Source organism: Oceanobacillus arenosus, from assembly GCF_003369575.1.
GTDB lineage: Bacteria > Bacillota > Bacilli > Bacillales > Amphibacillaceae > Oceanobacillus > Oceanobacillus arenosus.
This window is the reverse complement of sequence record NZ_PIOC01000020.1, coordinates 1-56,959: the sequence shown is the minus strand read 5'-3', so window position 1 is coordinate 56,959 and position 56,959 is coordinate 1. Positions and strand designations below refer to the sequence as shown.

The following is a 56,959-nucleotide window of genomic DNA, read 5'->3' as shown; positions in this document are numbered from 1 at the left end:
GTTCCCATCCCGAACACAGTAGTTAAGCTCTTCAGCGCCGATGGTAGTTGGGACTTTGTCCCTGCAAGAGTAGGACGCCGCCAGGCTAAGCAAAAAAAACACTAAGGCTATGAATAATCATATCCTTAGTGTTTTTTTTTGTTAAGAAAGTTATAAAAGAAGGGGCTGTGGTTCATTATTTCGCAAAAATGCCAAGTTTAGCTCCATCTCTAAAGCTGAAGCGAGGTTTTCCTCACCTCCCTATGTCGCTAAACGGGCACTTACGCTATTATTCTTATCTTGAAGATCCATTATTCCAACCGTTTTTTTGATTTAATACCCAGAATCCTCAGAGGTTAGATTATCAATCATTTTATAATCATATTTTTGCAAAGGTTTTTCTGCTGGGCCTTCCAGTACTTCACCAGTATAGGAAAATCTAGAACCGTGACAAGGACAATCCCAAGAACGGTCGCCATTATTCCATTCAACTTCACAGCCAACATGTGTACAAGTAGTGTCCACAATATGTAGCTGTCCCTCCATGTCCTTATATGCACCTTTTCTCTCACCTTTAATAGTAATAACTGCTCCTTCGTCATTAGCTAAGGTTTCTGGATTGATATTGGTCATTTCAAGTTTCCCTTTAATTAAATGTGTAGCGACATTTGCATTCTCAACTAAGAAATTTTTTAGACTTGGATTTGCGATAAATCTAGACGGCGTGTATAAACTCTTAAAGTTATTCTTTCTATCCAAAATAATATCCCGAAATAGAAGTGCAGCAGCTGTTCCATTTGTCATGCCCCATTTCCTGAATCCAGTAGCAATTAATATATTCGGCTGACCAGACGTTAATTCACCAATATATGGTACTTTATCTAAAGTGACTAAATCTTGTGCAGACCAATAATAGGGGATGGATTCAAGACCAAAAACCTGCTGACCAAAGGCTTCAAGAGCTTCATAATGTTTCATCGTTTTCTCGCCCTGACCTGTCTTATGACTTTCACCAACGATAAGTACCATATTTTGCCCATTGATCTTCACGGAACGTAGTGATCGGGTAGGCTGGTCTGCGCTAATAAACATTCCACCTGGAAATGCCTTTTTCGGTTTTGCTGCCAGTACATACGATCGATCCGCATGTAATCTGGTAGAGTAGAGCCCTAGGCCCTCATAAAACGGAAAATGGGTACAGGCAAGTACGTGTTTAGCACTGACACGTGAACCATCGCGAGTAAGGACGGTCGGTCGTTTTCCTGTTTCAACATTTACAGCTGCTGTGTTTTCAAAAATAAGCCCACCCTTTTGTTTGATGATTTCGACAAGATGAAGAAGATATTTAATTGGATGAAACTGTGCCTGATCTTTCATAATAAGTGCATTTTTAATTAGTATATCTAAGGGGATCGTTTCAACCAATTCCCCAGCAATGCTTAACGTTTCATACGCTTTCGCTTCCTTTTTTATTTTTTCCGCATACTCATCTGTTGTTGAATATAGATAAGCATCTTCCATGCTAAAGTCGCAATCAATATTATGCTCCTTAACTGTTTTTTTGATGAAATCTAGGGCTTCAATATTTGCCTCGTAATAGAGCCTTGCCTTGCTTTTCCCAATATTCGTAATGAACTCATCATAGATAAGATCATGCTGTGCTGTGATTTTGGCTGTAGTATGTCCTGTAGTTCCATTCATTAACTGATCGGCTTCCAAGATGGCAACCTTTAATCCTTCGTTTGCTAATAGATAGGCAGAAGTAATTCCGGTAATTCCCCCACCAACAATTGCCACATCCACTTCAATATCCTGAGTTAGTCTAGGAAATTTTGGGAAATTGATAAAATCTCGCCAATAGGACTTAGGATGCTCTGAAAAAGATTGCTCGTTTTGCGCCATTAATAATTCCTCCATTATGTGTTGAATGATGTTTTTATTATGTTCCAAAATATGGAATTCATACGTAAAGGGAGAATTGATTATCCAATCCAAAGCTGAACAACCAACGACACCTCAGACGGAATCAGAACAAGGCTATGATGTTGTAGCTTCATAATAACAAAAGCTGATTTCCTATATCTAAAGGAGAATTGTAACCAGAGGATAAGTTAGATTATATTAAAAAGTTAACTTGAATATATAAGCAAATCATTATATGATAATATAGAAAAAGGGGAGGCATTGATATTGGTGGAAACTGCAATCGAAATGGATAAAGCAGCTTTAATCTTAAAATTACTAGGTGATCAGACGCGTTTGACGATGTTGAAGATACTCGATCGACATGCTTGCTGTGTATGCGAATTTGTCGAGATTTTTCAAATGAGTCAACCTGCGATAAGTCAACATCTGCGAAAATTAAAGGACTTAGGATTGGTTCAAGAGGAACGAAAGGGACAGTGGATCTTTTATTCCATTAATAAATATAGTGGTGAATATTCATTTTTACAACAAGTGCTTGATCAACTGCCTAACCAGGATTTAAAAATAATAGAACTTGAAAAGAATGGTACACGCATTTCTTGTTGTTAATCGGGGGAACGTATTTTGTCACTATCACTTATATTAGCAATATTTATTTTTTTAGTAACACTTACATTAGTTATTTGGCAGCCAAAAGGACTATCAATCGGCTGGTCTGCGATCGGTGGAGCTATACTTGCTTTATTAGCCGGTGTGGTTGATTTTAGTGATGTTATGGACGTAATTGGGATAACTTGGAATGCGACCCTATCTTTTGTAGCAATTATTCTCATTTCCTTGATCTTAGATGAAATTGGTTTATTCGAATGGGCATCCCTACATATGGCGCGAGTTGCAAAAGGCAATGGGGTAAAAATGTTCATCTATATTAGCATTTTAGGTGCAATTGTGGCTGCTTTATTTGCAAATGATGGAGCAGCGTTAATATTAACACCGATTGTCCTAGCGATGGTCCGCAATCTGGATTTTTCAGAAAAGATGATTTTCCCATTTATTATGGCGAGTGGATTTATTGCCGATACTACTTCACTTCCATTTGTAGTAAGTAATCTAGTAAATATTGTATCAGCAGACTTCTTTAATATTGGATTTGTTGAATATGCGTCAAGAATGATTATTCCAAACCTATTTTCACTAATCGTAACGATAATCGTGTTATTCCTTTATTTCCGGAAGAGTATACCAAATCAATACGATTTATCAAAATTACATGAACCACGGACAGTAATTCGTGACCCTAGAATGTTTCGCTTATCTTGGTATGTACTTGCCATATTATTAATTGGTTATTTTTCAAGTGAATCCACTAAAATTCCTGTTTCTTTTGTAGCGGGTGCGGTTGCAATTTTCTTTCTAATCATGGCTAGACGTAGTGATGCTGTCAATACTAAAGTGGTTCTAAAAGGAGCACCATGGAATATTGTTTTCTTTTCCATTGGTATGTATGTAGTTGTATATGGCTTAGGAGAAGCAGGACTTACGACATTACTAGCAACAGTTATACAAGCAGCAGCGGAACAAGGGTTATTCATCTCTACAATGGCAATGGGCTTTATTGCGGCATTCTTATCATCAGTGATGAATAATATGCCAACGGTTATGATTGATGCCTTGGCCATTGCCGAGACCAATGCTACTGGAATGATTGGCGAAGCATTAATTTATAGTAATGTTATTGGATCTGATCTAGGTCCAAAAATTACGCCAATCGGTTCACTAGCAACCCTAGCATGGCTCCATGTCTTGTCAACAAAAGGTATCAAAATTTCATGGGGCACTTATTTTAAAACAGGAATATTATTAACGATTCCGATTCTTTTCATTACGTTATTAGGATTATACCTAACATTACTTATTTTTTAAGGAGATGGACTTATGGCTAAAAAAACGATTTATTTCTTATGTACAGGGAATTCTTGCAGAAGTCAAATGGCAGAGGGCTGGGCAAAAAAATATCTCGGCAATGAATGGGAAATTAGAAGTGCAGGAATTGAAGCACATGGATTGAATCCTAAAGCTGTGAAGGCCATGAACGAGATTGGGCTTGATATCTCGAAACAACAATCCGAAATGATTGATACCGAGTACTTAAACAATGCAACAATGGCCGTTACGCTCTGCGGGGATGCAGCTGATCGTTGTCCAATGACACCAATACATGTTAGACGCGAGCATTGGGGCTTCGATGATCCAGCAAAAGCTGAAGGAACTGAAGAGGAAGTATGGGAGGTATTTCAGCGTGTTCGTGATGAAATTGGCGAGCGCATTGAGACATTTGCTATGAGCGAAAAGTTTATTTAATAATCTTGAGGTGCCGAGTAGCGCCAACACCTGGCACAAGCAACTAACTGCATAAAGAGCAGTTGTCCAGCATTGTATATTATTTTCTTAGAAGTAATCGCTAACCTTGGACAGTGGAGCGCTTACTTCTTTTTTTAGTGCACTGTCATTCAACTCCCACAAATTTAGTCTAATTATAATAGTTATTTGTGTAATATCCAATATTAGTAATTTGTGGAATATTTCACAGCCTATGGTAATTCTAGAATGATAGGTTATAATAATCTAGGTCTATGTCTCGTTAGTAAGGGAAAGATTATCATAAATACTAGGTCTTTATTACTGTTTACAGAAATTGGATGATCAAAAAAGGAGTAGAAAGAAATTATTATGAAAAGGCGATTAAATCTTAAAAGTATTAAAGCAAAAATAATATTTGGTTTTTCATTAGTAGTTTTACTTGTGATTATACAGGGCATTTATAACTATGCAGTAATGGATAAAGCTAATAATAGTGCGGAATATATTACAAATGAGGAATTACCATTATTAATCATCGATGAACGTTTAAATTATGAAATATCGGCATTGGTCGCGACAACACGTGGGTATGTTTTATCTGATGGGGAAACATACAGGGATACTTTTAATGAACATAAGTCACTAGTTCTTGAATATATAGAATCGGCCAGAGAACTAGGTAGTTCTGCAGATGTCTTGGATAAAACTACGCAATGGATTACTGATGTAGAGCGAAAAGTTCTGGATGTATTTGATAACGGGGATACAGAGTTAGCACTTGGCAATTTAGAAAAAACGACACCGTTAGTAAGAGAATTAATTTCGAGTTATGAAGGAATAGCGAGTGAACGGGAATCTAAGATTATGGATATTGAACAAAATGTTATAAGCAGTGGGCAAACTTCTGTAGTTATTGGAAATGTTATCACTATCTTAGTCATAATATTTAGCATCATTGTGGCTCTATATACTTCTACTACGATTACAAAGCCAATTAAAATGGTTATGGAACGGATGAAATTAATAGGTACCGGTAACTTAACAGGAGAAGCCCTACAAATAAAATCGAAAGACGAAACAGGTCAGTTAGCAATGGAAATGAACCTTCTGCAAGAGAAATTGAAGGACATGCTAAGCCATATTTCCAGGGCTTCTGAAATGATTGCTGGCCATAGCGAAGAATTAACGCAATCAGCTAATGAGGTAAAAACTGGTTCGGAACAAGTGGCTATCACCATGCAGGAATTGGCGACTGGTTCAGAAACACAAGCAAACAGTGCAAGTGATTTGTCCTCTATAATGGGAACATTTACAACGAAGGTTGGAGAAGCGAATGAAAACGGCCAAACAGTACATAACGCTTCAGATAAAGTAATTAACATGACAAATAAAGGGACACAGTTAATGAGCTCATCAAAAGAGCAGATGGCCAGAATTGATCAAATAGTTCAAGAATCAGTTGTTAAGGTTCAAGGGTTGGACGTTCATTCGCAAAGCATATCGAAATTAGTTTCCGTTATTCAGGATATTGCTGCACAGACTAATTTATTAGCATTAAACGCAGCAATTGAAGCAGCAAGGGCTGGCGAACATGGAAAAGGATTTGCTGTTGTTGCGGATGAAGTTCGGAAATTAGCTGAGCAAGTATCAGAGTCGATAACAGATATTACTGATTTAGTGAATAATATACAAACAGAATCTACCAAAGTATCTGACTCACTGCAAGGTGGATATAAAGAGGTTGAAGAAGGTACAAGGCAAATAATAGAGACAAGCGAAACGTTTAGTCAAATTAATCAAGCTGTTACGAAAATGGCGAACAACATAAAAGTAGTATCTAGCAATTTAGCAGATATAGCAGCAAGTAGTCAAGAAATGAATGGCTTTATTGAAGAGATTGCATCTGTTTCCGAGGAAGCGTCTGCAGGTGTTGAAGAAACCTCTGCAGCATCGCAGCAAATATCTAGTTCAATGGAAGAGGTTGCAGGAAGTTCTGAGGAACTTGCGAAATTAGCGGAAGAGTTAAATGCCAGGGTAAGTAGATTTAAGCTATAGAAGATATATTCTCATAAGTAAACATAGGAGATAGATAAGTCTCCTATGTTTTATCTTATAATGATTCAAACTAGATAATATGAAATTATAGAAATGTATATTATGGAGAGATTTTCCATAATATTCGTGTAATCCATTACATTCATGAGCTTCCTCCTGCATAAGAGGTAAGGAGGTTAAATGTATGATTCTAGATCTGAGTTAGTGATTCGTGGGTCAACCTCTGGATAGGGAATAGAATATGGATCTGGTTATTGGCGGAAATCTATTTTGCCAATGATAGTCAAACGAATTCGGGGAGAATCGACAGAGACATGAGGGAATCTGTCATGAGAAAAATTAAATTAGAATGAACACGACTACATCACCAATGCAAAACTTTTTCCTAGCATATACTGCTTGAACATTATATGCTATTATACAAAGGGATTTTGAATAAAAATGCATATAAAATAATCGAGCAGTATTTCTGTATGTTGTAGGGGGAAATAAATTGGCAGCGGCAACAATTATTAAAGCGCTAAATAATAATGTCGTGATGGCCAACCATCAAGAGGATGGGGAGGTCATTTTAATTGGTAACGGCATTGGCTATAATCGAAAAAGGGATGAACAGCTTTCCATAGATGAAGCGGATAAAGTATTCGTAGTAAAAAGTGCAAAGGAACAAGAACAATATAAAAAATTAATACCGAAGATGGATGAAGACCTTCAAAGTGTGATTATCGAAGCAATTGAACATATTAGTAAACGTGCTTCCGGAAATTTAAATGAACATATTCATATCGGATTAACCGATCATTTATTATTTGCATTGGAACGGGTTCGAGCGGGATTTACGATTAATAATCCTTTTTTAACTGAAACCGTTACCCTTTATCCATATGAGCAGGAATTGGCAAAGGAAGTTGTCGAATTAATTGGTGAAAAAACGGGCATTTATCTTCCGGAAGGAGAAGTGGGTTTTATTACGCTTCATATTCATAGTGCATTGATGAATAAAGATCTTGGCGAAGTGAATAAACATTCACAGCTTGTCACGCATTTAATTAATGTAATAGAAGAAGGACTTAATCTTACTCTCGATAAAGAGAGTCTGGATTATATGAGGCTTGTTCGGCATTTACGATTTACAATTGAACGTGTTGTCCAGGGGGAAAAGTCGGAAGAACCAGAAAAAATCGGAAATTTGTTGAAACATGAATACCCTTTATGTTATAATCTGTCATGGAAGCTGATTAAGATTATGCAGCAGTATTTGAAGAAGCATGTATATGAGGCAGAAACGGTTTATTTAACGATGCATCTTCAGCGCTTACAAAAGAATAAATAGCAATTATATCTTTACGTGTTACTGATTCGATCAGGCATAAGTAAGGAAGGATATTGAATGGTGTAAATATGGGAGTGGTTCCCATGTTCCTTTTCAGTTCTTTTCTTTGCTTATGCCTGTTTTTATTTGGTCTTTTGTACATGAACTTAATCAGCTAAAAAATACTTAGAGGAGGTTCTTCACGATGTGGAAGAGATTTTTTGGGGTTTTACAAAAATTAGGTAAAGCATTAATGCTTCCTGTCGCCATGTTGCCTGCAGCTGGTTTACTTTTAGGATTAGGAAATGCTGCACAACAAGATGCGATGCTGCAACTTCTCCCATTTCTTGAGGCAGATTGGCTTCAATTAGTTGCTCGAGTAATGGAAGACGCTGGAAACATTATTTTTAGTAATTTAGCACTCATCTTTGCGGTTGGTGTTGCGATTGGACTAGCAGGTGATGGTGCAGCCGCACTTGCTGCATTGGTTGGTTACTTAGTAATGAATCAAGTAATGGGATCATGGTTGGGACTCTCGGCCGATACTGTTGCATCTGATCCTGGATATGCGAGTGTATTAGGAATTCCTACTCTGCAAACAGGTGTATTTGGTGGGATTATCATTGGGTTGATTGCGGCCTATGCCTATAATCGTTTTCATGATATTGAAATGCCATCATTCTTAGGATTCTTTGCAGGGAAGCGATTTGTACCGATTGCGACAGCTGCATTTTCATTTATTGCAGGTCTCTTAATGTTAATTATTTGGCCAACTGTTCAAGATGCTATGAACTCGGCATCCCTTTGGTTAATTGAAGAAGGGACATATTTTGCAGTATTCTTCTTCGGATTTATTAAACGATTATTAATACCATTTGGTTTGCATCATATATTCCATGCGCCATTCTGGTATGAATTTGGCTCTTATACAACGGCAGCAGGTGAGCTTGTTCGCGGGGATATGACTATTTTCTTCGCACAGCTTAAAGATGGGGTAGAAATAACAGCTGGTAATTTCATGGCTGGCGAATTCCCAATCATGATGTTCGGGCTTCCGGCGGCGGCACTAGCAATGTATCACACTGCACGACCAGAAAGGAAAAAACTGGTTGCAGGTTTACTTGGTTCGGGTGCGTTGACTTCCTTCTTAACAGGGATTACCGAACCGCTTGAATTCTCATTTATGTTTGTATCACCCATTTTATTCTTTATTCATGCGGTGCTTGATGGATTATCCTTTGTACTCATGACGTTCCTTAGTGTTAATATAGGGTACACATTCTCAGGTGGTGGAATTGACTTCCTATTATTTGGAATATTACCAGGTCAAGAACCATGGTGGCTTGCAATTATTGCCGGACTCGTATTTGGAGTCATTTATTATGTTATTTTCCGTTTCATGATTCAGAAGTTCAATCTTATGACACCAGGTCGTGAAGTAGATACGGATGATGAAGATAATGAAGGTGTAGCTATCGATCAAAATAGCTTACCAGCTCAAGTATTAGAAGCGATGGGTGGACAAGAAAATATTGCTCATTTAGATGCATGTATTACGAGACTTCGTGTGTCTGTTAATAGTCAAAGTGATGTGGATAAAGCACGTCTGAAAAAACTAGGTGCTTCTGGAGTATTAGAGGTTGGAGATAATATCCAAGCTATCTTTGGACCACGTTCAGAGATTATTAAGAGTCAAATGCAAGATATTATGGCAGGAAAGACGCCACGTAAAGTAGAAAAGAAACTTGAAAAAACAGAGAAACCTTTGAATGCTTCAGTAAGAGAAGAGGTTTTTGTTTCTCCGGTTACAGGTGAAATCAAACCAATCAGTGAGGTTCCAGATCCTGTATTCTCAGGGAAAATGATGGGTGACGGTTTTGCAATTGCCCCTACACATGGTACGATTGTGTCACCAGTAGATGGAAAAATAGTAAATCTATTCCCAACAAAACACGCAATTGGCATTGAGTCAGATGCAGGCAGAGAAATATTGATTCACGTAGGAATTGATACGGTTAAATTAGAAGGTAAAGGCTTTGAAGCACTTGTTGTACAAGATGACAGGGTAGTAAAAGGTCAACCAATATTGAATGTTGATTTAGATTATGTGAAAGAACATGCACCATCGATCATAACACCAATTGTTTTTACGAATTTACAAGAAGGTGAAACGGTCAACTTAACGAAACAAGGTACCGTAGAAATTGGCGATGAAGGGATTATCAAGATTCAATAATCGTTTCCCGTTATGCTTTTGAAGCATAACGGGTTTTATATTTGCTTAAATAAGCAGCACATATATTTACATTAAGAGTCGCATGTGTGATAATTTTCAGTAAACGAAGATGATCTACTTTCTTCTTATATCATAGGGGGATTTATATGATAGATACGAGATGGCAATCACCAGAAGGGCTAAGAGATTTATTAAATGAATTGGTCAGCTGGAAAAGCATGACATTATCTGAGGGAGAACGAGAATTTCCTGTGAAATTGCAAGCAAAATTACAGGATTTAGCTTATTTCGGGCAGTTTCCGAATCAATTAGAACTCCATGATGCCGACCAACGAAGAAAGTTTCTAACTGCATTATACAAGCATCCTGATGCAACGAAAACGATTTGTTTGATTAGTCATTTTGATACGGTGAATACAGAGGAATATGGTGATTATGAACCGTTAGCAACCCAGCCAGAGGAATTAACGAAAATTTGGAAAGACAATCAAGATGAGTTCGCGGAAGAAGTTCGGAATGATTTACAATCTGGAGAGTATTTATTTGGCCGTGGGACAATGGATATGAAGATGGGGCTAGTCTTACATATGCGCTTGATTGAAAAAGCAAGTATCGAAAAGTGGCCGATCAATCTATTATTATTAACCGTCCCGGATGAAGAGGTTAACTCCGCTGGCATGCGTGCTGCTGTTCCTGCTTTATTAGCATTACAAGATAAGTATCTGCTTAGCTATACATTATTTTTAAATAGTGAGCCTGTGTTTACGCAAGAGCCAAAGGACGATACTCATTATCTCTATACAGGAACAATTGGCAAGCTACTTGCGGCAGCACTATTTTATGGAAAGGAAACCCATGCGGGAGAGCCGCTTAGTGGATTAACATCACCGTATATTGCCTCTTACTTAACGAGGGAGATGGAATGGAATGATGCTTTTCAAGAAACGCTATTAGGTGAGACGACACCATTACCAGTAACATTGCAGCAAACCGATTTGCGACTGGAATACTCGACACAGACACCATATCGCTCTTCTGCACTTTATAACATCTTTACATTTAAACGTAGTGCAGCGGATGTGTTTAATATTTATGAAAACGTTGCCAATAGGGCGGCACAGAAATGCAATGAGGACTATCAGCGTCACTGCAGGAAAAATCATGTCGAACCGATCGGGAATGTAAAGGTGATTCGTTATAAGCAATTACTGGATTATGCAACAAACAAGCTAGGTAAATCACTAATTGAAGAAATAAAAGCGGATATCGCATTTCAAGAGGGGTGGGATGAGCGGGAGAAGTCGCTGCGAATTGCAGATAAGCTTATGATTTATTGCCAGGAGCTAGCACCAGCAATTATTATTTTATTTGCACCACCATATTATCCAGCGGTGAGTTCAACTGGGAATGCGCTTGTTGAAGCATGCACTGATTTTGTAAAGCAAAGAGCGCTAGCGGAATTTAACCTGCCAATTAATCGCATTCACTTTTTCAATGGACTATGTGACCTTAGTTATGTTAATTATCAAGGTACAAGCGCTGGATGGGCGACGTATGAAGAGAATACACCGGTTTGGGGGGACAGTTACTCCATTCCCTTTGCCGAGATGCAGGAGCTTGGTGCCCCTGTCCTAAATATTGGCCCATTTGGCAAGGATGCACATAAACGGACTGAACGTCTTCATATTCGTAATGCATTTGAAATCATTCCATCGATCTTAGATGAGATGATACAGATGATTTGGCAGCATTAAATGTAAATGATTATTAACTGGACAGAAAATTTTCTCACTTTTATACTATTGATATAGGAATTTAGTATTATCGGAAATAAATCATTATTAGTATATTTTCCTAGTTGATGTTTAATGAGGGGGAAAGTATGATGTGTTCAAATGAGAAACCTAAAGAAAATCATGGAGCAACATTATGCAGGGATGTTGATTTATTTTATCAGACATTGTTTGAGTATAATCCAGACATGGTATTCTTTCTCGATTGGGAAGGAATAATTGCTAAAGCGAATAATATCACCTTGGAAAATCTAAAGTATACTGCGGAGGAGCTTGTATTACAACCAGTTGAGAACTTTGTCCCAAGCTATGAAATTGATAAATATAAGGATGCCCTGCGACAAGCACTATCCGGTAGTTTGGCAAATATTGATACAGCGTTTGTTCGTAGCGATGGAGAAATATTGAATATTTATTTATCGATGATGCCAGCACTGAATGATGGTAGAGTTGTTGGTGTCTTCGCAATTGCACAGGATGTAACGGAGCAGCGAAAAATAGAGAAGGAATATCTGGAAACGGAACTGAAATTTAGAAGTATCGTTGAACAAGCACTATTCGGCTTCTTTATCATTCAAGATGAAAAAATCATTTATACTAATGCATACTTTCGTGAGCTTATGGCGATTGACGAACCACTCGATGATAAAAATTTATGGGAATTGCTGCATGACGATAATAAAAGCAAGCTGAAATCAATGATTGATCGACTAGTTGCAGGTAGAGAAGCAATGACACAATACTTACAACTGCACGATGCTGATGGAAATAAAATCGATGTGGAAGTACATGCAATGCGGCTCATATACCAAAATGAGTGGACGATCATTGGAACCGTTCATGATGTGACGGAACAGAAACGGACAGAAGCATTAAATGAATTTATCACCTACCACGACTATTTAACAGGCCTGCCGAATCGACGGGCATTTGATAAAAAGCTAGAAGCTGAATTAGATGAACGGAAAGATTCCAATCAGCAAGTAGCAATTCTCTACCTTGATTTAGATCGATTTAAATATATTAATGATTCACTAGGACATGTGCTTGGTGATGCATTTATTAAACAGGTCTCGATAAGAATTCAGCAATCTCTTAAAGCACATCAGTATATTGCACGGATGAATGCTGGCGATGAATTTGCAATTTTATTGCTTACCCCTGGTGACGAACAAGAAGCAGTGGAGCAATCCAAGCAAATTTTAAAAGCATTACAAAAACCGTTTGTCATTGATAGATATCAATTGACAATTACAACTAGCATTGGGATTAGCATCTTTCCTACTGATGCGGAGGATGCGGAGACGATGATGATGCATGCACATACAGCGCTTCATGATGCGAAAGAAAGTGGGAAAAATACATTTCGATTCTACTCCTCGGCGATGCATCCCGCTGCATATGATACCCTTGTATTGGAAAATGATTTAAGAAACGCGATTAATCTGGACCAGTTAGAGTTATTCTTCCAGCCAAAGGTAAATTCGGATAGGAATGAAATTGTTGGAGTCGAAGCTTTAATTCGTTGGAATCATCCAGAAAGGGGTCTCCTATTACCAGGTGTTTTTATTCCTTTGGCAGAAGAAACAGGGCTTATTACGGAAATAGAAAAATGGGTAGAATTCACTGCTTGTAAACAAAATAAAGCATGGCAGGATGCTGGATTACGGGCAATCCCTATTTCCGTTAATTTGACTGCAGATCGGATTTTAGGAAGTGATATGGTACAAAACATTAGGCAGGTACTGAAAGAAACGAAACTTAATCCAAGCTACTTAGAAATTGAATTTACGGAGTCTACCTTATTAAAGAGCGAACATGGGGTAATTGCCATTCTTGATGAGCTAAGAAGCCTAGGGGTGCGAATCTCCCTCGATGACTTTGGAACGGGATATTCATCCTTATCCTATTTAAATCGGTTTAGAGGAAGGATTGATACATTGAAATTGGATCGTTCCTTCATTAGTGAGTTAAGTTTTGCAGATGAAGCGGAATCCAATTTTATTACGAAAGTGATTATCGAGCTTGCGCAACATTTAAAGATGTCCGTTGTTGCGGAAGGGGTAGAAACGGAGGAGCAGCTCCAGGTTTTAAAGGATTATAATTGTGAGACAATCCAAGGATTTCTTTATTCAAAACCTATTCCAGCAGAGGACTTTGCAGTACTATTAGAAAAAGGAAAATAGCCAATCATTAATAAAAGCTGGCATTTCTCTTTTGATGAGTGATACCAGCTTTATATATAAATGTTAATACAAGTTATCAAGCTCTTGTAATTCTTCCTCAACGGCTACTTTTATTTTGGAAATGCAGTCATCAATGGTTTTACCAAATACTCGTTTTCCATTTACCATGGCATACGGGCCCATACTGCACATCCCACAATAATTCATACAATCATAACTCATAACAGCAATATCAGGACGATTAAAGATTTCCTCAAGCTTCATTGCCGAAAGTAAATTATAGTCACATACTTCGATTATTATACCCATATAAAACACGCTTTCTTATTCGATATATCTCTAGCTTACATGAATATAATACTTAAAACAAATAGTTGAACTTAAGCAAGTAAAGTAAAATTACTTTTAGTAGGTACAACTGGGGTCTATCCCGAATTAACGCTGTAAGACCCCTACTTAATGAAGTTTCACTTTATGGTAAAGTCGTTGAATTTCCTTACTATCCACCGGCTTGCTGAAATAATAGCCTTGCCCTTCATGGCATTTTTGTTGTTTTAAATAGTCCAGCTGTTGTTTATTTTCGATGCCTTCTGCAATAACGCGGAATCGTAAGTTTTTACCCATATTAATAATCGTGTTGACGATAATCTCACCATCTGCATCTAAATCATCGATAAATGATTTATCAATTTTCAACGTGTCGATTGGTAGTTGCTTTAAGTAGCTTAACGATGAATAACCCGTACCGAAGTCATCAATGGATACTTTTACACCTAGTCCTTGTAATGCTTCTAACGTTTTTGCAGAATCTTTTATTTCTAGAATGGTTCCTTCTGTAACTTCTATTTCTAAGTAGGATGCATCTAATTGCGTCTCGTTTAGAATCTCTTGTAAATCATCGATAAAATTCGTTTCTCTAAATTGAATAGGGGAGACATTTACTGATATTTTTTGTAAGAGTGTTCCACTTTCCAGCCACTGCTTCATTTGATTGCAGACAGTCCATAATATCCATTTGCCAACGATTACAATGTCTCCTGTTTTTTCTAGAATCGGAATAAATTCACCTGGAGAAACCAGGCCAAATGTTTGATTGGACCAGCGTAATAAGGATTCGACACCAACAATTTGGTTATTCTTTAAATTAATAAGCGGCTGGTATACGAGATGAAACTCGTTCTTTTTTAATGCATCTTTAATTTCTAGTTCGATATTAAACAGCCGATCCATTTTTATCTTTTGTTCCGGTGTACTGATACAATAATTATTGCCGCCTTGTTTTTTTGCAAGCAGCATTGCCGTATCCGCCTTTTTAATTAACGATTCGATAAAGCTGGTAGAGTCAAGCACGACCTTCGTATTCGTTTCTCTAGAAATACCGATGCTAAGATGAATCGAAAGCTGTTTATCTAAAAGCTGGATTGGCACGCTAACCTGTTGTAATATCTTTTTAGCTAAATCAATGATTGCTTCATCAGACTGATTGTTTTCCAATATAATAATGAATTCATCGCCACCCTGTCTGATGAGTACATCAGATTCACCAAGGCATTGCTGTAATCGTTTGGCGATTTCTTGTAAGACATAATCCCCGTTTGCATGGCCAAAGTTATCATTAATATATTTAAATCGATCAAGATCTAGAAAAAGCACAGTCATGATCTTATCAGCATCTATCTTATGTTCCACTGCCCACTTACTTAAATAATTTCGATTCGATAAGCGGGTTAGCGTATCATTGTATGCCATCGATTCGATGTAGGTCTCATATTGCTTCCGAGTTGTAATATTATGTAGGATGGCGATATATTGGTGTGGACTACCATTACCATTTAGAAATGGTACCATTGTCGTGTCTACCCAATAATCGCTTCCATCTTTTGTAATTCCATGCAATTCTCCGTGCCAAACATTTCCTTTACGGAGTATCCTCTCCAAATCATTAAAAAACGTTTCTGGATAGTATGCAGCGATAATGAAACGATAATTACTGCCAATTAATTCATCACGGTTATACTTGGAGATTTCACAAAACTTGTCATTTACAGTTTGGATATTGCCATTATCATCTATCGTGATGACGATGGATGATACATTTAATGCATATTCAGTATTTTTTAGTTGTTGCTCTATTTCGTCAACGCTTACTGTGTTGTTCATCTAATTTACCTCTCTCTTCACCAACAACTGTATCAGTACTATTTTACTAGAAGATTTTCTTCTAGTCTATGGTATGTTTTAAGTAGGTGAAATTTCAAGCAGAGAGGGGCTATGCATAATGTCCGCCAATTTTCTTACTTCGATCCAGTGTAATTCCAGCATCTGTATAGCTAGAAGCACGTAGGATTGCGGTTGTACCAAACCGATCGCGAATCGAATCCATGACATAGCCGATGTCGGTTTTTTTTGCACGATCTTCGAAAAGACCTAACTGTATTTCTCCTTTTTCAGAAAGATTGTCTAAGGTGACATAGACATGGCGTATCATACTTTTTCCATCGTAAAATTCGTTAAATAATTGCATGCAAACATGATAAATATCCATCGTCACATTAGTTGGAATTGCAATCGACCTTGAACGGGAGAATCCCCCACCACCTGTTACCTTTGAGTAAGAGATACCAAGATGAATGGTTTTTCCCACCTGATTCGCCGTTCGTGTTCTGCGGCAAACCTCTTCACAAAGGTCGAGAATGCAAGTTGGCACTTCTTCCTTGGAGTAATCACGTAGTAAGGCGATCCCGTGACCAAAACCTTTTTGCTCTGATTTTGTAAAATTACCGAAAACAGGGCTTAAATCAATTCCCCAAGCATGCCAATACAATTGCTCACCCATAATTCCAAAGCGCTTTTTAAGGTGTTCTAAGCTATAGTTGGCGAGCTGACCGAGCGTGATGATGCCCATTCGATTCAGATTCTGTTTCATCCTGCTACCAATTCCCCAGATTGCTTCTACAGGGAATGGCCAAAGTTTTCCTTCGACATCCTCATATTTGCATTCGGCGATCCCTTGCTTTTTTCCGTGGAGATCCATGACGACTTTTGCAAGAAATTTATTGTCGCCAATCCCAATAGCCGCAGTAATCCCAAAGCTGTCCATGACATCTTGCTTGATTTTCCTAGCTATTTCCCAGCGATCGCCAAAGAGTTTCTCTAATCCGTTTACGGTTACCCAAATTTCATCGACGGAATAGGGATGAATTGCTTCTTTTGGAGCGTAGTTATTCATTAATTTCGTAATTTCTAATGAGACTCGCAAATAATCTGCCATATGTGCAGGCACAATATGGATTTCTGGGTCATCAGGTAATTCGAAAAAGCGACTAACATTGCTAATGCCATACTTTTTCTTCAAGGCAGGGGATGCCGCAAGCACAATACTGCCTGAACGATTTGGATCTCCGACAACCGCAAGCATTGTTTTCATTGGATCGAGTCCTAATTTAACAGCTTCAATGCTTGCATAGAAGGAACGCATATCAATACAAAGCACATCATTACGTGGATAAGTAGAATAATCCATATGATTCACCACCAATAGGAACGTTTGTTCTTATTATATGCAGTTTTATAAAAAATATCAATGGAACTTTTTTCTAGGCAGCGAAGATATAGAGGCTGAATCACAACTTTACAAATAATTTACAATTATAGTGGATGTGGCTTAATAATTAAGCTTTATAATAAGAAAAAGGAATCTTGAAAATTATTATTAAAAGGTGAAATGATGTCTCAAAATAGCACGCTTAATTTTATACGTTTTTTAAAATCAAATTGGAATTCGATTTATCAAGAATTCAAGAAAAGTGAAGAAGTACAACGATTATTGACATCTGAGAAGGTTACGACGGTATTTCAACCAATTGTTTCGATACAGGATGGCTCAACCGTTGGCTTTGAGGTGTTGAATCGACCAGAGAATACGCGCTATTTTCCGACAACAGATACATTTTATGATTATGTTGCCAGCAGCAATTATGTATTTCAGGTGGAAAGGTATATCCGCGATATTGCGTTTGAAAGATACAAGGAGCAGGTTGATGCTAATCTGGAATATAGCAGTCAATTAATATTCCTAAATATACAACCGCAAGTGTTGGCAGATCCTAATTATCAAAGTGGGATCACGTTAGAACTATTAACAAAGCATAATCTTTCCCCTGATCAAATCGTATTAGAAATTACGGAGAAGGAAGCGATTGTAAATTATAATCAGTTTGAAAGAGTGATTGAGCATTACCGTGAACAAGGATTTAGAATTGCAGTGGACGATGCTGGTACAGGCTACAACAGTCTGCAAACACTGATCCATTTAAAGCCTGAATTTATAAAAATTGATCGATCGCTTATTCGGCAGATTGAGAGCCATCCGGAAAAGCGGGATATTGTAGAACTATTAGTAGAATTCGCTTGGAAAACAGATACAAAGGTAATCGCAGAAGGAATCGAGAGTAATTCAGAATTAACAAGTATTAAGCAATTGGGTATACATATGGGACAGGGTTATGCATTAGGAAAGCCGAAGCCTAATTTAATAAAGGGAACCTTGCCATTAGTGCGTCAGGGTTATCTACCAGTTTAGCTAGTAGTTATGAGGTTACCAGCATAGAAAAATGGGGCGGAAGGCGCCCCATTTTTTTATGCCTATCTATTTATTCTATTCTCCGAGCGTTACATAGACACTCCCATTTCTTGCCTTACAAACTTTTTTCACATTTGCCGCAAGTTTGCTTAAATCTTCCACTGTTTGGATCGAAATATTTCGGTTTTGTATGACTGCAATCGATAAACTTACTAAAGGAATATTCTCAATTACACCATTTCTATTAGCGGTTCGAACATAGCCATTTCGTAAATCTTCTTCTGAATAAAAGCGTAATACTGCCTCATCAAAACGAGATATAATTAAATTACATAGATCTTCATGATGGTAGTGAGGAATAACGGCAATAAAATCATCGCCACCAATATGCCCCACAAATGAAGGATCATCTGGGGTGGACATAATGGTGTGGTTAATGATATTCGCTGTTTCTTTAATTAAATTATCGCCCTCTTTAAATCCATATGTATCGTTAAATGCCTTAAAGGAATCAATGTCAATATAGAACACCGTGTATTCTTGAAACGATAAATACTCCTGTAATTTTACGTCGATCATGTGGTTCCCTGGTAAACCGCTGAGTGGATTCGAGTAGCGGGCAATATTAATTTGCAACTCGGAGAGCTTCATGATTAATTCACGAATGCTAACAACGCCAAATAAACGCCCTTGCTGGAGAACGATGATATGGTCGTAAAGATTTCCCTGTTTGCGATTCATCGCAAGTGAACTGACCTCAGATAGCGAGGTAGAGTAGTCAACCGTAAATAATTCCTGGTTCATGACAAGGTCAATCGATCGTTTCATAAAAAGATCAAATCCATATTTAATTGATATTTTTTGAAAGAAATTTGTTCTCATGACAAGACCAATTGGTTGATCATTCGTACAAACTAAGATGCCTTCTAATGATGGACGATTTTCAAATATTGCATAAACCTCCTCACATTTTATAGAAGGCGCAACGATTGTTACTTTCCTAGCAATTTCCCCAATAATCTTGTTCATTCACAATCCACTCCATATATTAACGCGTCTAGCACTTGATAAATCTAGGTTTCTATTCATGAAAGTAAATCCAATATCGTATCAATTCATCCCGATTGCTACTCTGTAGCCTCTAAATATTAGTATAACAGAATAGGACATTTGTCCCAATAATTAACTATAGAAATACCTCCGAAATAAACTTAGTCGGAGACGAATTCCAATTTGAAGTTAAATCAATTTGCACTTAAACTGTTTGTTAGATAGTTCCTATTATCTATTTTACAATAAAAATAACAATTATTTGTAAATTTGCTGTAAATATAACATATTTTTTACAAAGCATCCTTTATTATGGCAAAGTGTAATGGATTGTGTAATAGTAGGAAGTATCAATAATAAATAGAGTAGGAATGGGGACAAGTGGATGATTAATCAAGTAGGTCAGATTATGTTGTATGTAAATGATCAAGATGTGATACTAAAATTTTGGACAGAAAAATTAGGGTTTACGATCATTTCTGAGCAAGATAATGGACAAGGGATGAGATGGATTGAAATTGCTCCATCAAAAGAAGCAGGGACAAGCATCGTTCTGCAAAATAAGAAATTAGTGGCTGAAATGGAGCCAACCTTGAATCTAGGCACACCTTCATTAATCTTTTACACGGATGATCTTGAAGCATTGTATCAAGATTATAAGGAGAAAGATATTACATTAGGGGAAATGGTCGTGATGCCAGGAGGTAAAGTGTTTAACTTCGCAGATCCGGAAGCAAATTATTTTGCAGTCATGGAAAAAAAGTAAGTGAATAAAGTAACAATGATTTGTTAAAAATATACCTTAGGAGTTTCATAAATGACATTAAACAAAAGCGAAGAAGTTGATCAATTGATTAACACATTACCAGCGGATATTCAAGAAATAACAATCTGTCTGCGTAATCTCATCTTTGCAGCATCTGAAAATCTCACAGAGGAAATCAAGTGGGGAAAGCCATCTTATAGTATGAATGGAAATGTTTGCTATTTGCAACCTTCCAAAAAGCATGTGAATTTAGGGTTTTATTTAGGGACTAATCTAAAGGATGAAGAATCCCTGCTCGAAGGAACAGGGAAAAAGATGCGTCATATTCGAATCACGAAATTAGAAGAAATTCAAACAGAAAAGTTCAACGTATTGATTCAAAATGCTATCGCACAGAATACTTCAATTATATGATACATATTAAGAAAAGAGGGTGGAACAATAAAATTATCAGGATTTAGAGATAATGGAGGATACAATATGGCACATGATAATCTACATTCAAAACTACAACAGGCTAGTCAATTAATCGATGAGGCGAAAGATAATGTTCGTTTGGCCCAAGGGTCAGATTTAGGACTGCTCCAGCAAGCAGAACAGCAATTACAACAAGTTGAACAGCACTTGCAGGATGTGAAGAACGAATCTGGCAGTGAAGCTACGAATAATCCACAATTCCAACAAGCATATGAACAACTACATGATACACGTCAACAAGTACAGGAAGCACAGCAAAATAATAATGAAGTATTATAAGCGTACGTACAAAATTCCCCATTTCGATTGTTGAAGTGGGGTTTTGTATGTCTGCATCCTATTAAAATCTGGAAGGCACCGTAAAAATAATAGCTTTCTCCCCATGGCTTGTAATATAATAGAGGATAATCTATATCGTAGAGGAGCACACATGAATGTCTAACGAAAAGAAATTGACAATGCAGGAAATAATTCAACAACAGCTTGAAAGAAAAAAACAAGCACAGGCAGATCATAATAACCAAAATAAAAAGAACTTAGATAACACAACAAAGCGAATGCAAAGTCAACAAACGAAAAAAGCGAGTGCAACAAGAAGAAAGATGGGTAGCTAGTTTCTTGATAGAAAGTATATACAATCCATTGGCTGAAATAGCAATGTTGATTGCAGTTCGGGAAAATAAATTGTGTTTCTTTAGAGGAAAGACAAAGAATCATATATCCTCTTAAATGATAACCATCGCAACAAACAATAGAAATGGAACTAAAAGTAAAGACCCCAATGCCTCGAAGGCTGGGGTCTTTACTTTTTTATTTGAAATCTCTTGAAAGTAGAGAATATAATATTCCTTAAGAAAAGGATTATTAACCGCGTCTGCCGCCTCTACCGCCTCGTTTTGATTCGGTACTACGTTTGATGATAGATAAGTTTTCCTCGCTATTCTTAAGGAATTTAGCCATTTTATCCTCGAAAGATTCTTTTGGCTTAAAGTTTCCTTTAGAGCGAAAGTCATTGGAGCCTTTATTATCTCTTGGACGAGATGGGCGTTTTGAATATCCTTCAGGTTTGTCAATAGCTTTTTTGATTGAAAGGGATATTTTTCCTTCTTTTTCACCAATTACTTTAACCTCAACTTCGTCGCCTACTTTTAGATGATCATTTACATCCTTTACGTAGCTATCTGCGACTTCACTGATGTGAACAAGACCTGTTTTCCCTTCAGCTAATTCCACGAAAGCTCCAAAATTTGTGATACCAGTTACTTTACCTTTTACTTTACTACCAATTTCAATTGACAAAAAAATTTTCCCCCTCATAAATGATAAAACCAACTTATTATAACAAATATATGAAGGAATATCAATTGATGCGAAAGAGAATTTACTGGAAATTGTACCCTAGTACTTAAAGTTTTCTTAACAATCTGCATTTTACTCATATTAATTATTTAATAATTGTGGTGATCATTGTATAAACATGTAAGGAGAACGATTAGATTGGGGGAGGGACTCACATGCATATTTCCGATAAAGTGAAGCAGATGCCTGCCTATATATTTTCAGAGCTCGATCGAAAAAAAAAGGTATTAAAGGAAAAAGGGATTGATGTGATTGATTTAGGGATTGGTGCACCAGATCTGCCAACACCTTCTTATATTTATGATGCATTAGTAAAAGAAGCTAAGGACCCAGAGAACCATCGTTATTCCAACTATAATGGCTGTCTTGAGTTTAGAATGGCTGTCGCTGATTTTTATAAAAAACAGTATGATGTTGATTTGGATCCTGAAACAGAAATCTTAACACTAATCGGTTCAAAGGAGGGAATCGTACATCTCATTCAAGCGGTGATTAATGAAGGGGACAAGGTACTCGTTCCAAATCCAGGTTACCCTGTCTATCGGATGGGGGTACATTTAGCTGGTGGGGAAAGTGTTGATTTACTATTAGATCAAGATCAGGGTTTTGTGCCGCAATTTCATTTGCTTTCCGAACAACACTTACGGGATGCAAAATTAATGTTTCTAAACTATCCAAGCAATCCAACGACAGCAACAATCGAATTGGCTACGTTTATTGAGGCGGTTTCATTCGCAAAGAAACACCATTTAATTGTTGCACATGACAGTGCATATCACCTTGTGACATTTGGTAATTATCAATCCCCAAGCATCTTACAAGTGCCGAATGCAAAGGAATATGCAGTTGAAATTGGCTCTTTATCAAAAAGCTTTAATATGACAGGATGGCGAATTGGCTATATTGTTGGAAATAAAGCGGTCATTCAAGCGTTGGCAACGTTGAAGAGCAATCTTGATTCCAGTCAATTTCTACCGATCCAAAAAGCGGCGGCAGTGGCACTTCGTAGTGATTTTCAATCGGTCAAAGCAAATAACATGATTATTGGAGCACGAATGGAAAAACTACATGCAGCACTCATTAACATTGGAATGCAATGTGACAAGCCACGCGGAACGATCTTCCTTTGGGCAAAGGTACCATCAGGATTTACGTCCCTTTCATTTACAGAAAAATTACGGAGTGAAGCAGCCATCATTGTAACACCAGGAACGGCCTTCGGCACAGTAGGAGAGGGCTATGTCCGATTCGCCTTAGCTGTAACCATGGAGCGGATCGATGAGACGATAAGACGATTAAATCGATTAGAATTGGGCAAGGAGATTCCATCATGAGCGAAATGACAGCTGCACAAGCTATTGTTGAAATACTCAAAAGAGAAGCAATTCGTAACGTATTTTGCGTTCCAGGGGAAAGTTATTTGCCGTTATTGGATGCGCTCTATAATGAGCAAAGTATTACGGTTATTTCCGCAAGACATGAGGGTGGGGCAGCTTTTATGGCAGAGGGCTATGCAAAAGCCTCATTGAAGCCAGGAATTGTCTTGGCGACAAGGGCAGTTGGAGCGAGTAACCTCTCTATTGCGGTTCACACAGCATTCCAGGATTCTACGCCAATGATTGTATTTCTTGGTCAAGTGAATCAACATTTTAGGGGGAGAGAAGGATTTCAGGAGGTAGATTTAGAAGGTTATTTTCAACCGATTGCGAAATGGGCAGTGGAAGTGAGGCATCCAAAGCGTATTCCAGAAATAGTGGGGCGTGCATTTCGGATTGCACAATCTGGAAGACCAGGTCCAGTTGTTATCTCCCTTCCTGAAGATATTTTGCCAGCTAAAGCGGACATGCAGTTTGGACCGGTAGTGAGCATCCCAAGACCGGCACCATCGGCGAGAGAAGTAGCGAACGTGAAGGAACTACTATTTCGTGCGGCTAAGCCGATCATCATTGCAGGAGGTGGGGTGAAGCAGGCGCAAGCAGAAGAACGCTTGCTAAACTTTGCGGAAAAGCATTCCCTCCCAGTGTTAACGGCTTTCAGAAGGCATGATATATTTCCAAATGATCATCCTTTATACATGGGGCATCTTGGGCTTGGTACACAAAAGGAAGTACTGGAAACGGTGAAAGAAGCAGATCTTATTCTAGCATTAGGTACAAGATTATCGGAAATAACAACCCAAGATTATACGCTTATTACTCCAGATAAAAAACTCATCCATATTGATATCGACTTTGACACAATTGGTAGGGTATATGCTCCAGATGTTGGCATTGTCGCACATATGCAGGAGGCACTCGAGCGCTTGCAAGGAATTGATGGCAATGTAAACTGGAAAGCGTGGGTAGTAGCAAGGCGGCAAAAATATGAATGGGCAAGTAAATTAGAGACCACCGAGCAGAACGTGATAAATAAATCAATCATCGCAATCATTCGAGATAAATTACCAAGCGATGCACTGTTAACAAATGATGCAGGGAATTTCGCTGGTTGGCTCCATTCCTTCTATGCTTTTTATGAAAAGCATACGTATATTGGGCCAACATCTGGTGCGATGGGATATGGGATGCCTGCAGCACTTGGAGCAAAGCTTGCATTTCCGAATAAAACGGTTGTATCACTGTCGGGTGATGGGGGATTCATGATGACGATTCAAGAAATAGAAACAGCTGTCCGTTATCATATCCCGATTATTTGTCTTGTATTTAATAATCAGATGTATGGTACAATCCGGATGCACCAAGAAATGCATTATCCAGGCAGAGTGATTGCAACAGATTTAGGGAGTGTATCATTTAGCGATATGGCACTTGCCATGGGGGCAGAAGCATACAAGGTAGATACAGCAGGATCATTTGAAATTGCCTTTCATCAAGCATTAAAGCGAAACAAAGTGACCGTAATTGAAATTCTTACTGAAAAGGAAACCATCTCTGTTTCTGCAACAATTTCAGAAATAAGAGGAAAATAAATAATAAATTACTAAAAGTTAAACAATCGCGGCATAATTCCTAGATTATTTCAAGGAACCTAGATAGAATGAATAGTAATATCGTCAATTTGTTTGAGGTGGAAAATGAGAAGTTTACGAAATAAAAATATTGTCATCACGGGTGCTTCTTCAGGTATTGGTGAACAGGTTGCAGTAAAAGTAGCGCAACTAGGTGCAAGAGCCATATTAATCGCACGATCGGAAGAAAAGTTAACTAAAATTGCCGAACAAATCAATCAGCAAGCATCCGTAAATTGTCTTTATTATCCGCTTGATGTAAGTGATATAGAGCAGGTGAAGTTAGTTTTCAATCAGATACTTCATGATGTTGGAAGCATTGATATTTTGCTAAATAATGCTGGATTCGGTATTTTTGAATCATTTGCAGAAGCAAGCTTAGAAGATATGCAGAACATGTTTAATGTCAATGTGCTTGGCGTAATGGCTTGTACAAAGGCAGTGCTGCCAGAAATGCTGAAGCAACATAGCGGTCATATTATCAATATTGCTTCACAAGCAGGGAAACTGGCGACACCGAAATCAAGTGGCTATGCTGCATCAAAGCATGCTGTTTTAGGTTTTACGAATAGTTTAAGAATGGAGCTGAAGGATAACGGTATCGCCGTATCTGCTGTTAATCCAGGTCCGATTGCAACGAACTTCTTCGATCAGGCTGATAGGTCTGGGAATTATGTGAAACGTGTCAAACGGTTCATGCTTCACTCTGAGAGGGTTGCAGATCGGATCATACAACTGATGATTCGTCCGAAGCGGGAGCTGAATTTACCATGGTGGATGAATCTTGGAAGTGTACTCTATTTGTTATTTCCAAGGATTGCGGATAAATTGGTTGGGGGTATATTAGATAAGAAATAAGAAAGGCTGTCTTCTAAAAGAAAATTATTTTTTACGTAATTAATGATATTTCGTAGTCGATATAAAGTGCGGACTAAGTTAGGCGCAAAGTTGATTTCCACTACGGACAGTCGCGCATCCGGAGGGCTCGAGCTGAGCCCCTAGCAAAGAACGCTATGGTCTCAACATCTTCGCTTTTCCCGCAGGAGTCTCCTGTCCTTCGCTACAATCAACGGACTTTAGAGAGGGAATGCTGACTCCTATTTTTAAGAAAATGATAAAAATAACAACTGCATAAACCCCAGCGGAAGAAATACACGGAGACTTCTGCGGGAAGAAGAGCCTAGGTGAGACTACGAAACGCGATAGCGTGAGTAGGCTCACCAGCTCCCCGCGAAAAGCGTAGTGTATTACTGGAGCGACTGGCCTGAGAGCCCTTAAGCACATTAAACCAGTCCACACTTTATATAAATAGCCATAAACAACATGAAAAAAACGAATGGAACCTCATCGTGATGAAGGTTCCATTCGTTTTTGTTATTCTGGCTTGCTATGCCTTGGGTCACTAACGATTACTGATGGTGTTGACCGCTTAATAAAGAAGGCAAGAATAAGCGAGATAACGATAATAAATGTAGAAACAAGGAAGGCGAAATTAATTCCACCAAGCATCGATTCCAATACAATTTGTTGCTGCATTTCTGCTGTGGGTTGACCTGTAACTTCTGCAGTTAATTGTGCAGCAAGGCCAGCTTCACGATTTGACATAATTGTAATTAACAACGCGGTACCAATTGCTCCTGACACTTGGTTTAATGTATTGTTCATCGCTGTCCCATGTGGATAATATTGTGGTGGTAATTGGTTTAATCCATTTGTTGAGACAGGCATCATGACCAATGACATACCGAACATTCTTGCAGCATGTAAGATCATTAAGGTAGTGTAGCTCGTGTCAAACGATAGGTTACTGAAAGAATAAGTTGTTAAAGTTACAACGAGTAATCCTAAAATTGATAGTCCACGACCGCCAAATTTATCAAATAATCTTCCCGTAATCGGCGACATAAAGGCATTGAGAATGGCTCCTGGCAGCATCATCAACCCTGTTTCCATCGGCGATATTCCTAAAATTGTTTGTGCATAGATTGGAATGAGTAGAAACCCAGAGAATAGCGCCATATTCAATACAACAGTAATAATCGATGCTAAACTGAACATCGGATATTTAAAGACATTGAAATTTAACATTGGAACTTTCAACTTAGTCTGGCGGAGAATAAACCAGAGAAGCGAGAGGGCGCCAATAATAATCGTGCCGTATACTGCTGGACTACCCCAGCCCATTGTACCAGCGGAGCTGAATCCATAAAGTAATCCACCAAATCCGATTGTTGATAATACGACAGAAAATAAATCGAAATGGATATCAACTTTATCTTTTTTATCTTTTAATAGGAAAAAGCCGAGAATTAGCACGACTAAAGCGATTGGTGTAATGAGATGGAAAAGCATTCTCCAGTCATAGTGTTCAACAATCCAGCCAGATAATGTTGGTCCTATTGCAGGAGCAAACATTAGAATTAACCCAAAGACTCCCATCGCGGTTCCCCTTTTTGCGACAGGAAAGCTAACAAGCATCACATTCATTAAAAGTGGCATCATGATTGCAGAACCAGAAGCCTGCACCATTCGGCCAACTAATAATATTGGGAAAAAGCCAGCGAAACCAGCAATGATTGTCCCGAGCGTAAATAGTGACATCGCCACTAAAAATAATCGACGAACAGAATATTTTTGAATTAGAAATGCTGTTGTCGGTATTAAGATACCATTTATTAACATATAACTTGTACTTAGCCACTGTACAGTAGCTGTGTCCACACCTAACTCTGCCATAATTGATGGGAGTGCAACATTTAAAAATGTACTATTTAAGAATGTAATAAATGCTCCTATCATTAGGACCGCGAGTATTAAGTACGGTGGCCGCTCATTATTATCTATCGATTGATTCATACGTTCTATCTCCTTCATACGTTTATAGACTATTAGTTCATAATAATATACGTTCATTACAGACAAGGAATATCATATAACATTCGGGCATTCATTTCAATAATAATCGCTTTATAAAAAATAAATTTACAATTGCACTTATGCCGCGGGGAAAATATTAACTTCCTATCTGTCTAGTGATAGATGATAACAATTCGTTTATATTAATTGTAACAAACATTAAGTGATGGGTATTTGTATAAATTGTGTTTATATTGTACGATTGTTTTAAAATAAATGTGAATTTAATTAAAGGTGATGGAATGAACGATAAAAAGCAGAATGTTGTTAAAGTGGCACACCAATTATTTATCGAAAAAGGATTCCAGTCCACATCGATCCAAGATATTCTAGATGTTAGCGGAATTGCTAAGGGTACGTTTTATAATTACTTTTCATCTAAAAACGAGCTATTCATTACGCTTTTTAAAACAATTCTTAAAGAGGTAGAAACGAATCGGAATGAGTTACTAATTGGCGAAGATCCTGCTAATATTGAAATATTTATTAAACAAATTGAATTGCAGATGAAATTGAATCAAGTAAATAAGTTAGTTCGACTTTATGAAGAAGTAATCTTTTCGAAAGATAAGGATCTTAAACAATTGGTAAATACTTGGCAAACGAAAGAAAGTACTTGGTTATACCATCGATTTGTTGATCTCTTTGGTGCAGATAAAAAAGCGTACTTATTAGATTGCGCAATCATGTTTGCTGCTATATTGCACTATAATATTCGGTATTATTATAGGGTCCATGGTCCCCAGTCAAATATGAATCTTGTCGTTCGTTATTGTGTAGGGCGAATTCGCATGATGGTCAATGAGGTTGCCGAATCACAGGAACAATTACTGAATCCCGAAATTCTTAAAGATTGGATGGATATTAGTGAAAACAAAACACAAGTTTTTCAGGCTGAACTTTATGATATCGTGATGGTATTAAAAAGCGATTTAAGCAATTTGGAACGTCACGTTCAGTATATGGAATTACTTGATTTTATTTTAGATGAATTTCAGCACACATTGAATCCTCGTAAATTCTTAATTGATAGCGCACTTCTTTCTTTAGAAACAGCAGATAATCTTTTTGAAAAAGCCGATATTCAAAGCTTAAGAAAGCTCGTTGAAGTCCATTTAAATTAGAATAATAACCAATCAAATAAACAGGCTAACTCCAATATTTGGAGCTAGCTTATTTATTATCCAGATTAATATAAGCAATTCTTCTTAGCCATTTCTCATCGTTGGTGTAGAATTAATCCCGCGAACAAGCTTTTCAGCATTTTTGCTTTTAATGGAAGCTTCTTTCTCATAGATATCCACCATTTCTTCTGAGAATTCAAGATCAATTCCATCCCTATTGGCTGATGTTAAATCCTTTTCCTTGTCATTTCTATCCATAATGATCACTCCCATAAAGGTTGGTATGGATAGTTTGTGTCAAAAGTAAATTATTATTAAATTGGATTGACGTAATCGGAGTCAATACTAACGAATTCCAAGCTTCCATTTTCCAAGACAGGCTTGCTCCTAAGTGATTCAACTGGAAAAATAAACGTCCAAGGCATGCTTGTTTCCGGTTCTGAAATTACGGAAGGTAGTGTATAGGTATGTACTGCAATTAAATTACTACCTTCAACGTAGCGGAGCTTTTCCTCTTGAAATCTAAATGCTGTTTTTGTTGAATTATGAATGAGCACCATTACTAATAATTCGCCCCTGTGATTAAATGCTTCCCGAATTCTAATAAATTCAATCCTATTGTTAGCGCGTGCTTTTGTTTCTGAATGGGTAAGATTAATCAGCGAACGATCTTTATCAGACAATGCTTTATCCCATGTCGGTTCAAATTGCAGCCTTTGCATGGATGATTTCCTTCTTTCACTTTATTAAGATAAAAAATGAACCAAATCAGAGATTAGGCTCACTTTCATTGATGCTTAGGAAACTTTAAAATTGGATGCTGTGGATAACCTAATTACTGAGAATAGCCTCGTCCAGCTCCAGTGCTAAAGCTGTAGCGAGACTTCCCTCACCTTCGTAATCTAAGTCAACCGCTTACGCTCCTCGTTTTTCCTTTATCTCAAAAGGCAAGGAGAAGTTCGTACACAGCTCAAACTAGCTTTAAGCTTTTGTTCATTAATCTTCTTGGCGTTTAAATCCTTCCTGCTGAAGATAGTCTACTGCGCCATTATAGGTTGCGTAAGTCCCATCCAGCTGTTCGCCAGCATAAATATTACAAACATCGAAATCATAGTATACCTTTAGAATCTGTTTATCCGCATTGATCCATGTTTCTTCGATTGGTTCTGGTTCTGAGAGTGAGTCGATGGATTGCTGAATTATCTCCCGAAGTGCTTGTGCATCAAACTCGCGAATGTTTACCATTCCATTCGGTTGGACGGGATCGTTTCCTTTAAAATGCTCTGCATAAACAAAGCCGTTTCCGTTTGGATGTAAATGGTAGACAACGATTTTCTTATCAAGAATACTTTCTTCGTAATGAAAATTAATCCTGCCTAAGGAAACATCCTTTCGTTGTAATTCTGGGAAAGATTCAATTATATTTAGTTTCTCTTCAAATGTAAGCATGGTACCTCCAAATAGGATGTTTTTTCAATATATTTTTATTATACATCAAAAGTTAAAATCTAGATATAATGCTTGTCTTTTATAACTTTCTTTGATACAGTTGATTTAATAGTTAAATACTTCTTATTTTAGATACTTTTAAAGTAAGGATAGAGGTGCAGAATTCATCAGTACTTATGTGGAAGAGAATGAGCTCTTATGACACATAAGGAAAGGGGAATTTGCCGAAGTGGAAGGATGCTCATTATCCTGAAGCTGGGTCTGCGATTGAATAAATGCAGAACTGTCATATAGGGAACAATACTATATGGAGGGCTATCGTGCTTAGAACTTATATCTATGTTCTATAAAGCAGCAGCGGACTCTCTCGTTGTTGCTTTTTTGGTCCTCCACACCTAATGGGAAAAATAATGAATAGGGTGTGAAGTAAATGAATTTTGGTAATGTATTAACAGCGATGGTAACTCCTTTTGATCAGCAGGGTGAGGTTGATTTCGAGGCAACGAAGGGTTTAGTGAATCATTTAATTGAAAATGGTTCAGACGGTTTAGTGATCGCGGGGACAACAGGTGAATCACCAACACTTTCACATGATGAAAAAATAGCGTTATTTAAATTAGTCGTTGAAGTAGTAAATGGCAGGGTCCCAGTCATTGCGGGGACTGGATCAAATAATACGAAGGAATCAGTTGAACTGACAATAGAGGCAGAAGCGACCGGCGTTGACGGGATTATGCTTGTTGTACCATATTATAATAAGCCATCTCAAGAAGGAATGTTTCAGCATTTCAGTACCATTGCAGCAGCGACATCACTACCTGTGATGCTTTATAATATTCCAGGACGAAGTGTTGTGAATATGACTGCTGAGACGATCATTCGACTATCAAGAATTGAAAACATTGTTTCTGTAAAAGAAGCAAGTGGCGATTTAGATCAAGTAGCTGAAATCATTAGTAAAGCTAAAGTTAATTTCAGTGTATATACTGGTGATGATAGCTTAACATTGCCAACATTAGCAATTGGCGGAACAGGTGTTATATCGGTTGCATCCCATCTCGTAGGTAATGAGATGCAGGAGATGGTTCAGCTTTTCAAACAAGGAGATGTGGTGAATGCCGCAGCTATTCATCGCCATTTATTACCATTAATGAAGGAGCTTTTTGCAGCGCCGAACCCAACACCAGTAAAAACTGGCTTGAATCGAATTGGTGTTGAGGTTGGAGGGGTTCGTTTGCCACTGGTACCACTAACAGATGCGGAACGTGAGTCGCTTTATCATGTAATGACAGCATATGAAACGAAGAAAGCAGTAGGGTATTAAATAAACAAGCCTCGACTTATAAGTCGAGGCTTGTTTATTTTGAATTAACTGGCTGTAAGACCCCCCGCTTCAAGAATTCGAGAAAAATCAAGAATTGTAAGTGGGGGATCAACAGAAAGTCAAAATCCCGATTCTGTTCAACAAACTTAATGAAGTTTCACTTTATTAGGTTAGTACACTTTATCGCCATTAAAAATGGAGTTTTTCACTACAACATAATCAACGTTGCGGATTGCATCTAGTTTGTTTCCGCCTGCGTAAGAAATAGAGGATTGAAGATCTTGTTCCATTTCAATTAATGTATCTTTTAAAGGACCTTTATATTCGACATACATTTTCTTACCTTCGACGTTTTTCTTTTCGCCTTTTTGGAATTCAGAAGCAGAGCCAAAGTATTCCTTATAAAGCTTGCCATCCTTTTCTACGGTTTCACCTGGTGATTCTTCATGCCCAGCAAATAGTGAACCAATCATCACCATCGATGCACCAAAACGGACTGATTTCGCGATATCACCATGGGTACGAATACCACCATCGGCAATAATCGGTTTACTTGCAGCCTTTGCACACCAGCGAAGTGCCGCTAATTGCCAGCCACCAGTTCCGAAGCCAGTTTTAATTTTAGTGATACAAACTTTACCAGGACCAATTCCAACTTTCGTTGCGTCTGCACCAGCATTCTCTAATTCACGAACTGCTTCAGGTGTTCCGACATTACCAGCAATCAAGAAGCTTTCCGGTAAATGTTTTTTAATATGTTTAATCATATTGATCACAGCATTTGAATGGCCATGTGCAATGTCAATTGTAATATATTCTGGGATAAGCTTTTCATTTGCTAATTGCTCAACGAAAGCATATTCTTCTTCTTTTACACCTACACTAATTGACGCAATTAAGCCACGTGCTTGCATATCCTTAATGAATGCAATTCTTTTCTCTGGGTTAAAGCGATGCATAATATAAAAGTAGCCATCTTCAGCTAAAGTTAAAGCAATTTTTTCATCAATAATAGTCTGCATGTTTGCAGGTACAACCGGTAACTTAAACGTGTGTGCACCTAATGATACTGTTGTGTCACATTCTGAACGACTATCCACAATACATTTTGCGGGAATTAATTGAATATCTTCGTAATCAAATACATTTTCCATAATATCCACCTCTAAATACGAATAATAATGTTTATCTATATAGTAATTGTTCGACATTTGCTAATATACATCAATTCTAATTGAAAGTAAAGTATTTGCTTTGTTTCATTACGAATAATTTACATTATCATTCAGAAACACCTATAAATGAAGGAACGATGATGTCACTATGCTATAATATTAGGAGAAATTTCCATGGAGGTGTTTGTATGGACCCTTTAGAGATTATGCTGCATTTGGAAAAAGTGATCCTTTATTATAAGCCTATAATAAGTGCAGAAACGCAATTAGTTGAGGCATATGAAGTTCGTGCCTATTTTCAGGAAAGCAATGGGATGGCACAATCGCTTGATTGGTTTTTTGAAGATGCATCGATCCCAGATGAATTTCGTCTTGAGTTAACACATTATATCCATCAAAAGGCGCTGGAAGTCTTTGTAGCGCAAAATCAATCCAAAAATTTATCCATATTTTATGATCTCAGGCTATTAGTCCGGGATAATGGGCAATCATTATTGTCCCTTTTGGAATCGGAAAAAATAAAAGGATTGGACTTAAATAAGATGATTATCGAAATAAAGGAAGCACATATTCCAGAGCAAATGGATGATATCCGCAAGTTTACTACTTATTTAAAAACATTGGGGATCAGAATTGCCGTTGATGTGGAAGAACGTAATGGTAGTCTTAACCGTTTAGCTTTGCTCACGCCAAATATGATTAAAGTTGATGCGGGATTCCTAAATGACGATTCGTTGCCACATTTATTTCAGGATGTACATCACTCACTCGGGATGCTTTCACGAAAAATTGGGGCGGCTTTACTGTTTAAAGGAATATCTTCTTATAATCAGCTTAACTATGCATGGAGGAACGGGGGGCAATTTTACCAAGGAAGTTACCTTGGGCAGGCCCGACCGACTTTTGTGGAAGAAGATTGTTGCCAAGCAAAATTGAAGGCAGATTTTCAGAACTTTGTCATGTTTGAGCGAAAGAAAGTAAAAGCCCAGCTTGCATTAACCAATCAAATTAATGGAGCGTTTAAAACAATGCTTCCTACTATTAAGCCAGCCATTCCATATGACGAGATAATCCTTTTAATCGGAAGAACATGTAATGACTTTGTGTTCCGGGTTTATATTTGTAATGAAGAAGGAATTCAGCTATCATCCAATGCCGAGAAAAACAACGTAGGAGAATGGAAACTTCGTCAGGAGGGAAGGAATAAGAATTGGAGCTGGCGCCCATATTTCTTTGAAAATATTATGCGAATGAACGTCGAGAAAAAGGGTATATTATCCGATTTATATACCGATATCGAAAATTCAGAGTTAATTCGAACGTACTCCTATCCGATCTCCGAAACGCTTTATGTATTTCTAGATATTCCTTATGGTTATTTATATGAACAGGACGGGTTGTTATGAGATTTAGTCAGACCGGATTATCGGTCTGACTAGTAATCATCGATCAAGAGATAATACCTTTTCGTAATAATGCTGCAACTGCTTCCGTCCGATTTCGTACTCCTAATTTTTTTAATGATGATTTAACATATTGTTTTACTGTTAACTCACTAATACCCATAACATTCGCTATTTCTTTCGTGCTTTCTCCCCAAGAGATGTATCTCATAACCTCTAGTTCTCTTTTGCTTAAAATACGAATCTTTTCATTTACAGTTGAGTTGCTAATTATATTTCCTGCTAATTTTCCAAAAAAAGTAAGGGAAGCGAGAATATCTTCATCCCATGTTAATTCTTCTACAAACGTATAACTAATGATAAACCCAATAAATGCAGGTCCATTACAAAGTGGAGCCACTACAGCTGAATGTATATTGGAAGAAAATATGTGATTACTAGTCATAAGTTTCATAAATTCAATACCGGTATAGACTCTTGCTTTCTTATCTTTAATGGTTGAGAAAAATACTGGAACAGATCGTACATCCTCACGATCTTCCCTAATATGCACAATTTCAGATGATGTTAAGCCGATAACGCCCTCACATAAGTAACCAATTGGCGAATAACGATATAGAAAAGCATCTCTGAGAGGGAAGAGGTCAAGATAGGTTTCGAGAATCTTAAGTAACTTTTCTTCGTGGTTAGAAGTATTATCTAACATCGATACTTGTTCTAATATTTTATTATGACTCACTTTATACCAGCTCCTTTCCATATTATAGAAAAGTGTGAATTTACTCAATATTATATAACATATGGACAGGTATAAACAGCATATATCCATTTATTTTCTTCTAGGCTTCGATATAGTAATCCCTTTTGTTAATGAAAAAGGTTATATCAAATACCATAAATAATACCTTTTGGCTGACTCTTTACCCCTAAAAATCTGGAATATACAGATTTATTTAATTTATATATGATTACATTAACGTACATCTTTAAGTATGTACAAAAGTAAAAGAAAGGATAATGCCTAATGGACTAAATAAAAGCAGGGTGTATTCTGCAATTAAATGCAAGCGTTTACATTTAATGTTTTTATGAAAAAGTCATGCATGGTTTGATTATCTAAGTAGTTTAGAAAGTATAACGACTTTCTTTCTACATAAGTGCAACCAAGTTTTCTAATATTTAGTAATAATTTTAACAGGGGGAATAATGATGGAGAAATTTAATGTGATTGTAATAGGTTCAGGATCCGCAGGTGGAACATTAGCTGCAAGATTAAGTGAGGATGCAGATCGACGTGTCTTACTGATTGAGGCTGGTCCTGACTATCCGGATAGTGAAGATTTTCCACAAGACTTGCTTAATGCTAGCGCAATGTCTGGGGCAGTTCCTGGACATCCTAATAATTGGGGCTATGTAGGGAATTTAACGCCAGAATTACCGTATTCCGTTGCAAGGGGGAAAATTCTTGGTGGATCATCTTCATTGAATGGCTGTTATTTTATCCGTGGGACGAAAGCCGATTTTGACCGATGGGTGGAAGCGGGTAATACAGAATGGTCATATGACAAGGTTCTCCCATATTACAAAAAGCTTGAAAATGATCTGAACTTCGGGGAAACAGAGCATCATAGTGGAGAAGGCCCTGTTCCTATTTACAGAGAATTAGAGAAGCCATACAGTGTAACAAAGGCTTTCTATCAGGCATGTGAAGAACTTGGATTCGTTTGGGAAGAGGACAAGAATGCTGGTGGAGAACCCGGCTACGGTCCTGTTCCACTAAACGCTGTTGATGGTATGAGAATTAATACTGGCCTTGCGTATATCAATCCAATTCGTAACCGCTCGAACTTGGTTGTAAGTGGAGAAACACTTGCATTAAGAATTATCTTTAATGGGAAACAAGCAATAGGTGTGGAAGTTGAACGTAAAGGTAGTAAAGAAATTATTTATGGGGATGAGATTGTCTTATCTGCTGGCGCATTTAATTCCCCGCATTTGCTAATGTTATCAGGAATTGGTTCTAAAGAGGAATTGGAAGCAGCAGGTGTTGAGGTCTTGCATCACTTGCCAGGAGTTGGGAAAGGATTTACGGATCATCCAGATGTTCAGCTTGGATATAAGCCAAAACAAGCGCTTGGACCAGATGAGCAACGAGATAACTTGCAAGCAGTGTTAAACTTTACTTCATTAGGCTCGGAACATCCAGGTGATCTTGAAATCATGCCAATGTATAAGGCGTTTGGAGAAGCAATGCTTGGAGGTTCAGGATCGAAATTTAAAGGTGTGACAGATATTATTCGCCGCCCAAATCAGACGTTGAAATCAATGAAAGGAATCTCAAAACGTCGATTTATTCAACAAGCATTACACCAAGGTGATCTTTTCATCGTCGTCGGCCTGCAATATTCAAAAGGTCGTGGGGATATTACATTAACTTCTTCAGATCCTAAGGTACAACCAAAAATAGATTATAATTACTTAGAGAATGAGTATGATTTAAGTAGACTTCGAGAAGGTATGAGATTGACAGTTGAAATTCTAAAAAGTGAAGCATTCAAACCATATTTTAAGAAGTTAACGGAGATTGATGATGCAACATTAAATGATGATGATAAACTAAATGCATGGATGCGTTCTCACTTAGCGACAGCGATTCACGCATCTGGAAGTGCAAAAATGGGACCGAGTGATGATCCGAATGCAGTTGTTGATCAATATGGGAAAGTGCATGGAATTAACGGACTTTGGGTAGCAGATACATCGATATTTCCACAGGTTCCATCAAGGGGACCGGCTGCAACAGCTATTATGGTCGGAGAGCGAATCGCTGATTTTATAAAGGAATCTTCTAAGGAAGAATCCGAGATTACTATTGATTAGTTTACAATTACATTAGAAGTAAAAATTAGAAGGAGTAATCGCCATGCCTGATCGTGGAGCGATTACTTTTTTTATATAGGCTTATGATAAAGGCTGTTGTTGATTATACAAATGTACTACTATATATTAATAGTACTTCAACATTACTTGCTAAAGCCTTTGAAGTGCGGGCACATTAATCAGAGGAGTGATACCTATGAATATAAAAATTGAATTAACATATAAAACAGTAAAAGGAACGGAAGCACGATTCATTTCTGATGAGATGCGTGCGGAAAAGGCAATGTTAATTGCAGAAGATCTGGAAAAGACTGGACGGGCAAAAGTCCTGTCCTTTATTGATCATCTTGATAATCGATGGACAATGAAGGAGTTAAAGAAATTTATGCAAGGAATCGAAACTGATCCACATAATGTTACAGTATTTTTTGATGGTGGGTTTGATTTGAAATCAAGAAAATCTGGGCTTGGATGTGCTATCTACTATGAACAAAGTGGAAAAAAATATCGTCAGAGGATCAATGCCGCCGTTGAAGAACTAGAAACAAATAATGAAGCAGAATATGCAGCCTTCCATCTTGGATTACAGGAGATTGAACAATTAGGAGTGCATCATCTCCCCGTTATCTTTGTTGGTGACTCACTCGTCGTAATCAATCAACTAAATGGAGAATGGCCCGTTTATGAAGTCGAATTATCGAAATGGATTGATCGGATTGAAACTCAACTTAAACGATTAGGAATCACCCCTGAATATGAAATCATCTCACGAAAGAAAAATAAAGAAACAGATCATTTAGCGACTCAGGCAATGAACGGGATTGAAATTAGAAGTACAGTTGAAATTGATGCAGGGAAATGAATTCATCATGCTTTATACATAGAAGATGAAACGTTGATGTAAGATGCGAACAAGTGACAATTGTAACTTTCTATCGGGCCGGTCTCCAATATTTTACTGCACTCAAAATCGATAGTTAGTGGGTTTTTCATTTTTCTATGTCAAGATTCTGCACTATCCCAAGCGTAGTGTATTTCTGGAGCGATTGGCCTGTGAGTTCTTTTCACTAAGTACTAGTTCGCACCTTATATTAATCTCACTTATTGATTACGACGCTATATTTGTTGTGTTTAAAGTTAGAATATATTAATATTTAAAGTATTCGTTTTCATTAGAAAGCTATTGTGAAAAGTGTCACGTGGCATAACAAGGTATTTATTAAGGTTACATAATGAAAATTCACCTCGGAAAGTAAAGGAGAAATCGCATTGAATATTGGAATAGATAAAATCGGCTTTTATACACCACATTTATTTGTAGATATGAACGAGTTGGCAGTTGCGAGAAACGTGGAGCCAGCGAAATTTACAATCGGTATTGGACAAGAAAAGATGGCAGTCGCTCCAATTACACAAGATTCTGTTACATTAGCAGCAAATGCAGCTTTAGAAATTTTAGATGAAAACGACAAGGAAAAGATTGACTTTGTAATGTTTGGAACGGAATCTGGGATTGATCATTCGAAATCCGCAGCGGTTTACGTCCACCATTTATTAGGAATAAATCCACAAGCACGTTCGATTGAATTAAAGCAAGCTTGTTATGGTGCTACTGCAGCGATTCAAATGGCAAAGGGACATATCGCCCTGAATCCTGATAGTAAGGTACTGGTTCTAGGCGCAGATATTGCGAGATACGGACTAAACACCTCTGGAGAATCAACACAAGGTGCGGGTGCTGTTGCAATGCTTATTAGTGCAAATCCTAGGATAATGGTATTAGAAGACCAGAGTGCCTTTTTAACGGAGGATATTATGGACTTCTGGCGTCCGACATACTCGGACCAAGCGTATGTTGATGGTAAATTTTCGAATGAGCAATACATTGGATTCTTCTCGAAGGTTTGGAACGAATATAAAGAAAAAACAGGGCATGCCATCCAAGATTTTGAAGCAATTTGCTATCACCTTCCATATACGAAGATGGGGCTTAAAGCATTGAGAACCATTTTGGATGAAGGAAGCGAAGCGGATAGAGAACGTCTATTAGCAAACTTTGAAATAAGTAAGACATATAATAAGAATGTCGGCAATATATATACTGGCGCATTATATTTAAGCCTGCTATCGCTGCTTGAACAAAAAGAAGACTTGGAAGCCGGATCACGAATTGGCTTATTCAGCTACGGTTCAGGTGCGGTCGGGGAGTTCTTTACAGGAATATTACAACCTGATTTTAAATCACATCTACATGTCGAAAGCCACACGAAAGTGCTTGAATCAAGAAAAGAAGTAAGTGTAGCAGAATATGAGGAAATTTTCCAAGAAACGTTACCAACTGATGGTTCATCAATTGAATTAGATATTGAAAAGGATCCAGCAAAAATATGCTTATCAGGTATGGCAGAGCATATGCGATTGTATGTAAATAAAGAAAGATAAACTCGAACTTCTAGGTAGGAAATGATTAAAACTCTGTGAAGCATGATGATTCACAGGGTTTTTATTTTACTTTGAAGAAACATATTTTACTTGGTTCAATTCTCGTGATAAGTTAGGACACGCTAGCTGTGAGTGGGACTTCCATAATTCCGCGACACCCAGCCTTCGAAAAGATAAGTTTCCTGAAATATTTAGATTGAAATGCATTGGGGTTATAACTATAATAGGTTTGTATGAAAAACAATGGCGTTAAGAATATAAAGAAGGGCTTCAACATATCGTTATAGGAGCTTTGATTTACTTATTAACTATTAGAGGTGCAAAAAATGGAATTCAATATCGGTCCGCGTATGGTAAAAACGGGCCTTGCAGTTACATTGACATTAATTATTACAGGGATGCTAGGGCTGAATTTAGAACTAGTAGCGGCGATTGCTGCGGTGCTAGCAATGCAGCCTTCAATTATGCGCACTTTTGACTACCTTAAAGAAGTTGTTATTTCAAATAGTGTTGGATCCGTATTTGCAATCCTTGGTACGCTGCTTCTTGGAAATCATCCGCTTTCGGTAGGGACGGTTGTAATTATTTCCATCGCAATCAATATCAAGCTTGGCTTGCATAAAACCGTCAGTTTGACCGTTTTGACAATTGTAACGTTAATGCTTGCAAATGGTGATGGAATTAGCTTCCTCTATATTGTTCAACGGTTATCTCTGGTAACGATTGGGGTACTTTCCGCATTAATTACGAATGTACTCGTATTTCCGCCAGACCATCAGAAAAACTTATTTAGAATCATTAAAAAGGCAAGCGAGAAAACGAACTTCTTATTGCGTGTCATTCCAAATGAAACGATGAATGTGCCACAAATGAAGGAAGAAGATCGGCAAATCGAGAAATTAATTAACGATGCAAAGGATTATTATGAAATCATTTCAGATGAGCGTAACAGTCTGATTATCAAAAATAAGCTAAGCTTTTTAAGAAATGTAATCATTTATAAGCATATGATCCAAGTATTAATTAAAAAGCAAACATTGATTCGAGAACTTGAGAAGAATATTAAAGAGTTAGAGGCAATTCAGAGTCATAAAGCATTTTTAATAAAAAAACTAGTAAAAGAAATTAATAATTATAGTGAAAATATTGTCCTCTTATATGAAAATAAAATTATCTTAGATAAAGATTTACAAAAAGAAACGAAGGCGGCAATGCAAGTAACAATCAACAATCTGATTGAAGAGCTACAGGGCTCCGAATTTGATAAATGGACCTTTGTTTTCCCTATCGCTAATAGTATTGTTGAACTATTCTTCGAGCTTGATAAATTGGAAAGACTCGTAAGGATAAAAGAGGCGAAAGAGAGCAAGGAATAACAAAGAAATACTAACCGATTTGTAGGTTAGTATTTCTTTTTCTAATTATTTTTCTCCAATTAATATATCTTCTTGCTATCTCGTTCTTCTTTTAAAATTTCAACTGCTTCCTGAAATCTTAGGGAATGGATAATTTCCCTTTCACGTAAGAACTTTAAACTATCATTTAGATCAGGATCATCCGAAAGATTAATAATCCACTGATAAGTCGCGCGTGCTTTCTCTTCAGCGGCAATATCCTCATATAAATCGGCAATTGGATCGCCCTTTGCAGTAATATAAGTGGCAGTCCATGGTGACCCGCCTGCATTTTCATAGTAGAGTGCTCTTTCATGGCTTGCATAATGTGCCCCGAGACCAGCCGCCTTCATTTGTTCTGGCGATGCGTCTTTTGTAAGCTTGTATACCATCGTAGCAATCATCTCAAGATGTGCAAACTCTTCTGTTCCGATATCGGTCAAGAGACCAATCACTTTATCCGGAATCGTATAACGTTGATTTAAGTAACGTAATGCCGCAGATAATTCCCCATCGGCTCCACCGTATTGCTCGATTAAAAACTTCGCCAGCATTGGATTACATTCGGTTACTTTTACAGGATATTGGAGCTTTTTTTCGTAATACCACAAACGATTCTCCTCCCATCAAGCTAGATGTTATACTTGCCATGGCCATGGCGTGTTCCCCCAATTGAATGGATAATTCGAGTAGCTCGCCCCGAATCCCATTAAGGGACCAAATTGCTGTTCAAAATTATTTTTTAGTTCCCTGCTTGTTTGTGAATAATTATTAAATTGTTCAATGGCATCGTAATCATCTGGATGGGTATCTAAATATAGATTTAACTCCACTAAGACGAAATCAACCTCCTGGATCTCTTGCAGTAGCTGATAATATTCTTTAGGAACTTGCTTAGCCATCCAGCTCCCCCCTTTTTGGTGAATCTGGATAAGGACTGAAGAGCTCAGGCCATAGTGTTCCATGTTGCAATGCTTCTTTAGCAGTTTTATATTGCCTCATCCCCGTTGGTTGAAAGGTCATGTAAAGGTTCGGGGGAGTGGAGTAGACTTTGACTCGGATTGGTGGACATGGATCAAAGGGGCTAATATAAGGCTCCCAGTACTTAAAGTTGGTAGACATAATATCCTCCTTCCATTAATTGCATTCCCTCTATATGTATGGAGATAGGGCATGTCCTATACATCTGCGGAAAGTTATCCCACATATAACAGGGAATAAGACCCCAACTGAAAGAAGTTTCAATTAATGAATAATAATTGTTTCGATCAATGATCGATGATAAAATCGCAAAACCTCACTCAAAATGAAATTTTGGATAAACATTTATCTGTTTTCGAAAAAATATCCACCACAAAAGTCAATTTTGCCTTTTTGACTAAAGATTGCTTATCAGTTATCTTGAAAAAAGAAGGATACTTTATTGATTGTTGCTAGTTAGATAAAGTAGGAACTAACATAAGGTGATACGTGTTTTTAAGAATATCGCTCTGAAATATAGCACGCTGACTGTAATTAACTAATCGATAGGACGTACAACATGTTAGAATAGGATTAGATTAACATTTAAAATTTAAAATGCCCTTCTAAACGAAAATAATTGTTTATTATAATAGTTGAATTGAAAGGAGAAGGATTCATGAAATTTTTCCATACAGCCGATTGGCATTTAGGAAAGTTAGTACAAGGTGTATACATGACAGAGGACCAACATTATATATTAGAACAATTCATCGACAGGATTAAAGAAGAGAAGCCTGACGCAGTGATTATAGCAGGTGATTTATATGATCGTGCCGTTCCACCGACAGATGCGGTCCATTTATTGGATATGGTGCTCGAAAGAATTGTTATTGATTTGCAAACGCCGGTATTAGCAGTTGCTGGTAACCATGATAGTCCCGGAAGATTAAATTTCGGCAGTAGTATCATGAAGAAAAACGGGCTACATATTGTCGGGAATTTCTCTGAAGAATTGGAACCAATTACATTACAAGATGCATTCGGTCCGGTACAATTTCACCTTGTACCATTTTGTGATCCGAGTGTTGTGCGGATTGTGTTAGGCGATGAGGCGATTCATACCCATAATGATGCGGCAAAGGCGATTGTACAGCAAATTCAGAAGGAGATGGATCCAGCTAGCCGCCATGTATATGTTGGACATGCATTTGTCACACCATTTGGTGAGGTGGAGGAGAATACAAGTGATTCCGAACGTCCGCTATCAATAGGTGGTGCGGAATATGTTGATGCCCATCTTTTCAAACCTTTCCATTATACAGCCCTTGGTCATTTACACCAGGCACATCATGTATTGGCGGAGAAGATTCGTTATTCTGGTTCGATTTTAAAATATTCCATTTCCGAAGAAAATCATAAAAAAGGCTTCCATGTTGTTGAGCTAGATGGGGACGGGAATGTGTCCATTGAAAAACGTCTGCTCACTCCGGAACGAGATATGCGGACGGTTGAAGCAACACTAGATGATCTATTGAAGCAACCAATTAATGAGGATTATGTATTTATTAAATTATTGGACGAGGCCCCTGTTCTTTCACCGATGGAGAAGGTTCGGTCTGTATATCCTAACGCAATGCATGTCGAACGCAAAAACTATTCATTCACGACGAAGAATTCCGTGGGAAACGCTTCAGAGAATCGAAGCAAGCTGAGTGATCTCGATCTTTTCAAAGCATTTTATAAGGAAGTAAAAGGTGCGGAGGCAAGTGAGGAAACCGAAGAAATATTTAATGAAGCACTTAATGAACTTTTAAAAGAGGAGAACGAAACAAGTGGAAATGTAAAACAAACAGAAGTGATTTCTTAGAAAACAAAAGGTTTAACCAGGTCTTTCGGTGCACTTATGTAGCATGAATTGGAATTGAAAGGAGAATCTAGATGAAGCCATTAAAATTAACAATGACGGCATTTGGTCCGTATAAATATACAGAAACGATTGACTTTACCGAGCTGCGAGAGAATAAATTATTCGTTATTTCTGGAAATACTGGAGCAGGTAAAACAACGATATTCGATGCAATCTGCTTCGCTTTATATGGTAGTGCAAGTGGTTCGGATCGTGAAGATAATCGGATGCTCCGAAGTGATTTTGCAGATGATAATACGAATACCGCTGTTGAACTAGAGTTTGCATTAAGTGGCAAGGTATATCGTGTACTTCGGCAATTGGGACATGTGAAGCAAGGGAATAAGTCGAAAACAGGGGAGCGTTATGAATTCTTTGAAAAACGAGATGGAAGCGAAGTTCCATGTGTTGATCGGCAAATCGTTTCCGAAATTGATAAGAAAATAGAAGACATCATTGGCCTCACACAGGATCAATTTAAACAGATCGTTATGCTGCCACAGGGAGAGTTTCGGAAATTACTAACCTCGAAAACAGAAAATAAAGAAGCCATTTTAAGAAGATTATTTAAAACAGAGAATTATCAACAGTTGAATGAGTTGTTAAGAAAGAAAAAGAATACGGTCGAACAGGACTTTAATAAAATGCAGCAAATCAGAGATCATTATATCCAAAGTATCATGAGTGTTCTGCCGAGTCGCGCAGAATCATCCTTATTTCATGTGTTGACCTCGGAATATTATAATGTTAATCAAGTCGTTGCTGCACTAAAGGAAGAAGTTCAATTTTATCTTGAAAAAATGGTGCATGATCAACGAAAATACGAAGATGCTTATCGTTCACATGATAAGAAACAAACAGCTTTCTATCAAGCGAAAGCAATAAATGAGCGTTTCGCCGAATTGGATCATAAAGAGGACCAACTAAAGGAGCAGCAAGCGCAGATTCCGCATATTGCTAAGAGAGAGGAACAGCTAGAAGCGGCAGAACGTGCAAATAAAATTGAGATTTTTGAAAAACAGCTGGAAGAATGGCGGACCGAAGAAAAGGCAAACAAAAGAGATCTAGCAATAGTAGAGGAATCGAAGGAAAAAGCGGCGCATCATCTTGTGAAAGCAGAGGAACAGTACAAAGTAGAAGCCAATAACCAGGGAAAACGAGAAGCGGTTAGTAAGCAATTAGAGCAATTAAATGATCATTTACCAGTTGTAAAAGAAATAGACTATCAAAAAAAACATTTACAAACACTTGAACATAAAGGGAAGCAAGCCTTAAACGATTTGAATAGAGCAAAAGAAGTGCTACAAGAAAAACGGAATCAAATGGAACTATATCAAGAAAAAATTAAAGCGGATGATGAGGCGGTCGGTCAATTACCCGAGAAACAACAAATATTACAAGCGATGCGTGAAAAGGTAAAAGTATTGATGACATACCATAAGCTGATGAAAGCGCAAGATAAGTATGAGAAAGATGTTCAAACAAATAAAGTAATTTATGAACAAAGCAAAGCATCTTATCAGCAGGCAGAAGCTTCATGGTTAAATAATCAGGCAATCGTATTGGCGGGACATCTGCATCATGGTGAGGCATGCCCTGTCTGTGGAAGCTTGGAACACCCAAATAAAGCAGTTACAGTAGCGGACATGGTGACTAGGGAACAACTAGACGCATTGAAGCAGGAGTTAGATAATAACGACCGTGTCTACCGTGATGCTATCGTAGGGCTACGAGCAAATCAGTCACAGCTTGAGGAGAAGGAACAAGAGGTTCGGTCATTTAATATTTCGATACAGGGTGTAACAGCTAATATTGAGCAGCTAACATTGGATGGAAAACGATTAGGTGAGGAAGAAAAGCAATTAATTAAACTTCGCGACGAACTCAAACGGATTAAAGAAACCCAAGAGAAATTATCATTGGAAATAAAACAGTTAGAGCCCCAGAAAGACAAAATTGAAAAATTATACTATGAGATAAAAACATCTTATAAAACGGATATTGCTTTATATGAAGATAGAATAAAGAAAATCCCTGAAGAGGTAAGAATTTTAACGGAATTAGAAAAACAAATCAATGAAAAGCATGCCCTTAAATTAGCAATGCAAAAGGCTTGGGATGATGCAGAGACCAATTACCAAAAAGCAAATGAAGAACAGGTTCGAGTAGTAGCTAATTTATCCCATGCAATGAAGCAATTACAAGCTACAAAGGAAAAACGTGAACGATCCGAAAACCAGTTTAAGGAAGCATTAATCAACGCTAAATTTGAATCGGTGGAAGCGTACGAGAAAGCCAAGCATTCAGAGGAAGAACAGCAAAAATGGAAGGATGCAATAAAACAATTTAACCAACAGCTCTCAACCTTGACTCACCAGGTGAATGAATTAAAAATGGCACTGAAGGAGAAGAACAGGATTGATTTAACGTTGCTCCAAAAGGAATTAGTAGATTTGAAACAGGCATATGAGCATGCATTACAGCAATTGAATTTATCAAAGGAAAATAAACAAGAAGCCTTTAAGCTTAAGGAAAATATATTAAAATCACAGCGGAATGTGGAAGAGGAAGAAAAGCAGCTTGCAACGATATCGGATTTATATGATGTCGTTCGAGGGCAAAATAGCCAGAAGCTTTCGTTTGAGCGGTATTTGCAAATTGAGTATTTGGAACAAATTATTGATGCCGCGAATGGTCGCTTGCGTCGACTATCAAATGGGCAATTTTATTTGATACGTAGTGATCGTCAAGAAACCCATGGGAAACAGAGTGGGCTGGCACTGGATGTCTATGATTCTTATACAGGACAGGCACGTGATGTGAAGACCTTATCGGGTGGAGAAAAGTTTAATGCCTCTCTTTCCCTTGCGCTGGGGATGTCGGATGTAATCCAGAGCTTCCAAGGAAATATTTCCATTGATACGATGTTCATTGATGAGGGATTTGGTTCATTGGATGAGGAATCGCTTATGAAGGCAATTGACGCATTAATTGACCTGCAGCAGTCGGGGAGAATGATTGGGGTCATTTCCCATGTTGGCGAACTGAAATCCATGTTTCCAGCAATGCTTGAGGTGAAGAAGACGAAAGAAGGATACAGCCAGGCGAAATTTGTTATTAAATAGAAATGAAAGCATATGAATATGGTAGAATCATAGAAATCAGTAGAATAGAAAAAAAGAAAAGGTGTTGTTATGAAAGCATATTTAGCAAATGGATTATTTTCAGCAGCAGATCAATTATTTAATAATTATCTTGCTGGGATTTTAAGAGAAGCAATTCCAGAGTTAGATTTATACGTTCCCCAAGAAAATGAAGGAATCAATGATAAAACGAGGTATGCAGATAGTGTTATGATCTATGAGGGTGATAATGCCTATCTAGATGATGCGGAAATTCTTATTGCTATAATCGATGGAATAGAAATTGATTCGGGAGTTGCAGCTGAAATTGGTAGGTTTATTGCGATGAAGGAACTGATGAGGGGAAATGCGTCTCGAAAAGTGTATGCTCTCTACACAGATTCACGCATACAAGGAAGAGAGAACGAAGAGAAAGTCAATGCATTAATTGCAGATGGAACCGAAAACCAATTCATGTACCGGAATTTATATGTCGTTGGGGCAATAAAGAAAAACGGAAAAATACTTTCGGATATTGACGGATTAATTGTTGAAATACGAGAAGATCTAAAAAATAAATAATATTGATGCAGCAGGTTACCTGCTGCATATTCACAGACCATATTTCTCCATTTTATGATAAAGTGTCATCCTAGAAATTCCTAGTTTTCTTGCACAAGCAGATTTATTTCCATTCATCTCGATTAGTGTTTCCTCGATTAGTCGTTTTTCCAAATGATCCATTTGTCGCGGCCGTTTTTTCGTTTCAATCGATTTGGATACATCATCGGCTTCCGGTATGTTTTGCTGGAAGAATCGCAGTAAATCGTGCTTCTGAATAACCGATGATTCTGAGAGAATAATGATTCTCTCCATTACATTCCTTAGTTCACGAACATTTCCTGGCCAATAATAGTCAAGGAGTAATTGATATGCATCCGTATTCAATTCTGGGCGTGCTACTTGATATTTTACGGCAAATTGATTGAGGAAGAAGCTTGCTAGTTCCTGAATATCACTAAGCCGATTTCGTAAAGGCGGCATCGTAATTTGAACTACATTAAGTCGGTAAAATAAATCATTGCGGAACTTTTTCTCTTTCATTAGCTGTTCCAGATCCTGATTGGTGGCGGCCAGAAAACGAACATCAATCTTTTTTCCGATGGAATCACCAATTCGATAGACGACATTTTCCTGGAGAACATGAAGCAGTTTGACTTGCATATCTAATGGGAGTTCACCAACCTCATCAAGGAATATAGTGCCACCATCTGCCATTTCAATTTTCCCTGCCTTCCCATTCTTATCCGCGCCAGTGAATGATCCGCCTTCATAACCGAATAGCTCACTTTCAAACAGTGCGCTAGGTATGGCGCCACAATTGATAGGAATAAACGGGCCATCACTTTTCAAGCTTGCTTCATGGATAGCACGTGCGCAAATTTCCTTTCCGGTACCACTTTCACCAAGGATGAGTGTTGTTGCCTGGGTCTTCGCCGTCTTATTCGCAATTTGAATGGTTTGCTTTAACGCAGGACTGCTTCCCTTCAATGTAGAGAAGGGGGTGTCTTCATTATTTGTCATAAGCTTCTGCCGTAATTCATTTAATTCTGTTGAGGTGTGTACTAGATTATCATTTAATTTCACCATTTTCGTGATATCTCGTTCAATTGACACTGCACCGATTAATTCATTTTTATCGTTAAAAATAGGAGATGCATTAATAACAACATGGGTATCTTTTCTTGGTTGATGATACATATTCTTCACGTTCTCTTTTGTTTGCAACACCTTTAGCACCATTAAATCATCATTATGGAAAAACGTCTCAATTGGTTTATGGAGTATTTCTGATTGTGCGATGTTGTACGTTTTTACTGCTGCATCATTCCAGAAAATTACCTCCATTTTTGCATTAATAACTGTAATCGCATCATCTTCCGTAGCTAATATTGCTTCAAGATAGTACTGGGACTTCGACATATATCTACCTCCCGTAATCTGTATGTTTTTTATACAGTATGTTTACAACATTGTAAATATACTGTACAACTATTATAAAATATTTTCCTTGTTTTACAATTAAAATGCAGGCAAGAAAATGAATATATTGATGCTACGCTAAAAAATGCTGTAGTTGGAAAATGTTGGCATGATTTTTGCAATAGAATATAAGAAGGAAAATTATCTTGGGGGTGTTAAGAATGGTATTACCGTTTAAACATGAGCCATTTACAGATTTTAAAGTGGATTCAAATCGTATAGATTTTGAAGAAGCGTTAGCGTTAGTGGAAGAGAATTTAGGAAAAGAATATCCAATCGTCATTAATGGTGAGAAAATTTTTACCAATGATAAATTAATTTCTACGAATCCAGCCGATAAGGCGCAACTGATTGGTAAAGTTTCCAAAGCAACAAAGCAGCACATCGATCAAGCAATGGATGCAGCACTTGAAGCATTTAAAATATGGAGAAAGTGGACCGCAGCAGAACGTGCGGATATCTTATTTCGTGCTGCAGCAATTGTTCGGCGCAGGAAGCATGAGTTTTCTGCTTGGCTCGTATATGATGCAGGAAAACCTTGGGATCAAGCGGATGGTGATATTGCAGAGGGAATTGACTTCCTTGAATATTATGGCAGGCAAATGCTGGAGCTAGGGTATGGGAAAGTGCTAAATGATCGAGCAAATGAACATAATGCCTATTTCTATCAACCGATGGGTCCAGGAGTTGTCATCCCGCCGTGGAATTTTGCATTTGCAATTGTATGCGGTACCACAATTGCACCAATAGTAGCTGGAAATTCAGTGTTATTGAAACCATCTGAAAATACCCCAGTGATTGCATATAAATTAGTGGAGGTTTTGGAGGAAGCGGGATTGCCAAAAGGAGTCGTAAATTTCGTTCCAGGAGATCCAGAAGAGATTGGTGATTATTTAGTAGATCATAAGGAAACGAGATTTATCAATTTTACTGGTTCAAGGGCGACAGGAATTCGAATATATGAACGGGCTGCCAAGGTGCGGAAAGGACAGCAATTTCTAAAACGTGTCATTGCGGAAATGGGAGGAAAGGACACAATCATTGTTGATAATAATGCAGACCTCGATTTAGCGGCTGAAGCGATTGTTCATTCTTCATTCGGCTTTTCTGGGCAGAAATGTTCTGCATGCTCGCGAGCAGTAATCCATCAAGATGTCTATGATGAGGTTTTGGAAAAGGCAGTTACACTCACGAAGCGATTAACTGTTGGTAACCCTGCGAATGATAATGTCTACATGGGAGCTGTTGTGAATCAAAAACAGTTTGATAAGATTAAAGATTACATTGCGATAGGGAAAGAGGAAGGTGTGCTTGCCCATGGCGGGAAAACAGATGATGCTAAAGGTTACTTTGTCTACCCGACTATTTTTAAAGACTTAGATCCAAAAGCTAGAATGATGCAGGAGGAAATCTTCGGACCTGTTGTAGCATTTACGAAAGCTAAGGACTTTGAGGAAATGCTTGAAATTGCGAATAACACGGAATACGGATTAACAGGTGCTGTGATTTCCAATAACCGAGAGCATTTAAACCTTGCGCGCTATGATTTCCATGTTGGTAATCTTTATTTTAATCGCGGCTGTACAGCGGCAATTGTAGGTTATCAACCATTTGGTGGTTTTAAAATGTCGGGTACCGATTCAAAGGCAGGCGGACCAGATTACCTGCAACATTTCTTGGAAGCAAAAGTAGTGTCGGAAACGTATTGATACTATTGTTGAAATAGCCAGTAGATAAAGGAGAAAGAGACATGGCGAATGTGACGAGGGATTTTTTCATTGGCTTATCGAATAATAAATTTTTGAATGATCAAGCAAAAAGATGGGGATTTCGATTAGGTGCAGAAAAATTTGTTGCTGGAACAAATATTGAGAGCGTTACCAACGTTGTGAAGAAATTGAACGAGCGTGGAATTAGCTGCACCATTGACAATTTAGGCGAGTACATTACGGAAAAATCGGAAGCGGTCGCTGCAAAACAGGAATTGATTAAGTTATTAGACAAGGTACATGTAGAACAATTAGATTGTCATATTTCAATTAAGTTAACCTTGCTTGGATTGGATATTGATCGTTCTTTTTGTATGGAAAATGCAAAGGAAGTGCTCGATGTAGCGAAGGAATATAATATTTTTGTTAACTTTGATATGGAAGACTACTCCCATTACGAACAGACATTGGAGGCCTTACATCAATTAAGAGGAATCTATCCACAAATCGGTACGGTGATTCAGTCCTATTTATATCGTGCGGAAGTGGATTTGGAAGGGCTACAGGATTTAAGAATTCGGCTTGTAAAAGGGGCATACAAAGAAACGGAAACCGTAGCCTACCAGTTAAAAGAAGAGATCGATCGAAATTTTATTCTGCTTGCGAAACAGCGATTATTGGGCGATGCATTTACCTCAATCGCAACCCATGACCATCATATTATCAACGAACTGAAGACATTTATTGCTGAAAATAAGATTGATAAAAACAAGTTTGAATTTCAGATGTTGTATGGCTTTCGAACGGAAATGCAATATGAATTAGCAGAAGCAGGTTATCCATTTTGTACGTATATTCCATTTGGAACGGATTGGTTCGCATACTTCATGCGGAGGCTTGCTGAGCGACCGCAAAATTTGAATCTAGTTTTGAAGGATGTTTTCTATACGAAGGAGGATCGATTAAAACGTGGCCCAATTATCGCTGGAGCGGGGGCGTTAGCTATTTCATCAGCGGCAATCATGTGGCGAAGGAAAGGAAAGCGAGAGAAAGAAGAATAATATATTGGTGGGATGACCGTATCTTTGATGATGCGGTTGTTTTTTCGTTGCTTAGGAAACTATAAAATTTGGACGTTGTGGATAACTTAATTACCGAGAATAGCCACGTCCAGTTTCAGCGCCCAGCAACTAGCAAGATATCCCTCACCTCCGTGAGGCGCAGTCCGTACGTTGCTTAACGGGCGCTTGCGCTTTTGTTCTGTGTAAAGGGAAAGGATAAGCTGTTATAATGTAAGAACAATAGGTTGATAAACTCATGGGTGGGTTGGCATACGTCTTCATTTGAAAGGAGGTGGTGCCAGTGACAGTATTCGAAGCATTAATATTAGCATTGACTTTTGGAATGTTAATTGTAGCTATGCTGTCATTTAAACAAAAAAATAAGCCCCCTTTGAGTTAGTGGCTCTGTGTGGGTGCTTATTTTTAACCTAAACAGCCAATCCCCCCTCGCAGGGAGTCATACTATTGCATCAGTTCGTCAGCGGTTACACGCTAGCGGTCTTTTTATTATTGTATGTTGTTATTTTTATTATACCATAAATATTTAGAATTCAAACCATTTACCTTAGTCATTAGTAAATGTGGCAAGGATCTCAAAAAGTAAGCCAGCGAAATCAGCAAACGTATTACCAATACTTGATGTTATCCGCTTTCTATGTCATAGTATAATAGTAATCACAAATTAAATAGAATATAAGTTGTAGGGGGACCAGTGTTGCTGGTTGAGATTGTATCCGTGAGATACTGACTCTTAGAACCTGATCTGGCTAAGACCAGCGTAGGGAACATGCTTGATACATAAAATAGTATGCGCCCTAGTATCCATTTCTAGGGCGCTATTTGGTTTCGCATTAAAACTATTCGTATAAGAGCAGCCTCTATCAAACTTATATAGGGGGGATTCATCATGAAAAAGATTGTATTCATTAGTTTTTTGGTCATTATGGTCATTATGCTCGCAGCTTGTGGGAATAATGATAACAAAACATCTGACAATCCAGATGGACAGCAAGATTTAGAGAAAGTAACCGTCGTATTAGACTGGACGCCAAATACAAATCATACTGGTTTATATGTTGCGGCAGATAAAGGGTATTTTGAGGAAGAGGGACTTGATGTAAACATCATCATGCCTGGTGAAGCTGGTGCGGATCAATTGGTTGCTTCAGGGCAAGCGGAATTCGCCGTAAGCTATCAGGAATCAATAACAGAGGCTCGAATCCAGGATATCCCAATTGTATCAATTGCTGCGATTATTCAGCATAATACTTCGGGGTTTGCATCGGTGAAAGGTAAAAATATCACGTCACCAAAAGATTTCGAGGGTAAGTCATATGGTGGATGGGGTGCGCCACTAGAGAAGGCAGTTCTCGATTCGATTATGAAGCAGGAAAATGCAGACGTGGAGCAGGTTGAGATTGTCAATATTGGCGATTCCGATTTCTTTACAGCAATGGAACAGGGCATTGATTTTGCTTGGATTTATTATGGTTGGACAGGGATAGAAGCAGAACTTCGTAATGAACCGATCAACATGGTTTATTTAACCGATTATAGTGAGAAGCTGGATTATTATACACCGGTACTCGCTACGAATGAAAAAATGATTGAAGAGAACCCGGAAACAATCAAGAAATTTCTAAAAGCAGTCTCCAAAGGATATCAGCTTGCGATAGATAACCCTGAAGAAGCAGCAGATATTTTAATTGCGGAAGTTCCTGATTTAGATCCAGAATTAGTAAAAGCAAGTCAAGTTTGGTTGGCATCAAAATATCAGGATGATGCAGCAAGATGGGGCGAACAGAAGCTAGAAGTATGGGATAACTATGCAGCGTGGATGTATGATAATGGATTATTAGATGCTGAGCTAGATAGTGAGCACGCGTTTACAAACGAATTTTTACCAGAAAGTGAGGAGGAATAATGATGGCAAATGCACTTGTAAGTATTCAAATTATCCCAAAAACAGCAAATGGAGAGGATACAATTCCATTTGTCGATGAAGCAATTGCAGTAATTGACGCATCTGGTGTGAAATATCAAGTGAATGCACTAGAGACGACAATGGAGGGCGAGCTATCTACGCTATTTAAAATCATCGAGAAGATGAATGAAAAAATGACGGAAAAAGGTTGTCCGAGCGTCATTTCTCAAGTTAAAGTTTTCTATAAACCAGATGGTGCATCAATGGATAAACTAACGGAGAAATATCGCTAATGCGTACGATATTCCAAAAAGGATGGCGACCAGCTTTGGTCCTCATCCTTTTATTCATTGTTTGGGAGATTTGTGCAAATATTTTTGATATTCCAAAATGGCTGTTGCCAGCTCCGTCACAAGTTATTGCCGAGGCAATCAGTGGCTGGTCTGTATATTCCGGGCATCTTGCATCTACAATCAAATTAATTATTACAGGATTTATTATTGGCAGCAGTATAGGTATCATCGTTGCGATTGGTTTGCATCTTGTTCCATTTTTAAGACAGGCATTTTATCCATTGTTGATTATTTCGCAAAACATTCCAACCATCGTACTTGCTCCATTGCTCGTTATTTGGTTTGGATTTGGCATGCTACCGAAGATTATCGTTATTACGTTGGTATGCTTTTTCCCGATTACCATCGCCTTATTGGATGGATTCAGGCAAACAAATCGCGATTTGATGCATTACATGCAAATGGCGGGTGGATCCAAACAACAGATTTTCTGGAAGTTGGAATGGCCACATGCCTTACCGTCCCTTTTCTCTGGATTGAAAATCTCCGCAACGTATAGTGTCATGGGAGCAGTAATTTCCGAGTGGCTCGGCGCGAGTAAAGGAATCGGTGTCTATATGACATTGGCATCGTCTTCGTTTCGAACGGACCGCGTGTTTGTGGCGATTTTTCTAATCGTAATTCTAAGCCTGTTGTTCTTTGCAATCATCATTGCTTTAGAGAAAAGGCTAATTAAATGGAAGCCATTAGAGGAGGGGAATGGGAATGAATCATCTTGAGATTGCACATGTAGGTAAATCATTCGGCGAAACGAATGTATTGCATGATATATCTTTTTCTGTTAAAGAAGGTGAGTTTGTTGCCCTCTTAGGACCTTCGGGAAGTGGAAAAAGCACGTTATTTCGGATAATCGGAGGCATCAGTTGGCCATCGCAAGGCACAGTAAACTTGAATGGCGATGATATTACCGGAAAACGTGGGTCAATTAGCTATACACCGCAATCATCCTCGTTAATGCCGTGGCGAACAATTCTTGATAATGTGCTACTTGGGCAGGAAATTGCTGGAAAACGTGATGTGGAAAGGGCCTTGCAAATGATTGAGCGTGCGGGGCTGAAAGGCTTTGAAAAAAGCTATCCTCACGAGCTTTCAGGCGGGATGCAGCAAAGGGCATCATTTATTCGCAGCATATTAAGTCCGCAGCCATTAATTTTATTAGATGAACCGTTTTCGGCATTAGATGAATTTACAAGGTTAGACATGCAAAAATGGCTTTTGTCCATTTGGTCTGAATATAAACGCTCGATTCTTTTTGTAACGCATAATATTGAAGAAGCAATCTTTCTAGCAGACCGGATTATTGTATTATCCGCTCGACCCGCAACGGTAAAGAAGGAATTCATCATTCCATTTCCAAGACCGAGAGAAGAAGGAATCCTTTTAACTGATGCGTTTCTGCAGTGGAAAAAACGAATCTATCAGGAAATGAGGGAGCAATAATGGAGCAACAAAATTTTGGAAGTGCCTGGCACCTAGTGGATGCACATATCCATCTGGACAAATATACGAAGTCTGAACAGCAGCAGATTATTGATGAGATGGAGCAATATGGAGTGGAATCGCTGATCACGGTGTCGTATGATATAGAATCTTCAAAAGAAAATTTAACACTTCATCGTGAACACAATAACATTAAAGCAGCATTTGGTTTTCATCCGGAACAACAAGTACTTAACAATGAAGCGATGCAGGAATTACGTGCATTTATTGATTTGCATCATCATGATATGATTGCGATTGGTGAGGTTGGTCTGCCATATTATACGCGAAAGGAAAATCCCGACTTAAGAATAGAGCCATATCTAGAAATACTCGAGCAATTTATCATACTTGCTAAGCGATACGACAAGCCAATTGTATTGCATGCCATATACGAGGATGCGGGCGTCGTTTGTGATTTATTAGAAAAAAATAAAATAAAAAAGGCCCATTTCCATTGGTATAAGGGTGATACACGAACAATTGAGCGAATGATCCGGAATGGATATTTTATCTCGATTACTCCAGATGTATTGTATGAGACTGAAATACAACAGGTGGTCAAGCAATATCCGTTAGCGCAAATGATGGTCGAGACAGATGGACCATGGCCGTTTACTGGGCCGTTTGCTGGTGAAATGACACATCCACAAATGATCCATCAATCAATTGAAACCATTGCTAAGATTAAAGGGTTAGAAATAGCCAAGGTGTATGGGCAGCTATTATGGAATACGAAGCAATTTTATTGTATATAAAAAATCAATTATCCCTCATACATATTTTGGAAAGTTAGGCGCAAACTTTAAAAGAAATAGAATGTATGAGGAGGAAATGAGGATGTTCGAAAACTTTGAAGTGAAAGCCTTATTTGAGGATCAAATACATGAACGGCACCAGTTCGAGTTAAACTTTGAAGGGGATCTCTACCAAGGAGTATTTCATGAGGGTGAAATTAAATGGTTTCACCCACAACCCGACAAAGAATTAGCTGAGGAAGAACTAAGGGCAGTCGAATCAGAGGTTCATAAATTAATGGGAGAGCATTTAGAATAGTAATCCCCAAAACGCATTTTTGATTCAGAAACAGTAAAGAGAACAACATCTCGTATGTGAACTGCCCCCTGTCAAGTAGACAGTGGAAATAATAAAAAATGATTTAAGCGGCTTTAGTCCTGTATTCAACAGGGCTAAGGCCATTTA

51 protein-coding genes, 1 rRNA gene and 2 riboswitches are annotated in these 56,959 nt (G+C 38.0%); of the genes, 36 read left to right on the top strand and 16 right to left on the bottom strand.

Translation table 11 applies throughout. The annotated features are described in order from the left end of the window. A 5S ribosomal RNA gene (rrf, locus tag CWR48_RS14390) occupies positions 1-86 on the top strand; the annotation flags it as partial. 226 nt (positions 87-312) lie between these two features. On the opposite strand, the gene CWR48_RS14385 is transcribed toward rrf, so the two are convergent. Beyond that, the gene (locus CWR48_RS14385) at positions 313-1,881 is read right to left on the bottom strand and encodes an FAD-dependent oxidoreductase (protein ID WP_115773984.1); all 1,569 of its coding nucleotides are present in this window, start codon (positions 1,879-1,881) and stop codon (positions 313-315) included. Between the two features lie 288 nt (positions 1,882-2,169). Between CWR48_RS14385 and CWR48_RS14380 the strand changes: the two genes are divergently transcribed. The 8 genes from CWR48_RS14380 (at position 2,170) to CWR48_RS14345 (ending at position 13,848) form a co-directional block, all read left to right on the top strand. Then, a complete protein-coding gene (locus CWR48_RS14380; RefSeq protein ID WP_115773983.1) occupies positions 2,170-2,514 on the top strand; it encodes an ArsR/SmtB family transcription factor in 345 nt (114 codons plus the stop codon). 15 nt (positions 2,515-2,529) lie between these two features. Further along, a complete protein-coding gene (locus CWR48_RS14375; RefSeq protein WP_115773981.1) occupies positions 2,530-3,828 on the top strand; it encodes an arsenic transporter in 1,299 nt (432 codons plus the stop codon). A gap of 12 nt (positions 3,829-3,840) precedes the next feature. Further along, positions 3,841-4,266 (top strand): arsenate reductase (thioredoxin), encoded by a 426-nt coding sequence (arsC, locus tag CWR48_RS14370; RefSeq protein ID WP_115773979.1) that lies wholly within the window; start codon positions 3,841-3,843, stop codon positions 4,264-4,266. A gap of 369 nt (positions 4,267-4,635) precedes the next feature. Continuing rightward, positions 4,636-6,321: a methyl-accepting chemotaxis protein gene (locus CWR48_RS14365; RefSeq protein ID WP_115773977.1), complete on the top strand. Its 1,686-nt coding sequence runs from the start codon at positions 4,636-4,638 to the stop codon at positions 6,319-6,321. A 493-nt stretch (positions 6,322-6,814) separates the two neighbouring features. Next, positions 6,815-7,654 (top strand): glucose PTS transporter transcription antiterminator GlcT, encoded by an 840-nt coding sequence (glcT, locus tag CWR48_RS14360; protein WP_115773975.1) that lies wholly within the window; start codon positions 6,815-6,817, stop codon positions 7,652-7,654. Positions 7,655-7,838: 184 nt separating this feature from the next. Beyond that, the gene (gene ptsG / locus CWR48_RS14355; RefSeq protein ID WP_115773973.1) at positions 7,839-9,869 is read left to right on the top strand and encodes a glucose-specific PTS transporter subunit IIBC; all 2,031 of its coding nucleotides are present in this window, start codon (positions 7,839-7,841) and stop codon (positions 9,867-9,869) included. A gap of 146 nt (positions 9,870-10,015) precedes the next feature. Next, complete coding sequence (locus CWR48_RS14350; protein WP_115773971.1) at positions 10,016-11,623, top strand: M20/M25/M40 family metallo-hydrolase; 1,608 nt, start codon at positions 10,016-10,018, stop codon at positions 11,621-11,623. Positions 11,624-11,751: 128 nt separating this feature from the next. Then, entirely contained in the window at positions 11,752-13,848 is a 2,097-nt protein-coding gene (locus tag CWR48_RS14345; protein ID WP_170140777.1) for a bifunctional diguanylate cyclase/phosphodiesterase, read from the top strand. A gap of 63 nt (positions 13,849-13,911) precedes the next feature. On the opposite strand, the gene CWR48_RS14340 is transcribed toward CWR48_RS14345, so the two are convergent. From CWR48_RS14340 to CWR48_RS14330, 3 genes are all read right to left on the bottom strand, one after another. After that, positions 13,912-14,157 carry a YuzB family protein gene (locus CWR48_RS14340; RefSeq protein ID WP_115773968.1) on the bottom strand — a complete coding sequence of 82 codons (246 nt, stop codon included), beginning with the start codon at positions 14,155-14,157 and terminating at the stop codon, positions 13,912-13,914. 147 nt (positions 14,158-14,304) lie between these two features. Further along, positions 14,305-16,008 carry a putative bifunctional diguanylate cyclase/phosphodiesterase gene (locus tag CWR48_RS14335; RefSeq protein ID WP_115773967.1) on the bottom strand — a complete coding sequence of 568 codons (1,704 nt, stop codon included), beginning with the start codon at positions 16,006-16,008 and terminating at the stop codon, positions 14,305-14,307. Between the two features lie 109 nt (positions 16,009-16,117). Continuing rightward, a complete protein-coding gene (locus CWR48_RS14330; RefSeq protein ID WP_115773965.1) occupies positions 16,118-17,371 on the bottom strand; it encodes a DNA polymerase IV in 1,254 nt (417 codons plus the stop codon). Positions 17,372-17,572: 201 nt separating this feature from the next. Here CWR48_RS14330 and CWR48_RS14325 point away from each other — a divergent pair, with 201 nt between their 5' ends. Beyond that, positions 17,573-18,430, top strand: a complete 858-nt coding sequence (locus CWR48_RS14325) for an EAL domain-containing protein (RefSeq protein ID WP_115773963.1) — start codon at positions 17,573-17,575, stop codon at positions 18,428-18,430. 75 nt (positions 18,431-18,505) lie between these two features. Here CWR48_RS14325 and CWR48_RS14320 read toward each other — a convergent pair whose 3' ends face one another. Beyond that, positions 18,506-19,459, bottom strand: a complete 954-nt coding sequence (locus CWR48_RS14320) for a GGDEF domain-containing protein (RefSeq protein ID WP_115773962.1) — start codon at positions 19,457-19,459, stop codon at positions 18,506-18,508. 406 nt (positions 19,460-19,865) lie between these two features. On the opposite strand from CWR48_RS14320, the gene CWR48_RS14315 reads away from it, so the two are divergent. The 4 genes from CWR48_RS14315 (at position 19,866) to CWR48_RS14300 (ending at position 21,337) form a co-directional block, all read left to right on the top strand. Next, positions 19,866-20,246 carry a VOC family protein gene (locus tag CWR48_RS14315; protein WP_115773960.1) on the top strand — a complete coding sequence of 127 codons (381 nt, stop codon included), beginning with the start codon at positions 19,866-19,868 and terminating at the stop codon, positions 20,244-20,246. Between the two features lie 51 nt (positions 20,247-20,297). Beyond that, positions 20,298-20,660 (top strand): DUF1801 domain-containing protein, encoded by a 363-nt coding sequence (locus tag CWR48_RS14310; RefSeq protein ID WP_115773957.1) that lies wholly within the window; start codon positions 20,298-20,300, stop codon positions 20,658-20,660. Positions 20,661-20,726: 66 nt separating this feature from the next. Further along, positions 20,727-21,002: a hypothetical protein gene (locus CWR48_RS14305; protein ID WP_115773956.1), complete on the top strand. Its 276-nt coding sequence runs from the start codon at positions 20,727-20,729 to the stop codon at positions 21,000-21,002. Between the two features lie 155 nt (positions 21,003-21,157). Next, positions 21,158-21,337 (top strand): hypothetical protein, encoded by a 180-nt coding sequence (locus CWR48_RS14300; protein ID WP_115773954.1) that lies wholly within the window; start codon positions 21,158-21,160, stop codon positions 21,335-21,337. 250 nt (positions 21,338-21,587) lie between these two features. Here the strand turns inward: CWR48_RS14300 and CWR48_RS14295 are convergent, their stop codons facing one another. Beyond that, positions 21,588-22,022: a S1 domain-containing RNA-binding protein gene (locus CWR48_RS14295; RefSeq protein ID WP_115773953.1), complete on the bottom strand. Its 435-nt coding sequence runs from the start codon at positions 22,020-22,022 to the stop codon at positions 21,588-21,590. 215 nt (positions 22,023-22,237) lie between these two features. On the opposite strand from CWR48_RS14295, the gene CWR48_RS14290 reads away from it, so the two are divergent. From CWR48_RS14290 to CWR48_RS14280, 3 genes are all read left to right on the top strand, one after another. Then, on the top strand, positions 22,238-23,416 hold the full coding sequence (locus CWR48_RS14290; RefSeq protein WP_115773951.1) for an aminotransferase class I/II-fold pyridoxal phosphate-dependent enzyme: 1,179 nt from the start codon (positions 22,238-22,240) through the stop codon (positions 23,414-23,416). Next, positions 23,413-25,050 (top strand): thiamine pyrophosphate-binding protein, encoded by a 1,638-nt coding sequence (locus tag CWR48_RS14285; protein WP_115773949.1) that lies wholly within the window; start codon positions 23,413-23,415, stop codon positions 25,048-25,050. The genes CWR48_RS14290 and CWR48_RS14285 overlap by 4 nt, the downstream gene beginning before the upstream one ends. A gap of 105 nt (positions 25,051-25,155) precedes the next feature. Next, positions 25,156-25,947, top strand: coding sequence for an SDR family NAD(P)-dependent oxidoreductase (locus CWR48_RS14280; protein WP_115773948.1), 792 nt, complete (start codon positions 25,156-25,158; stop codon positions 25,945-25,947). A 516-nt stretch (positions 25,948-26,463) separates the two neighbouring features. Here CWR48_RS14280 and CWR48_RS14275 read toward each other — a convergent pair. Next, positions 26,464-27,945, bottom strand: coding sequence for a DHA2 family efflux MFS transporter permease subunit (locus CWR48_RS14275; RefSeq protein WP_115773946.1), 1,482 nt, complete (start codon positions 27,943-27,945; stop codon positions 26,464-26,466). 302 nt (positions 27,946-28,247) lie between these two features. Between CWR48_RS14275 and CWR48_RS14270 the strand changes: the two genes are divergently transcribed. Then, positions 28,248-29,129, top strand: a complete 882-nt coding sequence (locus CWR48_RS14270) for a TetR/AcrR family transcriptional regulator (protein ID WP_115773944.1) — start codon at positions 28,248-28,250, stop codon at positions 29,127-29,129. A gap of 84 nt (positions 29,130-29,213) precedes the next feature. Here the strand turns inward: CWR48_RS14270 and CWR48_RS14265 are convergent, their stop codons facing one another. The 3 genes from CWR48_RS14265 to CWR48_RS14255 form a co-directional block, all read right to left on the bottom strand. Further along, entirely contained in the window at positions 29,214-29,387 is a 174-nt protein-coding gene (locus CWR48_RS14265) for a YfhD family protein (RefSeq protein ID WP_245976815.1), read from the bottom strand. A 56-nt stretch (positions 29,388-29,443) separates the two neighbouring features. Beyond that, positions 29,444-29,851, bottom strand: coding sequence for an SLAP domain-containing protein (locus CWR48_RS14260; protein ID WP_115773940.1), 408 nt, complete (start codon positions 29,849-29,851; stop codon positions 29,444-29,446). A gap of 274 nt (positions 29,852-30,125) precedes the next feature. Beyond that, the gene (locus CWR48_RS14255; RefSeq protein ID WP_115773938.1) at positions 30,126-30,578 is read right to left on the bottom strand and encodes a hypothetical protein; all 453 of its coding nucleotides are present in this window, start codon (positions 30,576-30,578) and stop codon (positions 30,126-30,128) included. 142 nt (positions 30,579-30,720) lie between these two features. Continuing rightward, positions 30,721-30,904: riboswitch (Lysine riboswitch) on the top strand. Positions 30,905-31,008: 104 nt separating this feature from the next. Between CWR48_RS14255 and dapA the strand changes: the two genes are divergently transcribed. After that, positions 31,009-31,902: a 4-hydroxy-tetrahydrodipicolinate synthase gene (gene dapA / locus CWR48_RS14250; protein WP_115773936.1), complete on the top strand. Its 894-nt coding sequence runs from the start codon at positions 31,009-31,011 to the stop codon at positions 31,900-31,902. Positions 31,903-32,072: 170 nt separating this feature from the next. Here dapA and guaC read toward each other — a convergent pair whose 3' ends face one another. Then, positions 32,073-33,056, bottom strand: a complete 984-nt coding sequence (gene guaC / locus CWR48_RS14245; protein ID WP_115773934.1) for a GMP reductase — start codon at positions 33,054-33,056, stop codon at positions 32,073-32,075. Between the two features lie 209 nt (positions 33,057-33,265). Here guaC and CWR48_RS14240 point away from each other — a divergent pair, with 209 nt between their 5' ends. Then, entirely contained in the window at positions 33,266-34,483 is a 1,218-nt protein-coding gene (locus CWR48_RS14240) for an EAL domain-containing protein (protein ID WP_115773933.1), read from the top strand. Between the two features lie 43 nt (positions 34,484-34,526). Here the strand turns inward: CWR48_RS14240 and CWR48_RS14235 are convergent, their stop codons facing one another. Beyond that, positions 34,527-35,219, bottom strand: coding sequence for a response regulator transcription factor (locus CWR48_RS14235; RefSeq protein WP_245976814.1), 693 nt, complete (start codon positions 35,217-35,219; stop codon positions 34,527-34,529). Positions 35,220-35,686: 467 nt separating this feature from the next. Here CWR48_RS14235 and mftG point away from each other — a divergent pair, with 467 nt between their 5' ends. The 4 genes from mftG to CWR48_RS14215 all read left to right on the top strand — a co-directional run bounded on the left by mftG (position 35,687) and on the right by CWR48_RS14215 (position 41,178). Further along, positions 35,687-37,360 carry a mycofactocin dehydrogenase MftG gene (gene mftG / locus CWR48_RS14230; protein WP_115773929.1) on the top strand — a complete coding sequence of 558 codons (1,674 nt, stop codon included), beginning with the start codon at positions 35,687-35,689 and terminating at the stop codon, positions 37,358-37,360. A 196-nt stretch (positions 37,361-37,556) separates the two neighbouring features. Further along, positions 37,557-38,222, top strand: coding sequence for a reverse transcriptase-like protein (locus tag CWR48_RS14225; protein ID WP_115773927.1), 666 nt, complete (start codon positions 37,557-37,559; stop codon positions 38,220-38,222). 407 nt (positions 38,223-38,629) lie between these two features. After that, entirely contained in the window at positions 38,630-39,802 is a 1,173-nt protein-coding gene (locus CWR48_RS14220) for a hydroxymethylglutaryl-CoA synthase (RefSeq protein WP_115773925.1), read from the top strand. A 326-nt stretch (positions 39,803-40,128) separates the two neighbouring features. Next, on the top strand, positions 40,129-41,178 hold the full coding sequence (locus CWR48_RS14215; RefSeq protein ID WP_115773923.1) for an FUSC family protein: 1,050 nt from the start codon (positions 40,129-40,131) through the stop codon (positions 41,176-41,178). 59 nt (positions 41,179-41,237) lie between these two features. Here CWR48_RS14215 and CWR48_RS14210 read toward each other — a convergent pair whose 3' ends face one another. From CWR48_RS14210 to CWR48_RS14200, 3 genes are read right to left on the bottom strand one after another with little or no spacing between them, the layout of a single operon-like run. Continuing rightward, positions 41,238-41,807 carry a manganese catalase family protein gene (locus tag CWR48_RS14210; RefSeq protein WP_115773922.1) on the bottom strand — a complete coding sequence of 190 codons (570 nt, stop codon included), beginning with the start codon at positions 41,805-41,807 and terminating at the stop codon, positions 41,238-41,240. Positions 41,808-41,834: 27 nt separating this feature from the next. After that, complete coding sequence (locus CWR48_RS14205) at positions 41,835-42,098, bottom strand: spore coat protein CotJB (RefSeq protein ID WP_115773920.1); 264 nt, start codon at positions 42,096-42,098, stop codon at positions 41,835-41,837. Continuing rightward, complete coding sequence (locus tag CWR48_RS14200) at positions 42,091-42,318, bottom strand: spore coat associated protein CotJA (RefSeq protein WP_115773919.1); 228 nt, start codon at positions 42,316-42,318, stop codon at positions 42,091-42,093. The genes CWR48_RS14205 and CWR48_RS14200 overlap by 8 nt, the downstream gene beginning before the upstream one ends. A gap of 517 nt (positions 42,319-42,835) precedes the next feature. Here CWR48_RS14200 and CWR48_RS14195 point away from each other — a divergent pair. From CWR48_RS14195 to CWR48_RS14185, 3 genes are all read left to right on the top strand, one after another. Beyond that, positions 42,836-44,026, top strand: coding sequence for an exonuclease SbcCD subunit D (locus CWR48_RS14195; RefSeq protein WP_115773917.1), 1,191 nt, complete (start codon positions 42,836-42,838; stop codon positions 44,024-44,026). A gap of 71 nt (positions 44,027-44,097) precedes the next feature. After that, a complete protein-coding gene (locus CWR48_RS14190; protein ID WP_115773916.1) occupies positions 44,098-47,190 on the top strand; it encodes an AAA family ATPase in 3,093 nt (1,030 codons plus the stop codon). Between the two features lie 69 nt (positions 47,191-47,259). Next, positions 47,260-47,769, top strand: coding sequence for a nucleoside 2-deoxyribosyltransferase (locus tag CWR48_RS14185; protein WP_115773914.1), 510 nt, complete (start codon positions 47,260-47,262; stop codon positions 47,767-47,769). A gap of 30 nt (positions 47,770-47,799) precedes the next feature. On the opposite strand, the gene CWR48_RS14180 is transcribed toward CWR48_RS14185, so the two are convergent. Further along, positions 47,800-49,170: a sigma-54 interaction domain-containing protein gene (locus tag CWR48_RS14180; RefSeq protein ID WP_115773912.1), complete on the bottom strand. Its 1,371-nt coding sequence runs from the start codon at positions 49,168-49,170 to the stop codon at positions 47,800-47,802. A 221-nt stretch (positions 49,171-49,391) separates the two neighbouring features. Here CWR48_RS14180 and pruA point away from each other — a divergent pair, with 221 nt between their 5' ends. From pruA to CWR48_RS14140, 9 genes are all read left to right on the top strand, one after another. Continuing rightward, on the top strand, positions 49,392-50,939 hold the full coding sequence (gene pruA, locus CWR48_RS14175; protein ID WP_115773910.1) for an L-glutamate gamma-semialdehyde dehydrogenase: 1,548 nt from the start codon (positions 49,392-49,394) through the stop codon (positions 50,937-50,939). Positions 50,940-50,980: 41 nt separating this feature from the next. Then, positions 50,981-52,000 carry a proline dehydrogenase family protein gene (locus tag CWR48_RS14170; protein WP_115773908.1) on the top strand — a complete coding sequence of 340 codons (1,020 nt, stop codon included), beginning with the start codon at positions 50,981-50,983 and terminating at the stop codon, positions 51,998-52,000. Between the two features lie 292 nt (positions 52,001-52,292). Continuing rightward, positions 52,293-52,400 carry a putative holin-like toxin gene (locus CWR48_RS21225; RefSeq protein ID WP_425453899.1) on the top strand — a complete coding sequence of 36 codons (108 nt, stop codon included), beginning with the start codon at positions 52,293-52,295 and terminating at the stop codon, positions 52,398-52,400. 292 nt (positions 52,401-52,692) lie between these two features. Beyond that, positions 52,693-52,802: riboswitch (TPP riboswitch) on the top strand. Between the two features lie 150 nt (positions 52,803-52,952). Next, positions 52,953-53,924 carry an ABC transporter substrate-binding protein gene (locus CWR48_RS14165; protein WP_425453900.1) on the top strand — a complete coding sequence of 324 codons (972 nt, stop codon included), beginning with the start codon at positions 52,953-52,955 and terminating at the stop codon, positions 53,922-53,924. A gap of 2 nt (positions 53,925-53,926) precedes the next feature. Further along, a complete protein-coding gene (locus CWR48_RS14160) occupies positions 53,927-54,217 on the top strand; it encodes a thiamine-binding protein (RefSeq protein WP_115773906.1) in 291 nt (96 codons plus the stop codon). After that, complete coding sequence (locus CWR48_RS14155) at positions 54,217-54,996, top strand: ABC transporter permease (RefSeq protein WP_115773905.1); 780 nt, start codon at positions 54,217-54,219, stop codon at positions 54,994-54,996. Before CWR48_RS14160 ends, CWR48_RS14155 begins: the two co-directional genes overlap by 1 nt. Continuing rightward, positions 54,983-55,717, top strand: a complete 735-nt coding sequence (locus CWR48_RS14150) for an ABC transporter ATP-binding protein (RefSeq protein WP_115773904.1) — start codon at positions 54,983-54,985, stop codon at positions 55,715-55,717. The genes CWR48_RS14155 and CWR48_RS14150 overlap by 14 nt, the downstream gene beginning before the upstream one ends. Then, on the top strand, positions 55,717-56,514 hold the full coding sequence (locus tag CWR48_RS14145) for a TatD family hydrolase (RefSeq protein ID WP_115773903.1): 798 nt from the start codon (positions 55,717-55,719) through the stop codon (positions 56,512-56,514). Before CWR48_RS14150 ends, CWR48_RS14145 begins: the two co-directional genes overlap by 1 nt. 82 nt (positions 56,515-56,596) lie before the next feature. Then, complete coding sequence (locus CWR48_RS14140; protein ID WP_115773902.1) at positions 56,597-56,812, top strand: DUF5342 family protein; 216 nt, start codon at positions 56,597-56,599, stop codon at positions 56,810-56,812. Positions 56,813-56,959: the final 147 nt, after the last annotated feature.

What these genes read in the sequence shown, in the direction of transcription:
- CWR48_RS14275 (WP_115773946.1), bottom strand. Translation starts at nt 27,945, where the DNA reads ATGAATCAATCGATAGATAATAATGAGCGGCCACCGTACTTAATACTC.
- CWR48_RS14165 (WP_425453900.1), top strand. Translation starts at nt 52,953, where the DNA reads ATGCTCGCAGCTTGTGGGAATAATGATAACAAAACATCTGACAATCCA.
- pruA (WP_115773910.1), top strand. Translation starts at nt 49,392, where the DNA reads ATGGTATTACCGTTTAAACATGAGCCATTTACAGATTTTAAAGTGGAT.
- CWR48_RS14280 (WP_115773948.1), top strand. Translation starts at nt 25,156, where the DNA reads ATGAGAAGTTTACGAAATAAAAATATTGTCATCACGGGTGCTTCTTCA.
- CWR48_RS14300 (WP_115773954.1), top strand. Translation starts at nt 21,158, where the DNA reads ATGTCTAACGAAAAGAAATTGACAATGCAGGAAATAATTCAACAACAG.
- CWR48_RS14320 (WP_115773962.1), bottom strand. Translation starts at nt 19,459, where the DNA reads ATGAACAAGATTATTGGGGAAATTGCTAGGAAAGTAACAATCGTTGCG.
- CWR48_RS14155 (WP_115773905.1), top strand. Translation starts at nt 54,217, where the DNA reads ATGCGTACGATATTCCAAAAAGGATGGCGACCAGCTTTGGTCCTCATC.
- mftG (WP_115773929.1), top strand. Translation starts at nt 35,687, where the DNA reads ATGATGGAGAAATTTAATGTGATTGTAATAGGTTCAGGATCCGCAGGT.
- CWR48_RS14310 (WP_115773957.1), top strand. Translation starts at nt 20,298, where the DNA reads ATGACATTAAACAAAAGCGAAGAAGTTGATCAATTGATTAACACATTA.
- arsC (WP_115773979.1), top strand. Translation starts at nt 3,841, where the DNA reads ATGGCTAAAAAAACGATTTATTTCTTATGTACAGGGAATTCTTGCAGA.
- CWR48_RS14350 (WP_115773971.1), top strand. Translation starts at nt 10,016, where the DNA reads ATGATAGATACGAGATGGCAATCACCAGAAGGGCTAAGAGATTTATTA.
- CWR48_RS14215 (WP_115773923.1), top strand. Translation starts at nt 40,129, where the DNA reads ATGGAATTCAATATCGGTCCGCGTATGGTAAAAACGGGCCTTGCAGTT.
- CWR48_RS14260 (WP_115773940.1), bottom strand. Translation starts at nt 29,851, where the DNA reads ATGCAAAGGCTGCAATTTGAACCGACATGGGATAAAGCATTGTCTGAT.
- guaC (WP_115773934.1), bottom strand. Translation starts at nt 33,056, where the DNA reads ATGGAAAATGTATTTGATTACGAAGATATTCAATTAATTCCCGCAAAA.
- CWR48_RS14385 (WP_115773984.1), bottom strand. Translation starts at nt 1,881, where the DNA reads ATGGCGCAAAACGAGCAATCTTTTTCAGAGCATCCTAAGTCCTATTGG.
- ptsG (WP_115773973.1), top strand. Translation starts at nt 7,839, where the DNA reads ATGTGGAAGAGATTTTTTGGGGTTTTACAAAAATTAGGTAAAGCATTA.
- CWR48_RS14145 (WP_115773903.1), top strand. Translation starts at nt 55,717, where the DNA reads ATGGAGCAACAAAATTTTGGAAGTGCCTGGCACCTAGTGGATGCACAT.
- CWR48_RS14205 (WP_115773920.1), bottom strand. Translation starts at nt 42,098, where the DNA reads ATGGCTAAGCAAGTTCCTAAAGAATATTATCAGCTACTGCAAGAGATC.
- CWR48_RS14315 (WP_115773960.1), top strand. Translation starts at nt 19,866, where the DNA reads ATGATTAATCAAGTAGGTCAGATTATGTTGTATGTAAATGATCAAGAT.
- CWR48_RS14200 (WP_115773919.1), bottom strand. Translation starts at nt 42,318, where the DNA reads ATGTCTACCAACTTTAAGTACTGGGAGCCTTATATTAGCCCCTTTGAT.
- CWR48_RS14240 (WP_115773933.1), top strand. Translation starts at nt 33,266, where the DNA reads ATGGACCCTTTAGAGATTATGCTGCATTTGGAAAAAGTGATCCTTTAT.
- dapA (WP_115773936.1), top strand. Translation starts at nt 31,009, where the DNA reads ATGAATTTTGGTAATGTATTAACAGCGATGGTAACTCCTTTTGATCAG.
- CWR48_RS14170 (WP_115773908.1), top strand. Translation starts at nt 50,981, where the DNA reads ATGGCGAATGTGACGAGGGATTTTTTCATTGGCTTATCGAATAATAAA.
- CWR48_RS14140 (WP_115773902.1), top strand. Translation starts at nt 56,597, where the DNA reads ATGTTCGAAAACTTTGAAGTGAAAGCCTTATTTGAGGATCAAATACAT.
- CWR48_RS14270 (WP_115773944.1), top strand. Translation starts at nt 28,248, where the DNA reads ATGAACGATAAAAAGCAGAATGTTGTTAAAGTGGCACACCAATTATTT.
- CWR48_RS14190 (WP_115773916.1), top strand. Translation starts at nt 44,098, where the DNA reads ATGAAGCCATTAAAATTAACAATGACGGCATTTGGTCCGTATAAATAT.
- CWR48_RS14305 (WP_115773956.1), top strand. Translation starts at nt 20,727, where the DNA reads ATGGCACATGATAATCTACATTCAAAACTACAACAGGCTAGTCAATTA.
- CWR48_RS14330 (WP_115773965.1), bottom strand. Translation starts at nt 17,371, where the DNA reads ATGGATTATTCTACTTATCCACGTAATGATGTGCTTTGTATTGATATG.
- CWR48_RS14365 (WP_115773977.1), top strand. Translation starts at nt 4,636, where the DNA reads ATGAAAAGGCGATTAAATCTTAAAAGTATTAAAGCAAAAATAATATTT.
- CWR48_RS14340 (WP_115773968.1), bottom strand. Translation starts at nt 14,157, where the DNA reads ATGGGTATAATAATCGAAGTATGTGACTATAATTTACTTTCGGCAATG.
- CWR48_RS14225 (WP_115773927.1), top strand. Translation starts at nt 37,557, where the DNA reads ATGAATATAAAAATTGAATTAACATATAAAACAGTAAAAGGAACGGAA.
- CWR48_RS14265 (WP_245976815.1), bottom strand. Translation starts at nt 29,387, where the DNA reads ATGGATAGAAATGACAAGGAAAAGGATTTAACATCAGCCAATAGGGAT.
- CWR48_RS14345 (WP_170140777.1), top strand. Translation starts at nt 11,752, where the DNA reads ATGATGTGTTCAAATGAGAAACCTAAAGAAAATCATGGAGCAACATTA.
- CWR48_RS14195 (WP_115773917.1), top strand. Translation starts at nt 42,836, where the DNA reads ATGAAATTTTTCCATACAGCCGATTGGCATTTAGGAAAGTTAGTACAA.
- CWR48_RS14255 (WP_115773938.1), bottom strand. Translation starts at nt 30,578, where the DNA reads ATGCTTACATTTGAAGAGAAACTAAATATAATTGAATCTTTCCCAGAA.
- CWR48_RS14180 (WP_115773912.1), bottom strand. Translation starts at nt 49,170, where the DNA reads ATGTCGAAGTCCCAGTACTATCTTGAAGCAATATTAGCTACGGAAGAT.
- CWR48_RS14285 (WP_115773949.1), top strand. Translation starts at nt 23,413, where the DNA reads ATGAGCGAAATGACAGCTGCACAAGCTATTGTTGAAATACTCAAAAGA.
- CWR48_RS14325 (WP_115773963.1), top strand. Translation starts at nt 17,573, where the DNA reads ATGATGTCTCAAAATAGCACGCTTAATTTTATACGTTTTTTAAAATCA.
- CWR48_RS14335 (WP_115773967.1), bottom strand. Translation starts at nt 16,008, where the DNA reads ATGAACAACACAGTAAGCGTTGACGAAATAGAGCAACAACTAAAAAAT.
- CWR48_RS14185 (WP_115773914.1), top strand. Translation starts at nt 47,260, where the DNA reads ATGAAAGCATATTTAGCAAATGGATTATTTTCAGCAGCAGATCAATTA.
- CWR48_RS14290 (WP_115773951.1), top strand. Translation starts at nt 22,238, where the DNA reads ATGCATATTTCCGATAAAGTGAAGCAGATGCCTGCCTATATATTTTCA.
- CWR48_RS14160 (WP_115773906.1), top strand. Translation starts at nt 53,927, where the DNA reads ATGGCAAATGCACTTGTAAGTATTCAAATTATCCCAAAAACAGCAAAT.
- CWR48_RS14150 (WP_115773904.1), top strand. Translation starts at nt 54,983, where the DNA reads ATGAATCATCTTGAGATTGCACATGTAGGTAAATCATTCGGCGAAACG.